45 protein-coding genes are annotated in these 56,255 nt (G+C 46.7%); 21 read left to right on the forward strand and 24 right to left on the reverse strand.

Annotated elements, in window-relative coordinates; all coding sequences use genetic code 11:
- Positions 1-249 (reverse strand): transposase (locus tag J4G07_09890; protein ID MCE2414305.1); only part of this gene is annotated, 249 nt, incomplete at its 3' end.
- A gap of 429 nt (positions 250-678) precedes the next feature.
- Between J4G07_09890 and J4G07_09895 the strand changes: the two genes are divergently transcribed.
- Positions 679-1,500 (forward strand): sugar phosphate isomerase/epimerase, encoded by an 822-nt coding sequence (locus J4G07_09895; protein MCE2414306.1) that lies wholly within the window; start codon positions 679-681, stop codon positions 1,498-1,500.
- Between the two features lie 111 nt (positions 1,501-1,611).
- Here the strand turns inward: J4G07_09895 and J4G07_09900 are convergent, their stop codons facing one another.
- On the reverse strand, positions 1,612-2,400 hold the full coding sequence (locus J4G07_09900; protein ID MCE2414307.1) for a phytanoyl-CoA dioxygenase family protein: 789 nt from the start codon (positions 2,398-2,400) through the stop codon (positions 1,612-1,614).
- Positions 2,401-2,689: 289 nt separating this feature from the next.
- Between J4G07_09900 and J4G07_09905 the strand changes: the two genes are divergently transcribed.
- From J4G07_09905 to J4G07_09950, 10 genes are all read left to right on the forward strand, one after another.
- A complete protein-coding gene (locus tag J4G07_09905) occupies positions 2,690-4,939 on the forward strand; it encodes a carbohydrate binding family 9 domain-containing protein (protein ID MCE2414308.1) in 2,250 nt (749 codons plus the stop codon).
- 298 nt (positions 4,940-5,237) lie between these two features.
- Complete coding sequence (locus tag J4G07_09910) at positions 5,238-5,606, forward strand: EamA family transporter (GenBank protein MCE2414309.1); 369 nt, start codon at positions 5,238-5,240, stop codon at positions 5,604-5,606.
- 2 nt (positions 5,607-5,608) lie between these two features.
- Positions 5,609-6,037 carry a hypothetical protein gene (locus J4G07_09915; protein ID MCE2414310.1) on the forward strand — a complete coding sequence of 143 codons (429 nt, stop codon included), beginning with the start codon at positions 5,609-5,611 and terminating at the stop codon, positions 6,035-6,037.
- A 101-nt stretch (positions 6,038-6,138) separates the two neighbouring features.
- Complete coding sequence (locus tag J4G07_09920; protein MCE2414311.1) at positions 6,139-7,482, forward strand: PD40 domain-containing protein; 1,344 nt, start codon at positions 6,139-6,141, stop codon at positions 7,480-7,482.
- Positions 7,483-7,587: 105 nt separating this feature from the next.
- On the forward strand, positions 7,588-8,550 hold the full coding sequence (locus J4G07_09925) for a zinc-binding dehydrogenase (protein MCE2414312.1): 963 nt from the start codon (positions 7,588-7,590) through the stop codon (positions 8,548-8,550).
- Complete coding sequence (locus J4G07_09930) at positions 8,541-9,119, forward strand: methyltransferase (GenBank protein ID MCE2414313.1); 579 nt, start codon at positions 8,541-8,543, stop codon at positions 9,117-9,119. Before J4G07_09925 ends, J4G07_09930 begins: the two co-directional genes overlap by 10 nt.
- A gap of 214 nt (positions 9,120-9,333) precedes the next feature.
- Positions 9,334-10,845, forward strand: coding sequence for a transglutaminase domain-containing protein (locus J4G07_09935; GenBank protein MCE2414314.1), 1,512 nt, complete (start codon positions 9,334-9,336; stop codon positions 10,843-10,845).
- A 216-nt stretch (positions 10,846-11,061) separates the two neighbouring features.
- Positions 11,062-13,380, forward strand: a complete 2,319-nt coding sequence (locus tag J4G07_09940) for a BatA domain-containing protein (GenBank protein MCE2414315.1) — start codon at positions 11,062-11,064, stop codon at positions 13,378-13,380.
- Entirely contained in the window at positions 13,380-15,350 is a 1,971-nt protein-coding gene (locus J4G07_09945) for a hypothetical protein (GenBank protein ID MCE2414316.1), read from the forward strand. The genes J4G07_09940 and J4G07_09945 overlap by 1 nt, the downstream gene beginning before the upstream one ends.
- A 140-nt stretch (positions 15,351-15,490) precedes the next feature.
- Positions 15,491-17,422: a hypothetical protein gene (locus J4G07_09950; GenBank protein ID MCE2414317.1), complete on the forward strand. Its 1,932-nt coding sequence runs from the start codon at positions 15,491-15,493 to the stop codon at positions 17,420-17,422.
- A 10-nt stretch (positions 17,423-17,432) separates the two neighbouring features.
- Here the strand turns inward: J4G07_09950 and J4G07_09955 are convergent, their stop codons facing one another.
- From J4G07_09955 to J4G07_10030, 16 genes are all read right to left on the reverse strand, one after another.
- Positions 17,433-18,410: a DUF4097 family beta strand repeat protein gene (locus tag J4G07_09955; protein MCE2414318.1), complete on the reverse strand. Its 978-nt coding sequence runs from the start codon at positions 18,408-18,410 to the stop codon at positions 17,433-17,435.
- A 201-nt stretch (positions 18,411-18,611) separates the two neighbouring features.
- The gene (locus J4G07_09960) at positions 18,612-19,196 is read right to left on the reverse strand and encodes a hypothetical protein (GenBank protein ID MCE2414319.1); all 585 of its coding nucleotides are present in this window, start codon (positions 19,194-19,196) and stop codon (positions 18,612-18,614) included.
- 309 nt (positions 19,197-19,505) lie between these two features.
- A complete protein-coding gene (locus J4G07_09965) occupies positions 19,506-20,720 on the reverse strand; it encodes a DegT/DnrJ/EryC1/StrS family aminotransferase (protein MCE2414320.1) in 1,215 nt (404 codons plus the stop codon).
- Between the two features lie 100 nt (positions 20,721-20,820).
- Positions 20,821-21,378: a DUF402 domain-containing protein gene (locus J4G07_09970; protein MCE2414321.1), complete on the reverse strand. Its 558-nt coding sequence runs from the start codon at positions 21,376-21,378 to the stop codon at positions 20,821-20,823.
- A gap of 129 nt (positions 21,379-21,507) precedes the next feature.
- A complete protein-coding gene (locus J4G07_09975) occupies positions 21,508-22,488 on the reverse strand; it encodes a homocysteine S-methyltransferase family protein (protein ID MCE2414322.1) in 981 nt (326 codons plus the stop codon).
- A gap of 631 nt (positions 22,489-23,119) precedes the next feature.
- Entirely contained in the window at positions 23,120-25,030 is a 1,911-nt protein-coding gene (locus J4G07_09980) for a DUF4445 domain-containing protein (protein MCE2414323.1), read from the reverse strand.
- 1 nt (position 25,031) lies between these two features.
- Positions 25,032-25,673 carry a corrinoid protein gene (locus tag J4G07_09985; GenBank protein MCE2414324.1) on the reverse strand — a complete coding sequence of 214 codons (642 nt, stop codon included), beginning with the start codon at positions 25,671-25,673 and terminating at the stop codon, positions 25,032-25,034.
- Positions 25,674-26,255: 582 nt separating this feature from the next.
- Positions 26,256-26,954 carry a PEP-CTERM sorting domain-containing protein gene (locus J4G07_09990; GenBank protein MCE2414325.1) on the reverse strand — a complete coding sequence of 233 codons (699 nt, stop codon included), beginning with the start codon at positions 26,952-26,954 and terminating at the stop codon, positions 26,256-26,258.
- A 142-nt stretch (positions 26,955-27,096) separates the two neighbouring features.
- Positions 27,097-27,885: a transposase gene (locus tag J4G07_09995; GenBank protein ID MCE2414326.1), complete on the reverse strand. Its 789-nt coding sequence runs from the start codon at positions 27,883-27,885 to the stop codon at positions 27,097-27,099.
- A gap of 439 nt (positions 27,886-28,324) precedes the next feature.
- Complete coding sequence (gene tnpA / locus J4G07_10000; protein ID MCE2414327.1) at positions 28,325-28,738, reverse strand: IS200/IS605 family transposase; 414 nt, start codon at positions 28,736-28,738, stop codon at positions 28,325-28,327.
- 595 nt (positions 28,739-29,333) lie between these two features.
- Positions 29,334-34,052 carry a hypothetical protein gene (locus J4G07_10005; GenBank protein MCE2414328.1) on the reverse strand — a complete coding sequence of 1,573 codons (4,719 nt, stop codon included), beginning with the start codon at positions 34,050-34,052 and terminating at the stop codon, positions 29,334-29,336.
- Positions 34,036-34,323, reverse strand: coding sequence for a BrnT family toxin (locus tag J4G07_10010; protein ID MCE2414329.1), 288 nt, complete (start codon positions 34,321-34,323; stop codon positions 34,036-34,038). Before J4G07_10010 ends, J4G07_10005 begins: the two co-directional genes overlap by 17 nt.
- A gap of 394 nt (positions 34,324-34,717) precedes the next feature.
- Positions 34,718-35,779, reverse strand: coding sequence for a TRAP transporter substrate-binding protein DctP (gene dctP, locus J4G07_10015; protein ID MCE2414330.1), 1,062 nt, complete (start codon positions 35,777-35,779; stop codon positions 34,718-34,720).
- Positions 35,779-36,687 (reverse strand): hypothetical protein, encoded by a 909-nt coding sequence (locus J4G07_10020; GenBank protein ID MCE2414331.1) that lies wholly within the window; start codon positions 36,685-36,687, stop codon positions 35,779-35,781. Before J4G07_10020 ends, dctP begins: the two co-directional genes overlap by 1 nt.
- Positions 36,688-36,868: 181 nt before the next feature.
- A complete protein-coding gene (locus tag J4G07_10025; GenBank protein ID MCE2414332.1) occupies positions 36,869-37,981 on the reverse strand; it encodes an aminomethyltransferase family protein in 1,113 nt (370 codons plus the stop codon).
- Positions 37,982-38,109: 128 nt separating this feature from the next.
- Positions 38,110-41,925: a BamA/TamA family outer membrane protein gene (locus tag J4G07_10030; GenBank protein ID MCE2414333.1), complete on the reverse strand. Its 3,816-nt coding sequence runs from the start codon at positions 41,923-41,925 to the stop codon at positions 38,110-38,112.
- A gap of 226 nt (positions 41,926-42,151) precedes the next feature.
- On the opposite strand from J4G07_10030, the gene J4G07_10035 reads away from it, so the two are divergent.
- Entirely contained in the window at positions 42,152-43,204 is a 1,053-nt protein-coding gene (locus J4G07_10035) for a TIM barrel protein (GenBank protein MCE2414334.1), read from the forward strand.
- A gap of 88 nt (positions 43,205-43,292) precedes the next feature.
- Positions 43,293-43,943 carry a nucleoside monophosphate kinase gene (locus J4G07_10040; protein ID MCE2414335.1) on the forward strand — a complete coding sequence of 217 codons (651 nt, stop codon included), beginning with the start codon at positions 43,293-43,295 and terminating at the stop codon, positions 43,941-43,943.
- A 34-nt stretch (positions 43,944-43,977) separates the two neighbouring features.
- Here the strand turns inward: J4G07_10040 and J4G07_10045 are convergent, their stop codons facing one another.
- From J4G07_10045 to J4G07_10055, 3 genes are read right to left on the reverse strand one after another with little or no spacing between them, the layout of a single operon-like run.
- Positions 43,978-45,771, reverse strand: a complete 1,794-nt coding sequence (locus tag J4G07_10045) for a glycosyltransferase family 39 protein (GenBank protein ID MCE2414336.1) — start codon at positions 45,769-45,771, stop codon at positions 43,978-43,980.
- A 20-nt stretch (positions 45,772-45,791) separates the two neighbouring features.
- Entirely contained in the window at positions 45,792-46,301 is a 510-nt protein-coding gene (locus tag J4G07_10050; GenBank protein MCE2414337.1) for a GNAT family N-acetyltransferase, read from the reverse strand.
- Positions 46,302-46,325: 24 nt separating this feature from the next.
- Positions 46,326-46,922, reverse strand: a complete 597-nt coding sequence (locus J4G07_10055) for a GNAT family N-acetyltransferase (GenBank protein MCE2414338.1) — start codon at positions 46,920-46,922, stop codon at positions 46,326-46,328.
- A gap of 353 nt (positions 46,923-47,275) precedes the next feature.
- Here J4G07_10055 and J4G07_10060 point away from each other — a divergent pair, with 353 nt between their 5' ends.
- The 8 genes from J4G07_10060 (at position 47,276) to J4G07_10095 (ending at position 54,813) form a co-directional block, all read left to right on the forward strand.
- Positions 47,276-47,818, forward strand: a complete 543-nt coding sequence (locus J4G07_10060; GenBank protein ID MCE2414339.1) for a shikimate kinase — start codon at positions 47,276-47,278, stop codon at positions 47,816-47,818.
- Complete coding sequence (gene aroB, locus J4G07_10065) at positions 47,815-48,906, forward strand: 3-dehydroquinate synthase (GenBank protein MCE2414340.1); 1,092 nt, start codon at positions 47,815-47,817, stop codon at positions 48,904-48,906. Before J4G07_10060 ends, aroB begins: the two co-directional genes overlap by 4 nt.
- A 95-nt stretch (positions 48,907-49,001) precedes the next feature.
- Entirely contained in the window at positions 49,002-50,147 is a 1,146-nt protein-coding gene (locus J4G07_10070; GenBank protein MCE2414341.1) for a fibronectin type III domain-containing protein, read from the forward strand.
- A gap of 8 nt (positions 50,148-50,155) precedes the next feature.
- Complete coding sequence (locus tag J4G07_10075) at positions 50,156-50,806, forward strand: hypothetical protein (protein ID MCE2414342.1); 651 nt, start codon at positions 50,156-50,158, stop codon at positions 50,804-50,806.
- A 3-nt stretch (positions 50,807-50,809) separates the two neighbouring features.
- Positions 50,810-51,631 carry a hypothetical protein gene (locus tag J4G07_10080; GenBank protein ID MCE2414343.1) on the forward strand — a complete coding sequence of 274 codons (822 nt, stop codon included), beginning with the start codon at positions 50,810-50,812 and terminating at the stop codon, positions 51,629-51,631.
- On the forward strand, positions 51,628-52,323 hold the full coding sequence (locus J4G07_10085; protein ID MCE2414344.1) for a hypothetical protein: 696 nt from the start codon (positions 51,628-51,630) through the stop codon (positions 52,321-52,323). The genes J4G07_10080 and J4G07_10085 overlap by 4 nt, the downstream gene beginning before the upstream one ends.
- A 265-nt stretch (positions 52,324-52,588) precedes the next feature.
- Positions 52,589-53,431, forward strand: coding sequence for a sugar phosphate isomerase/epimerase (locus J4G07_10090; protein ID MCE2414345.1), 843 nt, complete (start codon positions 52,589-52,591; stop codon positions 53,429-53,431).
- A 2-nt stretch (positions 53,432-53,433) separates the two neighbouring features.
- Entirely contained in the window at positions 53,434-54,813 is a 1,380-nt protein-coding gene (locus J4G07_10095; protein MCE2414346.1) for a sulfatase-like hydrolase/transferase, read from the forward strand.
- Positions 54,814-54,871: 58 nt separating this feature from the next.
- Here J4G07_10095 and J4G07_10100 read toward each other — a convergent pair whose 3' ends face one another.
- The 3 genes from J4G07_10100 to J4G07_10110 are packed head-to-tail and all read right to left on the reverse strand — an operon-like array spanning position 54,872 to position 56,140.
- On the reverse strand, positions 54,872-55,585 hold the full coding sequence (locus J4G07_10100; GenBank protein MCE2414347.1) for an SDR family oxidoreductase: 714 nt from the start codon (positions 55,583-55,585) through the stop codon (positions 54,872-54,874).
- Positions 55,582-55,803, reverse strand: a complete 222-nt coding sequence (locus J4G07_10105; GenBank protein ID MCE2414348.1) for a hypothetical protein — start codon at positions 55,801-55,803, stop codon at positions 55,582-55,584. Before J4G07_10105 ends, J4G07_10100 begins: the two co-directional genes overlap by 4 nt.
- 1 nt (position 55,804) lies before the next feature.
- The gene (locus tag J4G07_10110) at positions 55,805-56,140 is read right to left on the reverse strand and encodes a hypothetical protein (protein MCE2414349.1); all 336 of its coding nucleotides are present in this window, start codon (positions 56,138-56,140) and stop codon (positions 55,805-55,807) included.
- Positions 56,141-56,255: the final 115 nt, after the last annotated feature.

The raw sequence follows: 56,255 nt of genomic DNA on the forward strand, positions 1-56,255 counted from the left end.
ATACGTCGGGTGATTTCTTTCGTTTTTCTGCTTCGGTAGCAAATATGCAATCTTGACATGTTCACCGCGAAAGGTCATACCTTTGTGTTTTTTACACGATTTGAACTGTGGGTGACCTCTACCAAGTGTTTTCATTTCACGAAAACTTTGTGCCAAACGCTTAAGCATATTTTGCAAAGCCCATGAGTAGGGGATATTCCAATGTTGGTACTTCTCAAGTTTCTTGAGCTTCGTCAAATGGGCAGACATTTTCTGATAGGAAAGTCCTTTGCCATACCGACGGTAATACCGCATGGACACCGCAAGGAAGTGATTTCGCACAACGCCGATGATATTCAACTCGTCGCACAAGTGGTGCAACGTCTTATCTTTGAAAAGTTTGTGTTTTGTATTTCGCATAGATTTTCACACATCACACTCTTAACCCCTGTAAAGTGGGTAGGACCGACACACAACCAAGCGGTTGCGCTTTACATGTCGGTCCAGTGTGATATGAGTATTAAACCACAATTAAGGCTAAATGTCAACTCTTTTTTTTAGGCGTTTGGTCTAATCCACTAAGGCGGTGTCTACATCCCAAACCTAAAGGATTGGGTTTTGACACCGAAATCTGATAAAAGGAAAAGTCGGACGCAAACAACCTGATTGAAAACGTAAAAGACAGAAGGAGATGTAACAGTGATCGGTATCTCTTACCATGCTGGTGGGATGAAAGACATCCCCCTACAAGAAGTTATCACGATTCTCGCCGATGCAGGCTACGACGCAATCGAGATGATGTGCGGTCCAGAAGCGCATATTCCCTCTGGCGAAGTTACCGATGGTTTGCTCAAAGAGGTTAAAACGATGGTCGACGACAGCGGGTTAAAGGTCTCTGTCATTAATCCTTTCACGGGAAAAGGTTTATACCAACTGGCAGCGGAGAACCAGCAGGAAGCAGTTGACCATTACGCGCTTCTTCAAGACGTAGCCGTCGCACTGGGGGCGGGTGGCGTTAATTTCCTGACGGGGTATGGCGGCGAGAAAGGCGACGCGTTCGCATGGCGACTCCTCGTTGATGCCCTGAAGCCGATCTGCCGACGCGCTGAAGAACTCGGTATCACAATGAACATCCACAACCACGAAGCGACGACAATAGATGCCTCTTCAAAAGTTACGCTTCTGATTGAACACGTTGGCTCTGACGCATTAAAATCCCTCAACGACATCACCAATTTTTATCATATCGGTGAAGACATCGCCGAAGTCACCGAAAAACTCGGACCGCTTACTACGCATTGCCATGTAAAAGGCGTGACAGGGATGTATCCCTACAGCACTTTCCTGATTCCGGGCGAAGAGGGAGATGAGTTGGATTTCCGAACCTTTGCCGAGAGTTTAGGGAAAGTCGGTTACGATAAGTATATCTCGGTAGAAACGTTCCCCCACATGCGCATGGAGAAGGCACAAATCGCTCACGACATGATGGCGAACACATTGAAAGAATTAGGTTTACGGTGAAATAAATGTAGCCTGCAACATCGGTGCAGGGTTTTTGCTTGGGTGTTTCCCCTAGGTCTACGGAAAGGAACGTGAAGTTATCAACCCACCTGACCGACCCGCAAGGTATAATTAAAAATCCAATGCTTTGATGCCGGGCCAATCCCGCCACATATCCTCATTCGGCGGTTCCTCCTGCGTTTGTTCTAATTCCGTTTTCCGAAAATCGTATAGCACTGCCTGCCGGATCTGCCGCGAGTAGTTATGCCCAGCAGCATGACCGATGCGATGGTGCCAGAAGACGACATCCCCCGCATTACCGTAGCACTCAACCCCCGGCTCTCTGCTGAGACGCTCGCGGTCGGTTTCATATTGCGGTGTCGGCTCGTTCTTGTATTGGGAATGGTAATCGTAATAGAAGATTTTGTGGCTCCGGGGCCAGACAGTAAATCCACCACCTTCCGGCGGCACATCGTCAATATAGCCGACAGCGCCGAGATGAAACGGATGTGCGTCAACATGACACCCAATTGATTTCTTCGGAACATCGCCGTAAGGTAGCGTGCAATAGATACCACGGACCCGGTTGGGGTGCACCAAATTTCCCTTACCCAAGAATTGCTCTGCCATCCGCCAGACGTTCGGATCGGTAGCAAGGAGTTGAACCATCCAATCTTCGCCACCCGGTTCACGGAAGTTCCACCGGAACCCGCGCCGATTGTTGTCTTTATCAATGTTTTCCTCTTCAGCGGTGAAGGGTCCTATCCAAGTATCGGGATCATCACGTCTACGTCCTTCGGGCGCGCCATCCCAGAGTCTTGCCCGTGCCCGCTCCATCAATTCCGGGTTCAGGACGTTGCGTTTCACCAAGTACCCTTCATTTCTGAAAAATTCAATGTCTTCTCGTGTAAGTTCAACCATTTTTTAAGTATTCCTTGTGGTTAAATGACGTGAGTTTACGCATTAACGCTCTTTGCTCAAATTCGCTCTCTATTTCATTATGAACTACGCACTTTATACTACGAAGACGCATCATTGGACAATTACGCTAACTACATTTCAAGAATTTTAAAGGAATTTAACGATTTTTTCAAGGAAAAGCAACAATTGTCTCACCCCGCACACTGTAAAGATGAAGAGGGTAGCGTTAGATACTTCACCGAGAACGGCAAAATTTGACAACATACGGTGTTTCAACTATAATTAACGCATGTCAAAATTCGTCGTTGTTCTACTGCTATTCATTGCCTATCCACTATACCTTTTTGCGCACCCAGAAGGCATGGGTGAACATGTCGTTGAAGCCCACCGGATTGTAGGCGAACCCCCACAAATTGACGGGATGCTGGATGATGCTGTGTGGCAACGCGCAGAACCCCGCAGCGGTTTTGTTCAACTCGAACCGTCACGCGGTAATCCCGCAACTGACGATACAGAATTCCGCATCGCTTACGATGTGCATAACATCTACGTTGCATTCCGATGTTACGACGCTGAGCCGAATAAAATCATCAATCGGATGACGCGGCGTGGCGATCTCTATGACTCGGAAGTTATTTCCTTTTTCATCGATCCTCATCACGATCACCGGACAGGCTATAAATTCGCTACAAACCCAGCGGGCGTCCAGAGTGATAACTACCGGTACGAGGACACACAACGCGACAGCAACTGGAAAGGAATTTGGTGGGTTGAAAGCAGTATTAATGAACAAGGGTGGTGTGCCGAGTTTAAAATTCCGTTCGCAAACTTTCGATTTACCGACTTCTCACATAAATCTGGGCCAACACAAATTTGGGGATTTGATGTGGAGCGGGTAAATCGTCGGAAAAGCGAGGTTACGGTATGGAAACAGCTAACACAAGCCGGTGTTGTCACGCGGATGTCTGATTTAGGACACATTGTAGGTATTCAAGGCATTGAGACCGGAAAAAATTTTGAAATCTCACCCTATCTCTTAGGGGGTGGTATGGGTGCCGCCGATGCCGATTTAACAAGCCAATTCGGAACGGGTTTGGATGTGCAATACAGCCTCACGAGTGCCTTGAAGGCGAACGTTACCGTTAATCCTGATTTCGCTCAAGTTGAGGCAGACCAATTAGAGATTAATCTGACCCGATTCCCGACGCGTTTTCCTGAAAAACGTCCGTTTTTTGTTGAAGGAAACAGTTTTTTTGAAACGCCTTATGACCTGATGTTCAGTCGTCGTATCGGGAGTCGTGGTAACATCCTTTGGGGCAGTAAACTTACCGGTAAAATCGGTAAATACTCCGTTGGAGTCTTGGGAAACCAAACCGGTGAATTCAGGTTTTCTGAGAGCACCCCGTCCGAAAAGGAGGAGGCGTGGTTTTCTGCAATCCGTGTTAAACGCGACATCCTCAAACGTTCAAATATTGGAGTCCTATTCGTGAATAAAGAACAGCCCGGTAGTGAAAGGTGGAGTCATAGCCGAGTGGGTGGTGTTGATATGAACCTCGCTTTGGGCAAAACCTATCACCTCACGGGGCAATACGCGGGTAGTTTCCATCCGGGCGAAGATAGTGATAACTTCGCGTATACGGTTGATTTCGCACAGCGCAACTATCTCTGGAGTAGCGACATTGGATTTGAACGGGTCGCGCCGCATTTTGAAATTAATCAGACAGGGTTTCTGCGGAAAGAACGAAACCGTGGCTGGCAACGTGTTTCTATGCGGTCCTCCTATTCTCCGCACTGGGGAAAGCACCAATTTTTTTCGGGTATAACCGCTCGTCTCTCTCAAAGCCTTTATACACCCGCGTATTTTGCGGAGTGGCGAGAACGTAACCCGGAGTTGTCCCTTTCGCCTGATTTCGATGAAGACCTGTTCAGATGGAGTGTTGGTGGAAATGTCGGGATGGATTTTAGGGAAATTCTCTTGGATGATATCATGGTGTACTATGATCGAAGCCGGGAAGTTGAACTCACAGAAGTATTTACAGCAGACAGATACGGGTTTGAGATGGATACCGATTCCACAAAACCCATTGCTATCGGTATCGGCGTGGATTTCGCCGACTATTTTAACTTTGGACGACAGCAAGCTGGCAAACAGCGGAGCCTCATGCTTGAGACCACTATCCGTCCACAGAGCAATTTGTCTATAGAGTTAGACAGCGGCTACGCCCAGAGTTTTGATTTGGAGGGGGCAATTGATGGTAGGTTCTTCGTTAGCTCATTGCGTGCTACTTACCTGTTCACGCGAGAGTCGTTTCTCCGGATGTTCGCGCAAACCAATAGGGAACGTCCACTTTCTATGGAAATTCATCAGACGTATCTGCTGAGTTTTCTATTTGGATGGGAATATAGTCCGAAGAGTCACCTGTTCATTGCCTATAACGAAGCTTGGGGCGATGCTCCTGTTGGAGCAGCCTCCAACCGTCAGTTGCAACTGGAAAACCGTGTCATTGTCATTAAAGTGACGTATCTCTATAACTTATAGTCGTCAGTTACCACTTGTTAGTTAAAAGACAGATTTGTTAACCTAATAGTCTGTCATATCTAAACTGATAGGTGTGTTCGACTGATTTTGTCGGGTTTCACTCCGTTCTACCCGACCTACAAAAAGTCAAAATAACGTTGATAGACTACTAAGCTTCCCTTTTAACTGAAGACCGTAGCCTGCAACACCGGCGCAGGCGGATATGAGGAATGGGCATCAAGTCCAAACGCAGGTCGTTCCTCCGCAAGGTAAAATTAAAATTTTAATAAAAAGAGTAGAGGTGTGGTATAATAAAGCCATGAAAGATTTTTTACTGCTATTTTTCAACGTTTTGCTAACGGTAATGGGACAGATTTTGTTTAAACACGGCATGAACACGATCGGTCGTATCAATAGCCTACGAGACGCTACGGGCAAATTGGCGCAGGCATTCCTGAACCCTTATATCCTCAGTGGAATTGCCATATACGGTTTTACAACGCTCGTTTGGCTGATTATCCTGTCGCGTGTTAAACTGAGCATTGCGTATCCGATGTTAAGTTCTGGGTATGTCCTGTCAATCCTGTTTTCCTGGATGTTGTTCAAAGAATCTATCCCTAAGATTCGTATCATAGGTGCTCTGATTATCTGTATTGGGGTCTACCTTGTGGCACAAGGAGAATCTTAACAATGGTAGATCCCGCAAATACGCGTGTTGCCGCCAGCAATTCTTTCGTTGCGATGATCCTGTCCGCAATTCTTCCAGGACTCGGTCAACTCTATTTAGGGCAGCTTCTAAAAGCGATTCTCCTTTTTACCATTTTCGCTTCTGCTATTGGTATTTTCTACCTCAATTCACTGCCAGTAACAGGATGGGATGATTTAATGCGGTTCAAACCCGCAACGCCGGAGAACACCTCAACAGACGAAACCCGCAACGCTGAAGCACAGGAGCCTTATTCAATTCACATCTGGACGTTCGATGATGGCGAAAAACTGATGTACCGACCTTCATGGAAACTGAAAATCAGTGCATCTGTCCAAGGTATTTTATGTTGGCTCTACGCAGTTGGTGATGGATGGCGGGGCAGGCGTAGAACCAGAAGACACCATAATTAATTTTCTGTAGGAAGGAACTCCGATTCCCGACTGATAACTTCTATCTTGGTGATAGTTAACAACTAACTGTATTACAAACTATCGTGGAACGTAATGGAGCGATGCACAGAAGTCAATCGTTTAAAATAATAATTCAGTGGAGCCTCCTCATTGTATTGGTAACCGGGTGCCAAGATGATACGGCGGTTCTGAAAAAGAGTGAAGAACTTCTGAACGCTGGAACGCCACAAGCAGCAGTGGAAGAACTGGAGGCTTATATCGAAACGGTGCCTGAGGAGCCGAAGGCACGAATGTTGCTCGGGAAAGCCTACAATGACTTAGGGCGTTATAACGACGCGGTGCTGGAGTTACAGAAGGCATCACAACTTTATGCCGCACAACCGGAAGAACGGATTGCAGCACGACTTGAGTTGGCTCGTACCTATTTAAGATTCGGTGATAGGGGTTCCGCTTTTCGTGTGCTACGACTCGTTCAGCGGAGCACACTGGATCCTGAAGTGTTGCGCGAAATTATTGAACTCGTCGGAGACACTTATCATACAAAACAGTTGACCCGTGGTGATTCAGATAACTATTCACCTACCTTTTCTCCGGACGGCAGACAAATTGCCTTTGCATCCTTTCGACTCGACAATGGCGAAATCTATTTAATGGACTTAAATGGGCGTATCCAACGGCGTGTAACCTTCACAACAGATTTCAACGATAGTTCACCGGCGTTCCTCAAGACCCCAAACTATCTGTTCTATAGCAGCGAACCGAAGTCATCTCGCGAAGTTAAAGTTGTCATCCAAAGCAGCGGCTCCACTCCGATTTACGCCGGATTCCATGTAACACATATTCATAGCAAAATAACGCGAACCGTTTTACCTGTGAGTTTCGGTGCCCGTGTGCCTCGGACATCGCCTGTTGAAGATCAAGTTGTTTATGAATCCAATGTAGATGGGAATCTGGAATTATATCTCATCAATTTAGCAGGGCTTGATCTCGCACAACTCACACCAGAAGACATTGAGCCGAAACGTATCACTTTTAACGAAACCGATGACGGAAGTCCCGCGTTCTTCCCGGACGGAAAACGCATTATATTTGTCTCCTCTCGCAATGAAGTAAACCAACTTTACACCATAGACATTGACGGAAAAAATGAGAAACATTTCAATCCAAGTCGCTGGGGGTGCTACAATCCCACGGTGTCGCCTGATGGAAAAACGATTGCGTATGTCTCCGCCAGAGAAGGCGACTGGGAGGTATATCTCATTGATGCAGATGGTAAAAATGAGCGGCGGATTACCAGTGACATCGGTAGGTCTATTCAACCCGCCTTTTCGCCTGATGGTCGCTACCTCGCGTATGTTTCCGATAGGAGTGATACTTTCCACATCTACCTGATGTCTCTCGACAAACCTGTCACTCGTGAGGATTTAGCCAGACGCTTACAATAGCCGTCGGCAGTCAGCCGTCGGCAGTCAGTAGAGCATGTGGCAGGTGAGAACGTTTGCAACCGCCACAGGTCCCTGATAGCCATTAAGAAAGGAGGTTAGAAAATCATGTTGCGAGTAACTAAACCAGAAGGCTTCGGCAACATCCAATTGGAAGAAGTGCCGATGCCGGAAATCAATGCGGAGCAGGTTAGAGTACAGACGGACACGACCTTAATCAGTCGAGGTTCCGAACTATTTCGACGGTATATCCGAGAAGAGGCAGTTTCGCCCTCAATTATGGGGTATTCTCTCACAGGCGTTGTGGATGCAGTTGGCGCAGCGGTAGAAGATTATCAAGTCGGTGAACGCGTCATGGTTGTAGCACCACACGCGGAATATGTCGTTGCTGAACCGAACGCAACTGAGGGACGCATCGTCCCGCTCCTTGACGACGTTAGTTTTGAAGAGGGAACTTTTCTACCGCTGGCAACCAGTGCTGTCGCTTGGTCAGATTCGTCTGGCGTTAAAGCTGGGGATACCATCGTCATTCTGGGACAAGGCTTGGTGGGTAGCCTGATGATGCAGGTGTTGCAAGGCTACAATCCCGAACGGATTATAACTGTGGACGCGTTGACACTGCGATGCGAATTGTCAGCAAAACTCGGTGCCAATACGGTCATAAATGCTGAGGATGTAGATCCCGTGGAAGCCGTCCTGGGTCTCACGGGTGGCAAAGGGGCAGATCTCGTGGTCGATTGTGTCGGTGGATACGCCGGAGTCAAATCCTTCGAGCAAGCACAAGATATGACACGTCGGTTCGGTATTATCCAGCTCATCGCTCTCTATCAACAGGCACCCTTACCTTTACACTCCTCAAAGATGATGAGCAAACGCCTCGTCGCAGGTATCTTAACGGATGAACCCCGTTCTCAGATTGCAGCGCGCGCCTTGCGAAAGATACAGAATAACGAAATCCGCGCCTCTGAGATGATTACCCATCGTTTCCACTATAAGGAAGCGAAAGATGCGTTTGACCTGCTCTGGAATACTCCTGGTGATGCACTCGGAGTCCTGATAAAATGGCAGTAGATTCCTTTCCACGAGAAGTCAACTTCCGAGCGGAAATGCGTGATGCCTCCCTTACCTTTTCTGCAACGTGGGGACTTTTCTCGCCAAAAGCGATTGATGCAGGAACACACCTGCTGATTGAGCACTTGGATATCCAAGAAGGCGACATCTGTCTCGACCTCGGATGCGGATATGGTGCCGTCGGTGTCACGCTCGCCAAATGCACGCAAACGGCAACTGTCTATATGGTCGACAAGGATTTCGTAGCAGTTGATTACGCCCGTAAAAACGTGAAACAGAATCAACTTCAGAATTGTCACGTCCTTCTGAGCAACGGTTTTAGTCATCTCCCCGATATTCAATTCGACCTCATTGCCTCTAACCTGCCCGCTAACGTCGGAAAGGAACTCCTACAGATTTTTCTCGCTGATGCGAAGCAGCATCTCAAGCCCAACGGACGACTTTATGTTGTTACCATTTCAGGACTTCGAGCGTTCATCAAGCGTAACTTTCTGAACATATTTGGAAACTATCAGAAGGTCAAACAACGCCACACCCATACTGTTGCTATGGCAACCCGCGACGGATAACTGATTACCGCTGGCTGCTTTCGCGGTGGACTTGACATAGGCACATCCATCAGGTATAATTAACGTATCTTGATTAAAAGCTTTTACAGGATAATCCTAAGTGCATAGCCCGTAATGTAATGGAGGGCGGATTTAAGGAACGCACGTCAAAGTTCTAACGCCCGTCGTTCCTCCGCAAGGAATAATTAAAAATCCGCAAGGAATAATTGAAAATTTGAAATGTTATCATCTACGCCGCTTTGTGTTTGTAGGCATGGCAATGATACTTCTTAATATTGGCTTGCAAGCAGCGATACCAGCGGACACCGCGGGCGAAAAACAAAACACATTCCAGAATATGCTAAACCATCCCCAAGAGCATTGGTACAGCCTTACCCTGATGAACACCAAAATCGGTTACATGCACACGTCTATTGAAGGAACTGAACATCACGGGGAACAGGTCGCTCGGAACAAAACCGATATAGTTATGAACTTTAAGGCACTCGGGACCGATATAACAATTGAAATTACGCGCGTTGAATACACAGGTCCGGACTTAATGCCGCGCCATTTTCTTTTGACATCTAATGAATCGGGTTTGAAACAAATTGAAGGTCGAATTGTAGATGGAATCGCTCACGTTAAAACAACACTCAACGGTGAAACCACCGAGTCAGAAATTCCGATCCCCTCGGACACCGTTTCTGAGCATACAGGTGTCGCGTCCGTGTTAACCCAGAAAGGGCTTAAAACAGGCGATAAACAAACCTTTCATACGTTCATTTTTGATCTCCTGAAACCTGTGAAAACGGAAATTGAGGTTTTAGGGGAAGATACTTTCACCTATCGGTCAGAGGAAAAACAGGTCTATGTTTTGAAGCAGACAATGGACATGATGAATGGTATTACCGCAAAACTGTGGATTGACCCTAATGGCGTGAGTTATCGAACAGAGGTGCCATTGATGGGGCTTTCCATGGTAACGACGAAAACCGACAAGGAAACTGCCCTGGGTGGTATTGAAGAAGTTGACGTTGTCTTAAAAACTCGTATCCTTCCCTCTGGCGAGCTCCCGATCCCAAAAGCAAAACACCTTGAGGCAGAAGTGAAACTTCCAACAGGGAACATCGCCGAAGTTGTTATGTCTACGCCACGGCAAAAACTTGAGGCAAACACTGCACACGCTGGTAAACTCTCTATTCAGGTGCCATCAATTGTCGCCGAAGACTGTCCGAATCTCCCTATCCAGAATGCAGAAGGCGAATTCCTTACCGCAAGTGCCTATATTCAAGCCGATCACCCCGATATTCAATCGAAAACTGAAGATATTTTGGAGGACGAAATCAATTCATGGCGCGCAGCGGAAAAAATATGTCGATGGGTTTATGCCTCTATTAACGACAAAAAGATGAGTGGGGGCTTTGCATCGTCATTAACAGCACTGCAATCGCTCTCTGGAGATTGCACGGAGCATACAGTATTATTTATCGCTCTGGCGCGTGCTGCAGGCATTCCCGCGCGAATCTGCTCCGGTATTGTATTCGCAAAGGATGCCTTCTATTACCATTTCTGGCCCGAAGTCTACGTCGGTGAATGGGTGCAAATGGACCCAACGTTGGACCAGACCATCGCTGATGCGAATCACATTCAACTCGGCGGAAGCATCTTGGAGTCGGACAATCTTATGGAATACGCAGCAGATGTTTTCCAGACGCTCAATCAACTTGAAATTACCATTTTCTAATTTACCTTGCCGATCTTTAATTATGCCTTGCGGGTAAGTAACGCAATTTGGAATTTCACGCTTTTCGTGTTCGAGTCGTCTTCCATTTCATTACAGACTTATGCTTTGACTTAAAAAACAGAAAACGTAGCCTGCAACACCGGCGCAGGCGACTCGTAAGAGAAGCACGTAAAGGTTTCTAACCCACGTCCCTTCTCCGCAAGGTAAATTTAAAAAATGGCATTTCTCAACCCATTTTTCCTTTTCGGACTTCTCGCCACTGGTATCCCTTTAGTCATTCATCTCTGGAACCGTCGTCGTGTTGTGACAATCGATTTTAGCAGTCTGATATTCATCACAGCCGCACACCGCGAAAATGCTCGCCGATTCCAACTCCGTCAGTTTCTCATTTTGCTTCTAAGAATGGCAGTTATCGCACTCATTGCACTCGCATTGGCACGTCCTTTTTTGACACTCGGACTTCCAGTCGCATCTGTGCGGGCAAAGACAGATGTGATTATCGTCTTGGATAACTCTTACAGTATGGCGTATCAAGACATCAATGGCATCAGATTCGACAAAGCGAAAATTTTGGCAACCGACATCATTGACTCTTTGCGACATGGCGATAGAGCCGCCCTTATATTAATGTCAGACATCCCAAAACCTATCTTTCGGCAACTCACACCCGACATTGAGAGCGTTACTGAAGCGATTAACGATACAGAAACTTCCTACCGCACCACGAATGTTCACCCCAGCCTTGAACTCGCCCATGAAATTCTTGCTGAATCGGAGCAGCTCAACAAAGAAATCTATTTGATTTCAGACTTCGCTCAAAACGGATGGGAGAACTGGAATAGGCTTCCAAATCGATCGGGTGCACGCATTGCTCTGATTCCGGTTGCTAAGGGTGAAGCACATAACATAAGTATTAAAGAAATTCGTCCGTCCAATCAACTAATAGGCGTAGATTTACCATTTCAATTCAACGTGACGACTGTGAACCATTCAGTAGCACCTTTGAATCAAAATATACTCACGCTGTTTATTGGAGGCGAGAAACAAAAAACCATGAGTCTGTCTGCGGCAGCGAACGAATCGCTGAATACCGCCCTAACATACAACTTTTCGACGCCCGGTACGCATATCGGTTACCTCACGCTAACGGACGATCGCCTTAATATCGACAATCGACATTATTTCGCTTTCGATGTCCTCGGTGAAGTCCGCGTCCTTTGTGTCGGCGAACAAACGGAATATCTAACATTGGCGTTAAATCCACATACAGATGGTTTCCGTCAGCAAAATAGCGGTCAGTCGTCAGTGGTCAATCGTCAGTTAAGAGAGGATTTGGTTAAATCAGATTCCTCTTTAACGGATAACCGAAAACTGATAACTGATAACTATTCCAATACCATGATTCTACCAACGCAGTGCACACCTGATGAATTTGAGACCTTTCCGTTGGAAGACTATGATGTCATTATCCTTGCTGATGTAGGGACAATATCGCTCCGAATGAGTGCCCAACTTCAAGAATTCATTCGCCAAGGTAAAAGTCTTATTGCCTTCGTGAGTTCTCACAGCGACCCCACAAGCTACAACTTGTCTCAAAATGCTTGGTTACCTGCCCAACTTGGGAATCCGCTAACCTGGGTCCCACCACAACGAGTGCAGGCTTATGAGGAAACACATCCTATTTTCGACATTTTTCCAAGCGAAGGATTCTCTATGCAATACGCGCCGCAGTTTTACAATGGCATAGCACTACAGCCTTCGTCGGAGTCTAACGTTATTGCACGTTTCGGTGATGATACTCCCTTCCTCGTTGAACGAAGTCAAGGAACAAGTGCCGTGATGCTTTATAACTGTGGCTTGCTCGCTCGACTGGTGCCCGCGTCTCCTACAACGTCTGCTCGCACGGCGACCTACACAAACGATCTGCTCGTTAATCCGTATTTCCTGCCGATGCTGCAACAAAGTGTGCTTTACGCGACAATAGCCAGCAATAATATTTTAACAGGGCGTAGACATGTCGGGGACACCTATACAGGATACTATCCTCGGAGTGCCGGTGGAAAAGCGTCTATTCGTTTAATGACTGTCGGCAGTCAGCAAGAGGCGAGTGGTTCACTGGAAACCGATGGTTTCCAAAGGTTTCCGATAGCCGTTCTTCCAATCGCCGAAGACGGCACACTGCGATTTCAAGACACAGAACTTCCAGGCATCTATCAAGTCGAGGTGCAAACACAAAACAGAATTCAACGCGACTTTTTTGCTGTTAATGTGGATACGACTGAATCTGATTTAACAGGGATCCCGTTGGCACAGGCAGCGGCGAGAGTCGGCGCGCAAACAACAGCAGATCAGGAAATCGAAGGAACAACGGTAGCGGCTGATGCTTACAACGTTCAGCGACACGGTAGAGAAATTTGGGGTGAATTGCTCATTTTAGTCGTCTGTCTTATGCTTTTTGAAAGTTTTCTCTCAAACCGGGGGCCCCAACCGTTACAGGGAAGGGGCGAAGGGACACTGACCGCAGGTGGAGTATAATGGCAGATCTTTTGTATGTCACGCGTCCATTTCGGATTTTGTGCGCAATCGTCTTACTGAGTGTCAGTGTCCAACTTGAAATTTCATCAGAAACGGTAGATGCTACGCAGAAAAAAAAAGCGGTTTTAGCAAATGAAGCGAGCATTGTACGCAGCCTCGTAATTGATGGAAACGAATCGTTCTCTGAACAGCAAATCCGTGTGCTAATGCGGACAGATGTCTGGAGTGTTTACGATGCAACCGTTTTGAAAGCAGACCTTGAGGCGATTACACGTTTTTATCGGGAGAACGGGTACCGTTTCGCGCGTGTGGATGAAGCGCAACTCTCTGTGAAGAAATTCGCGGATGGTGTTTATCTCGGCATTGAGGTTGACGAAGGTCGTGTCGGCAACATTATCGTAACTGGGAATATACAGACGAAAGAAGACGTTATCCGCCGAGAGCTCCTGTTTATGCAGGGCGATATCTATACTGAAGCAGATAGAGAGGAAAGTGAACAGATCCTCCGCCGCAAGACTTATATTGGTGCCGCAAAGGTTGATGCCCAATGGGATGAACTGTCGGAATCCGTCACGATTCACGCCACTATTCGGGAACTTTTGTCCTTCCCATTTGGGGCGGATCTGAACCTAAACAACCAAAAAAGGTATTGGCTACTACAGTATCGAGATCCGAACATATTCGGCTCGGGTCAAAGCACCCTGTGGCGCTACGAAAGGATTAGTGAAGTAGGGGAAAAGACGCGTAGCCTTGTGAGAGGAAGGTATAATAACCCGCGACTCTTCAAGTCGCATTGGAACTTTGATGGTGAGTATATCCAGAAACGTGAAGGCGATGCCTTGGTTGTGCTACTGGAACGTCCCCAATATACCTTGAAAAGTCGATGGAGTGCAAGTGTTCGTTTGTCTGAATCGGTTAATCCGATATATTGGTATGAAAACGCGGAGAAAACCGATACGTTTGAACAAAATCTACAGGGAACCTTTGCAAACGTCCGGCGCTATTTCGGGGACCGACGCCAACAGAATTATATCGGGTTATGGGCAGCTTCACGACGTTCAAAATACGTACTTCTTGAAAAATCAAGCGGATCCGATGCAATGTTAGAGAACCGAGACCTAAAACGGATCGGATTCACCTTAGGTAGACAACGTATCGCATATCACAAAACCCGATTCCTCCGACGGATGGGGCAAGAGGAAAACTTTCTTATCGGTTCTCAATACGCGCTTTCTCTTGGATACGCTTCACCTTTATACGCCTCCGACCGGGCAGAATCTTACGCCGAACTGGCTTTGGTGTCCGGATGGATAAATGGAAGTAAGCTCTTTAACTTATCAACGTTGGCACTCAGCACGAACTTCACGAGTCGGATTGAACGTTCCATTCTCCAAGCGCAAACCTCTTGGTTTTATACAGATGTATTCAACGCAGGTGATATTTATACACTTGAAACCGGTTTTAGAGAGAACGGTCTCTTCGATTTTCATCAGACGTTTGTCGTGCAGTTTAAAACGGAAATGCAGTTTGGATGGACTGGACGCAGCCAAGTTCTCTTAGGAGCGTTCGATGGGTTACGCGGCTACGCCTATCGGCAGTTTAGTGGTGAAAAGATGATGTTGCTGAGCCTCGAAAGCCGAACGATATTCGGTGGAACGGTTTTCCGAAAAATAGATGAAGCACTGGCAGCGGTTGCAACATCTGTGGCGCGTCCCTTTAGCGACCGAAGCGTTCATCTCGGGGTTATGTTGAGCGGGGTCATATTTGCAGATGTTGGATACATCTGGAACGGCAAACACACCTTCAGTTTACTGAGACCCAAGCGAAGCGTTGGCTTTGGGTTGCGTGGAAGTCTCTCTCAGTTTAGTGGGACCGGTATTCTTCGAGTAGAATTCGCCTTCCCACTTGATCCACCCTTTTCCCCATCGTTTAGACCCCGGATTTTCTATGGTCAGGAGCGAACTTTTTAATTTATCTTTTGCGTCGTTTTTAAGGAAAAGTCTAAGCGAGTAGTCCGTAATGAAATGGAGGACAGATATACGGAGAGGCACTCTATGTATCAAACCCACCTGACCGAACCGCAAGGTATAATTAAAAAACGGAAAAGAACGTGAAACCATCAATCCACCTTACTGAATCGCAAGGTATAATTAAAAAAACGGAAAATATCACATGGCGAGCTATTCTGTTAGGATTGTTATCGCTTCCACTCAATATTTACCTCGTCGTTCAAACAGAAACGGTGTGGACAACACAATATCCCACCACGATGGCGATTTTCTTCAACGCCGTCTTTACCCTCTTCCTCGTTGCAATATTCAACCTATTCTTAACACGCCATCTCCCGAAATGGAAACTCACACAAGCAGAAATGCTAACGGTGTATCTCATGGTAACGCTTGCCTGCGTCGTTTGCGGACATGACCTATTGCAGGCGACAATGTGTGTTTTGGGGCACGCGGCGTGGTTCGCTACACCAGAGAATGAATGGCAAACGCTTTTCTTCCGCTACATCCCGGATTGGATTGCTGTAATGAATCGGCGTGCCTTAACCGGCTACTATGAAGGCACCTCAAATCTATTCGAGATAGAGCATATTCAGGCATGGCTCACACCGGTATTCGCGTGGCTTGTGTTCTTCTCTGCGTTGGCGTTCTCTATGATGATGCTCAGTGTTATTCTCCGTAAACAGTGGATTGAACATGAAAAGCTGAGTTATCCGATCATCTTACTCCCGTATGAAATGACGAAAGATGCGGGTTTCTACCGAAACCGACTCCTCTGGATAGGTTTTGCTATCGGATGCGGGATCGATTTGCTCAATGGAATTAGTTTTCTCTATCCTTACGTGCCGAGCATCCCTATCCGCCATGATATTGGAATCTTGTTCACAGAAAAACCGCTGAGTGCTATCGGTTCAACCCCTATTCATCTAAACCCCTATGCCATCGGAATTGGTTTCTTAATGCCGCTGGATTTGTCGCTCTCTTGCTGGCTGTTCTACCTTTTTTGGAAGGTACAACTCGTTTTTGGCGCAATGACAGGATTGAACCAGACACCGGGTTATCCGCACATTGATATGCAGTCGACGGGTGCATATTTTGGTCTCTGTTTCTTCGCACTTTGGATAACACACAAACACCTCTGGCAGGTTGCACGCAATATTTTAGGTTTGAAAACAAATCTTGATACAAGAAACGAACCGATGGGATACCGCGGTGCGTTTCTTGGGTTTCTGCTGGGTATCGCAGTTGTTTTTGGATTTTGCCTGAAGGCAGGAATGTCATGGTGGGGTGTACTTGGGTTCTTCAGCATACAATTTATACTTGTTTTAGCGTTCACCCGGATGCGTGCCGAACTTGGAACACCGACGATGGATTTCTATCGTGCCGGTCCTGGACTTTTTCTCACCTCGCTCGTTGGGTCCAGAAAGATTGGTGCTCCAACGCTAACAGGGTTCGCTTTCCTCTACGGGTTTACCCGTAATTACCGTTCGCAACCGATGCCGAATCAATTGGAAGGATTTAAACTCGCTGACAGAGGTGGAATCAACGTTCGTCAGATTCTCTGGGTGATGTGGGGTGCGACGGTTATTGGGCTGGTGATTGGCTTCGTTGCGTTCCTTCATGCTGGTTACTTACATGGTAATCTCGGAACGTGGCGCGGGCAGGAGGCTTTCAGTGATCTACAACGCTGGCTAACGCTACCGAACGACACAGACTGGGGACGCATGGGATTTTTTGGCTTCGGTATCACCCTGACGCTCACGACGCTCTTTATGCGCCTGCGATTTATTTGGTGGCAACTCCATCCACTCGCGTATCCGCTTGCGGGCAATTGGAACTTCGGTAGGCTTTGGTTTCCTGTATTCTTGGCGTGGGTGCTAAAGTCTATACTGATTCGCCACGGTGGGATCGGGGCGTATCGCCGAACACTGCCACTGTTTTTAGGGACAATGCTCGGCGAATTCGTGATGGGGAGTCTTTGGGCAATTTTAGGACTGTTTCTCGGACAGCGGATGTATTCGTTTAAACACTGGTAACCCTACGCCTTTAATCCGCTGCTTTTTGCAAATGGATGTTCCCGCCAGAGGTATGCAATTTCAGCAAGGGACCGCCGCCATTGATGCTACCTTTCAATCTATTTCTGGGAACCTTCCCCTGGATAATCGATGCCACCACAAAATCCGTTGAGACGCGTCCACCGCTGGTTTCCGCGTCTACGTCAATCGCAATATCTGGGATAAGCGTGACGGTTATTCCACCACCCGACGTGCGCAAACGACACGCCTCCTGGAGTTGTGTTTTCATAACGGCATGGATGGAGCCTCCCGAAGTTTTGGCATTTACATCGCCACCGACGTTTTGTAACCTGATACCACCGCCAGAGGTCTGGACATCTGCCCCTCCACTGCACCTGGCAACCTTGATACTGCCGCCTGATGTCTTGCCCCAGATAGAACCCTGAATCTCACCGAAGCGAAGACTACCGCCAGAAGTTTGTGCTTGAACGTCACCCGCGACATCGACGACTTCGATACTACCCCCAGATGTTTTCAAATCGATTGGACTCCCACACGATGTGAGTTTGATGCTGCCACCGGAGGTCCGTCCCCACACCGTTCCTGTGATGTTCCCGAAACCTAAACTCCCACCCGAGGTATGTGCTCGAACCTTACCCTCAAGGTCACCGACTTTGATGCTACTGCTTTGGGTCGTCAAATCAACATTATAGTTTTTGGGGACCGTCACGTGGAAACGAATTTCCAAGCGATTCAGTATTTTTCGCCAACGTTCTCGTCCATGTTTGAACTTACTCTCAGTATGAACATCGGTATCCTCGGGCGAGAATGATACCTCAAAGTCAGCAAGTGCTTCTTTTGCCGATCGTTTCAAGGATTTTGCCGCTTTTGTGATCACGATTTCAATCTCATCCTGTTCGGCGGTTTGGATTTCAATTGCTCCGAGTTCCGACGCAATTGTTAAACTTCCTCCAGCCTTGACGCTATATGTTCTTTCAATCTTTTCCAAAATCGATTCCTCCGCCGTTAGAGACATGGATTGGCAACCAACACTATAGAATAGAAGTAATGTTGAGAAAAAATGGATAGCGCGATAAACACTTTTATCATTTTGGCTATCAGCCATCGGCTGTCGGGAACCTTTAGACAAGAGGTTTATTCGTGAACTCTCGCTGCGAGGCAATCCGCTTGCTGATGGCTGACTCCTATTTTAAAGTTCTTTGTTCTGCTCAACCTGTTGTGTCCGAATCTCTTGGAGTATCTCTACAACAGTCTCCATTTGCCCTTCAAGCTTGGCAATACGCTGTTCGACAGATGTTGTGTCCTCATCATCGTCTGAGGTGACCTCAACGGTCTCCGCAACATCGGTATCATTTTCTTGTGTTTGTCCGCCCCATACGTCTTTGAGGAAGGTGGGCATTGATTGTCGCACAACTTCCCTGACATCCTTTAACTCATCACCAATTGTTTTCTTGATTTGTGTGAAGTCAACAAACTCATCAGCGCAGCTTTCTTTAACGTAGGCAGCGACTTGATGGCAGGCAAAGCAAACATCGCCGAAAGAGGCGTTATCGTCTTCCAGACGTTCAAACAGATCGTCGGGCACTGCACCGAGATCGGTCAGGAGTTCAAGTGCGTTGTTAAATTGCCGAGCGCATCGCTCCTCACTCCCTGAAAATTGATCTGTAATTGCTGAGGTTTCTATGATGCGTGCTGTCATTTCCAATAGCCTCAGAATCTGACGGATTTCCTTTTGCCGACGGATTTCCTTCTGAGCTTCACGTTCGTTAGACATGATTTTCTCCTATTGTCCCGCAGGTTTCCGCTATAGGAGACCCGCGCTTATGGATTTGCCTATATAGAGTCCCTTAAGACTAAAAAGGATAGTAAAATTTTTTACTATTTTATAGTTACCAGTTACAAGCGGGTGCTTTACTTGGGTATTTCTGCGGATTCCCCTTGTTAAACGGAAACCTCTTAACTGAAAACTGAAAGGTTTTTCGCAGAAAAACCGTATTCTCACTGCGAAGCAAACCGACAACTATTCTATAGAGCTAACTCAGACCAAAAGGATAGTGGGAAATTTAACAAGGCTGGCTACATACTATGAGGTATCTGACTTTAACTCAGCGACGTTCCGACGAATTTTAATCGTCGCCTTAATAATATCCTCTATGTCCTCTTCACTCGCCATCAGGACGTTCTGACTTAAGGAAAGACCTGTTTGACATATCTTTTCCGTTTCAGGGCAATGTACACCCTCATAATTGAGATCCTGACCGAAAAGGTTAGAGGCGAGGAAGTCTGCTCGATACATAGGCGTGGTATACCAATACCCCATCGGTATCCCTTCGGCGCGCATTGCCCGGAGGAACGTCTCACGTGAAATGCCTTCAAATTCCTCGGAATCAAAGATCGCCTTATAGCCGTGACATCCGCCACGCGTGGCACGCGGGTCAAGCGGCGTGACTTTAATACCTGGAATCTCACCAAGCCAACCATCTAACCACCGCATGTTCTTATGCCGGTAATTAGTTTCAGCCTCGAGCCGAGTCAAACGGGAAAGGAGTAACCCAGCTTGCCATTCCGTCATTCGGAAGTTTCCCCCAAAGGGTTCCGCCTCTCCGAACTCAGCATCGAGTAAGGTGCGACCACAGTTATGGAGCGCGTAAGCACGTTCGTAGAGTTCTCGATCGTTTATAAGGACGATGCCCCCTTCGCCAGCACAAAGATTTTTCGACGATTGGAAACTAAAGCACCCGAAGTGCCCCCAACTGCCGACCCCTCGCCCGCGCCATTCCGCGCCGTGTGCTTGTGCACAATCTTCGACAATCTTCAGGTTATGCCGATTCGCTATGTCGATCAGCGCGTCCATATCCGCTGGATACCCGGCAATATGAACGGGCAAAATCGCCTTCGTCTTTTCCGTTATCGCGGCTTCCACTTTGGAAGGATCCAGCAAAAAACTGTCCGGTGCAGTATCCACAAAAACTGGCACAGCATGCGTCATCAAAATGGCGACGACCGTCGCCTGAAAGGTATACGGGGTCGTAATGACTTCATCACCCGGACAAACGCCAGCGGCTTTTAAGGCGATATAGAGTGCCGAGGTGCCGCTATTGACGCAAACGCCATAGTTCGCACTTTGGAAGTCAGCGAATTGTTGGGCAAACTCAGGAACCTTTGGTCCCCCAACACCCCATTGTCCGCTTTTATAGATGGTTTCAAACGCTTCAAGGTCTGCTGGATCAAACGTGGGCCATGCGGGGAATCCAGCAGTTCGGACAGGTGCGCCTCCATTTATTGCCAATGTTGCCATATTTTTAATTTTCCTTGCGGTTCGGTGAGGCGAGTTGAATGAACTACGTGCCTCTCCGTATATCCGCCTGCGCCGTTGTTGCAGGCTATCGTTTTCGCGTTCAAGACGATAAGGTCTCTACATAATTCTGCAGATCTGGAAACCCCGCTCTACGCATTACTTCTTGTAAACGACTCTCCAAATGACCAGATTCAACTTCAGCGATTAATGCCTTTAAGACTTCCAGTGCTTTTCCTTCCAATTCAGTGTCAATCGCGCCCTTCTGCACTGCCTCTTCAAACTCGTCCTCGTCCTGAATTTCGTAGGTGCCATCTGGATTTATCCACAGGTCTAAGAACAGATCTGTTATTTCAAAACGATTCAGTTTTCCATTTACATCCACACTCCGTTTGACCGGTTTCAGAACATCACAGTAATAGCCGGTCCACTCGTTCTCCAGATTATAAACCTTGCCGACATCATACCACGACCCTGTAAACACAAACCAGACTGCAGCGAAGTTATCTGCCAAAACTGTCTCACCGTTCTGAACTATCGGCGAGGACGGTTTAACCCGTTGGGACGTAACAATGACCGCATCGTCGAGGTACAGTAATTCCTGTTGAAAATGATTGACTCGATCAGGGGGTCTTTTATAGGTAAGTGTTACTGTTTCCATTTTTCTAATTTTCCTTGCGGAAGAACAACGTGGGTTCCTCAAGCCTAAAGAAACACCCCTCTGCTACGCTTACGGGCTGCGGGTTTGGGGCTAACGAAAACCTCTTTACTGACTGCTGACAACTGATTGCTAACCGCTAAACGGCGCGATTGCTTCACGGAATGCTTTAATATGTACTGGCGTTGTCCCACAACAGCCACCTATTAAGTAAGCCCCTGCTTCAAGGAGTGTGGGAACGTAACTTGCCATCTCTGTTGGGGTCTGCGTATAGACGGTTTGGTGGTTCTCATCAAGCTTCGGCATGCCAGCGTTAGGATACGCCATCATCCGCTTACCATTAATTCCTGTTGCAGTGAGTGCTGTGTGCAACTGTTGGGTCCCGAAAATCGCATAAGGCATTCCCGTATGTTCATCGCGTCTGGATTCGGCACCACAGTTCACGCCGATGATACTCACCGACTCCAACAGAGAATCTCCTGCCGCAGATTCGTTGTTCATGAGAATATCAATTAGATCTGCTGGAGAATTTCCCCAGTCAGTTCGATAGATGATATTACCGGTGCGCCGTTCTTTTGTCCATTTGTAGGTCATGTTCACGGCAATAGGGATACCTGTCTCGCGCGCAACATCTACAGCGATCGCCGCTTCTTTGGCAGAAAACATCGTCTCAAGACAAAGAAAATCCACGCCTTCTTCTGCGAGGGTATGGATAACCAATTTATGTGCCTCTCTCGCGTCCGCATTTGGAATGCCGAAAGTGGTATCTCCGCTGTCGGCTTCAATGGCACCGGGAGAGGGTCCCACAGAACCAGCAATATAGACCTCTCTGCCACTCTGTTCGACAGCTGTTTTAGCGTGTTGAACGGCGAGTCGCGTGAGCCGTTTCGCATCGGATTTGTCTTGTCCCGCCATCTCCAAGTGAAGCGGAGATGCCACGAACGTGTTTGTCCCAATCGCTTCAGCTCCCGCACTGATGTAATCCGAATGAATATCAGGAACAGCGGTGGGGTGTAGCTCGTTGGCAAGTGCGCTGTTAGCGAGTTCTATACCACGCGCAAATAACTGTGAACCAAACCCGCCATCGTATAAAATTGGTTCATTAGACTTCAAACGTTCTTGAAAGTTTTTAATTTTACCTTGCGGAGAAACGACGAGCGTTAGAATTTTGACGTGCGTTCCTTAAATCCGCCCTCCAAATGTAAAGCATTCTGCGCAGGTCTCCTATGGAGGCTTGCGGGACAATGCGAAGCAAAATTATGCCATTTATGGCATAATTTCATTACAGGCTATGTGCTTTGGGTCAAGCAAACTCATGTTTGCAGTGCCTTCCTTTGGAGTTGCTATTTCGTAGCATAGCCTGTTAGGCTGTGTCACTGCTCCATAGATGTCAATTTAAGAAGAAACTGAGCATGGCATTGTAGGGTGGGTAGAACGGATACAACCCAAACCGTAAAAATCAGAGAAAGACAAAGTTTTCATCAGACACGCCACATTGATAGAACCGAGTGAAACCCAACGCTTTCGTTGTCAAATACCTGCGACTCTGGCGGTATGAAGTTGGGTTTCGCTGCGGTCTTGAGCGCATATGACGACAGGTTGGATTCCAGGCGTATTTGGCACTGCGACCTCTCTGTTTCCGTTCCGCTCTACCCAACCTACCGGACCCCGAAATCCCTAAATTGACACCTATGGTTAGGCTGTGTCACTGCTCCGTTCGGGTAGGAGAACCCAAGACCTACCCTTATAATGTTGTTGGCATCGGGTTAAATTGGCAGCCTTCCACGAATATATCAAAGAAATCGGGCGTTGTCTCCAATTCAATATGTTCAATATTGTTGACAAACGCTTCAATATCAGCACGCTTTTGATCAGAGAGGAGGACAGCTGTCGCGCCTGCTATCGCGGCGTTGCCGATCTTAACAACGTTCGCTTCTGGAACGGGTGCGAGAAATCCGATTTCAATAGCATCCTGTAGGTTAACATAATTGGCGAAACCACCTGCCAAAAAGAGTTTTGTTATATCTTTTGGAACGCAGCCGAAGTGCCGCAGAACAATATATTGTCCACAGTAATTCGCCGCCTTGGCTTGTGCCAAATTGCTTGCATCCTCGCGTGAGAAGGTGATACCGTGTTCCGGCAAAAGGGACATGATGCGTTGTTTCCTATCTGCAAAAACGCCTTTTGGACTCATCTGATCGTTCCGACGCAGCTCAGCGAGGAGTGAAATCAGTCCAGAACCGCATAACCCCTGTGGTGTCTCCCCCTCTGGGGTCTCACCACCAATCGTCTCGTAATTGAACTGACCATCGTTCCACTTTACAGACTCAATAGCACCCGGGTAAGCAGGCATTCCGTATTCAATGCCGCCACCTTCAAATGCGGGACCGGCAGGACATGACGCAGCGACCATCCGTTCTGCATTTCCGACAACCACCTCTGTATTCGTTCCAACATCAACCAACATGATGACTTCATCTCGCGAAGGTATATCAATCGAGACTAAATCCGCCGCAACGTCTGCCCCGACATGGCTCGCGATCAACGGTAAGCTGTAGACCATCGCTTTCGGATTCGCGCGGATACCCAAGCGACGCACTTTTTCAATAAGAGAAGTGGTCGAACGGACGCCCTCCCGATACGCATGCTCAATCAGAGATTTATACGGCTTTTGCCCGATGCTCTGAACGTCATGTTTGAAGAAAATATCACGCATCGTTGTGTTACCAGCAACAACGACTTCATAAATCTCTTGGCGAACGAAGTTGTGACGTTCGCACATCTCCATGATTTCGCTGTTGAGTGCAGCAATCAACGAGCGGCGCAGTTCACCCTGAAATTCACCATCATAGGAGATGCGATTCATGATATCGCTCCCACCAAAACGCTGCGGGTTCTCAAATGAACTGACAGAAACCGTTTTCCCGTTCTCTAAATCAACCAAATTCGCCACCACCGTCGTTGTTCCGATGTCCAAGGCGAGTCCGTAGAGATGTCCGCGGTAACGGTCAATAGGATCGTCATTGTAATAGACAACCCCATCGCGATGGGTAACGCGTGGATCTAATTCGGACGCACTACTATCTGTCGTAACGGTGTGCGTCAAGATCCTTGGTGTGCGTCGAAGCGGTCCGAACTCAATGTCTTTGTCAATGTCAAGAACAACTGCTTGGCAGGCGAGGCGGTAGTTATCTCGGAGGAAGGCTTCTGTTTCATTTGGAGGTCGGAGGCTGTCCATACCATGCTTAATCTCGACGATACATTCGTGGCACTGTCCGGTTCGGAAACAGGAGGTGGGTACTTGGACGGTTAAATCGTCTGCATAGTCAAAAACGGTTTTCCCAGGCGTGAGTTGATAGGCGTTTCCGTCACACGTAATTGTGCCCGTGCTGTGTATTTTTCCCGATTCGTCGGGAGCGTCAGTCTCCCACGCATTGCGATAATCTAATTTATCGTCTCCAACACAAAGAAGACCTGTCCCTTCATCAATCTTTCGTTGATTTCTGCAGCCGAACTTTGCTGTACAATGATCAAAGCGATTTTTGTAGGGACACCGATACGTCGCTTGTTCATCGGCGTGTACAACCAGATCTTCAAAAATTTGTGTAATTTTACTGAGGCGTTTTTCGTATTCGGCTTTATCTATTTTTTTCATTCTACCACTCTTCGTCCGGCTCCTCAAGGAATTGCTTGGCGAGCGCGACGCATGCCAGGGCATCTTTGCCATACCCATCAGCCCCCATATCATCAGCAAACGTCTGTGTAACTGGCGCACCCCCTACCATAATTTTGACTTCTTCCCGTAAGTCTTCGTCAATAAAAGCATCAATTGTTTTTCCCATGTTCGGCATTGTTGTTGTTAGGAGTGCCGACATCCCCAAAATCGGTGCTTCATGTTCCTCAACGGCTTCAATGAACTCATCCTCAGAGGTATCAACCCCTAAATCGTGGACCACAAAACCTGCCCCACGCAACATCATGATGCACAAATTCTTGCCAATATCGTGCAAATCGCCCTTGACGGTTCCCATAATCACAGTCCCGATCGGTTCAATCCCGGATTCTGAAAGAATTGGTTCAATATACGCCATTCCGGCTTTCATTGCACGGGCACACGCCAAGACTTCTGGTACGAAAATGAAGTTTTCTCGGAATTTGATGCCAACGATCCCCATCCCAGCAATGAGACCATCATCCATAATTTCCAATGCTTCTGTGCCTTCTTCCAGCGCAGCTTCTGTCAATTCATCAACAGTGTGATGGTCGCCGTCAATCAGGGCAGCAGCGATGGCTTGCATAGCTGGGGTCGCTTGTGCAAACATCTCAATGGTCCGTGTTATCTCGTCGGGTTCTTCCAGGAACTCTTCGATCTCTTCCCGTATAAATTCGTTTGCAATGTCATTAATAGATGCCACGAGCTTTGAAGCCTCCTCAAAGATACAATGATACCACACACTCGGAAAAATAACAAGTGAATTTTGGAATGGACTCAATGCCATTCAGTTTTCTGGTAGGCGAAAACTCCGATTCCCGACTTTCTTCTCTAAGAGCAACCTACCGGCAGCGAGTTATCATACACAACCAACAGAAAGTCGAACACTAAATGCCCTATAATATGAGACGGGTATTGTATCACAGATTGCGTGGAACGTCAAAAAAACAAGAAATTTTTAGCGGAATTTAGAGAATAATCCGCGATTCAGATTATCGGAGAGAAAAATTGAAAGTGTTCTACTTTATGAGCATGAAGATTTTCGCGGCTCATAATCGAAAAGGGCCTCCCCGGTAGCGTCCATACGGTTTCAAGCGGATATAAAAAACGGCTCAAACCAAGTTATTACTGGATTCAAGCCGATTTAGAAAATGTCTGATATTTGCGTTTATCGGGCGTTTTTGAGGCTTCCCCATGTGGTTGTGAGCTTCGCTTTAGGGTCTACGGCGGTAAGATTAGCATCGCCAAAGTACTCAATTTCGCCAATTTGAAAGTACGCCCCAGCCGGGTTCGATGCGGTGTCTAAAGTAACATGCCGAAAAAAGCGATATCCTGTGGTTTGAACCTCGAAATCTTCCCCTGCCTCAAAAAGGACGACTTGCAGTCGCTGCTCCCAAAAGCTATCCCCGTCGTGAGAAAAGATGGTCGTAAACGCCTCGCCGTCATTCGACCCCTGAATCTCCCACACTGTAGGGTCCCTCGCAGGAACATCGTTCGCTGAAGATACAGTGAAATGTGTCAATGCGTACGGCTCCTCAAACTCAGCTGTCACGTGCAGACCTTCCTCCGGAATGCCGCCCCCAAGTCCGCAGCACCATTTGTCATTGCTGGGTCCAAGGCGGTTATCGAAGACGTTAAACGCAAATTCACCGCCCCCGAATCCGGGTTCATCGTTAGCTGAGAAAATGGCGTTGTAACCGCTATCTGCTTCAGGTTCACCATCGTCTTCTGGGTCGGTTAGGTCTCCTCCGAGCAGTGAATCCGTTCCTTCTCCCAAGACTTCCTCCGCCTGTGCCAGGTTGCTCGTGCTGATAACACAATAGGCTATCATCAACACAAATCCTGCTAAGACCATCATAATTTTCATGTCATTCAACTCCCTATAGAATGAATCTCACTTTTACGTGAGTTTCGGATGTAGTAAGATACGGAAAGAAAGGGAGGTGATTTGTGTCCGTTCCATTTCCGCTATAGTTAAACGTTCAGCACATATGTGATACTCACAACGGCTAAAGCCGTGTGCTTCTTTGCTTCCTCGTGGGAGGCTTACTTGATTTGAGTCCCGAAAACGGTGACCACTTATCAAGTCTACACAGGTCAGGATGATACCTGATACCCGCGGGGGATACCACCGCCCCGACTACAGGGTTAAAAAGGAAACCCTGATACTTCGTCAGAATGTTACTCGCACCTACAACGTCTCTGTGTCCTTGCCACTCGCATTGGCGACAATGGTAAGTCCTTTGAGAAGGTTTCTTTCTATGTCCGCAGGAAGGGCAGGTTTGAGACGTATAGGCTTCGTCCTCTGTATCAACGTTGATACCTACGGCTTTTGCTTTGTAGGTAATCATGTTCTGAATTTTAGAGAACGCCCACTGGTGTAACTTCTGATTGGACCTGTTGCCATAGTTGATAGATCGTCTAATATGCTTTAGATCTCCAATGACAATCGTTTCTATCTTTCGCTCTCGGCAAGAAGAAACAAAGCGTGACGTGATTTTATGGCGCATATCACGCAACTGCGCGGTTAACTTCTGTAGGGTTCTATTTTTGACGCGTTTGAGTTTTTTCCAGCGTCTGCTATATCTAATGCACCGCGATAAGGCTTTATTGAGACTCGACTTAAATTTGTTCTGATACCTAACAACACTGCGGATTTGCCTACCATTGTAGATTTCGGAATGGAGACCGTCAAAATAACGATTGGGTGGATTTCGCCCATATCTACAGCAACTGCCGACCCTACTTTTGCTTTCGCCTTTTTCGGAGTTGTGTCGTATGTTGCATGAAACTCGTATTGTTTTGTTGTTCGATTATACACGAGTGAGACTTCGGCAGGCACGACCTTATGGAACTTTTTATCGATCTTTATCCAAAGCGGGTCTTGGTCTAATCCCATAGAAAGTTGTAGTTTCCCACGCTTATAGGAAATGCCCGTTGCTCGCCATGTGAACGTGTGAAACTTCCGTGTTTTGTTTGGCGGTTTCGCGTTCGGATTCGATTTTCGGTTGGCAAAGAAAGAACGTCTTGCTCCACAATAGTCGTCTATAATTGCCTGAACGCTATGGGCATGGCACGGATACTTTTTGAATTTGAGATATGCCTTGAGTCCCCTGTCCGAAAGCCAAAAACCTTTCTGCTCATGCGTTTGGAACGCAAGCGAAACGGTTTTAGAATAGATACGTCCACCGAGGCGTGGAAGTCGCTAAAATATAGGTTCGGTATTCTTTCTTGGATTTAGACACTCTTTTGATCCTCGATATATTCTTTGACGACTTTTAGAGATACACAGCCCACAGATGATATGAACTTTGAACGCGTCCAAAGGGAAGGTAAGCGGGATTTAAGGTGTGGGAACTCTTCTCTGAGTATCCGAGACGTATAACCTTTGATTAATCCCACGATCCGAGTAATAGGCACTTTCGGATTGTTCTCAAGTATCAGGTGTACGTGGTCTTCCATAATCTCACTGGCACGCACTTTGAAATCTAATTCTGTTTGTTTGGAGCAGATTAAATGGTGCAAACGCTCTTGGATAGACGCGTCTAAAACTTTGCGTCTGTATTTGGTACACCAGATAATGTGATATTGACAACTATAAACCATGTGGGTATCTGAATACCAATCTTTTTCGGGGTTCTTGATAAACATTATACTATAACCTTTATGTTAGTTTCTATAATATAGTATAATATATATTTTAGATAAGGTCAAATATATTTTGATAAAAAAACAGAAGTTAGCGGGGTTGGACCCAACGCTAAAGCATTGGGATTGTTAGACAATGCCCTTCATACGCGCCTCACCTCTGAAAAGGCTGACTAAGATTAAAAAATCTTTAACCTTGGGGTATTATACCATATTTTCTACGCTGTGCCAAGTCAATCATAAATCTTAAATTTTAGATTCCGTATCATCAAGAAAGCCACTGACTTCATTAGCCAATGGCTTTCTTGTATTCCGATTGCTTCATAGGTTTAAATTTTTGTAGCATAGACTGTTAGTCTGTGCATCTGCAGCAGACGCGAGGCATACATCACAAACTCAAACTCGCAGCAACGCTGTTGCTTTATCCAGTTTCAAATTAAAGGTAAAACCGGTTCGTAGTAGCGCAATTCTGCGGTGTACTCACCCAAATGCGACGTGCATTATTGCGCATTCGGGACGTGCGATAAATCGCAGGACTACAAACCTACCCTAAAATTCAAACTGGCTGGAACACTGTAACCTAATTTGTAAAAAACGTCTACCAATTATTAGAATCAGAGGTAGGTTTCCACCAAGGGGCGATTCGAGGAGTTGAACCTACTGGAAGTTTCTCACCTCGACAGTAGTCGCTGAATTTTCTCCCAAAAACTTTGACATCACGTTTCGTCTCTGTAGAGTGTCCCCATCGGTACCAAAATCGGTAATGGAGCGCAGCAAGTTTAGGGTCGATGTCTTGTGGGTCCTCACCAAATTCCTCTTTTTCGATTTTACGATGCCACCATTGGGCAATAGGTGATAGAGCAGGCTTGATTTGCTCAAAAACAGCGGAAATTCGGAAAGGATCGCGCGTCTGTAAGGCTTTCCGATAGACTTCTTGACAACTTCGTTCCTGTTGTGCCACTTCATAAGCCCAAGTAGCGTGTTCACGCACCCATCGACTTGAATCATTTAATTTCAATCCTTCAAGTTTCTCAATCGCTTCGTCCGTTCCAAACCACGGCAAAATCGAAATACCCAGATTACGTTCCTTTGCATAAGGGCTCGCTAAATACTTCTCGGTCACCAACTTCCATAACTCTTTCTCCCCTCCCCCAGCTAAAGAGGCAAGGGTCATGAACATAATTTCTTCGTCGTTTAGGCACTCTTCTAAAAGTTCACGTCTGAGTTGACGGTGTTCAGGCGAGTTACAATACTCAACTTTCCAGAGTTGAGCGAGAAATGTTTCTACCCCACCGTACGCCCAAAAAATTGTTGTACCGCCTTTTGCCTTTGATTGACGGTAATATCGCATTGCGGTAGTAGGTTGGAAGCGCAATAACAGGCAGAGGATGTTATCCATGAAGTCATACGAGCCTCGGCAATACCATCCCGATTTGGAAAGTAAGTCCAGATATTCGATTGCCAATTGTGAGAAATCGGTGGTGTTGTATGTCGCCCAAGTCTGAAGAACTTCTCGGTTGACCGTGAACCGTAACTCCTCGGCAGAATCATGGTTTTTCTCATCACCTTGAAGAATTGAACACATCTGAGTTATCAGTTCCCTGCCCCACCGCGACAGATCATCCGTCCGATCTAGTGAGCAGAGAAAGGAACCCACAATTTCTATTGGTAGCAATGGGACGAGTGTCTCATAGGACGGAACATCCTTACCTTCATAAATAGGAACTGTCAGCCTTCTGCTATTCTCGTGAAAAAGATGTTTTCTTATTTCCTTACTATTCAAAATTTCATCCAAGAACCGTTTTGGATCTGATAATGCCGACAACATCAATATGAATGTTCCAGCAGTTAAATCAGGTTTCCTCAGCTTTAACTCTTTCAACGCCCATGTTACTAACTCCTCATCAGTTTGATTTCCAAAGGCATAAAGGACCCTCCAATACTCTTGCTCTGGCAATTTTTTTGACCCTTCGTTAGACATAGACCCATCATTAGTTGTTCCCGGATCAAGTGTTTCCAACTTTTGTTGTGCCAACTCTACAATTGGCTTCGGTAACAACTCCTCCAGTAAATATGGTAGCGGTTCATAACAAATTGATCTCCTAAGTGCTTCATGTGAAGATAGAAATTCAAACCAGTCTGTCAATACTTCCTCAGAGGCAGAAAAAAGAAGGGTTTCTGTCAGTAAGGAAGTCAAATGAATGGCATCGAATGATGAATTATCCGTTTGAGCATCTTGAACGAGACGCTGCTTCATTCCTAAAATTGCTTCCATGATTCTTACGTTATCTTCCGGTTTAAAAACAAGTCCGTGAATTGACCGAAGTTTAAATTGTGCCCATTTTTGATTCAGAGTATTAAGTTTGAGATGGCAGGCAAGTTCTGCATAACTTTCAGGATCATACTTAGCAACCCACGGCAGTAGATTTTCTATACAAAAATCCTCAAGGGTCGCCCCCACACTCGATCCCAATTTAGCAGTTACTGATACATCTTGCAAAATCTTCTTGATTTCAACGATATCCTCATGGTGCCAATCAGGCAAATCTGTCCGAACCGCTAAATAGTCGAGTCCGTGGTAATTACCGTTGGCTGCGGGTGAATCACCTATTAGTAAACGTTCCTGATTACGGATGCGATCAATATAAGGCTTAAAACGACGATTGTGTTGTTCTATAAAGGCATGTGTCTCTAATTCTTTCTTTGAGAGTGGACGTTGCAACAACGGCGGTAAATTCACAAGTAGACAATCCGCCAACCCGTAAACCCCTCTTAATAATGATGCATCAGCTTGGGCTAATTCTGCTAACCAATGCAAATTACCTAAAACTTCCTCAGTGTATCCCCATCTCATCAATTTACCAATTTCCTCAAAAAATCGTGTTCCTCTATTAAAGTTATCGTCAACATTTGCCTTGCTATGCAGGGTTGCGTAGCAACGTGTGAGTGTTTTTAAAAATTGACGCTCTGGTCTTTGAGATAAAATTGAGATTGCCGCGTCTAATAATCGGGATTGTATGTCATCCTTTTCCCGAGGAGACCGCTTCCCCTCGGTATGTGTATAAACAACGTCTTCCGGTATATCATCAGTGTATATAGGCAGAAGCCATTTGGTAAGGCGCGATGCCAAACGATTAAGATCACCTTTCTTGTTTAACCAAGTTTTCGCCAGCGGGGCAATGAGGGCATCTTCATAATTTGGGGAATTGTGATACTCTAATTCAAATTCAACGACTTGTGCATAAGCATCCGGGTCTTTTTCTGCCCAAAACAATAGTCGTTCATCTGTAATTTGTGCATTGTGACTATGGAACCAAGCAAGCATCAAAGCAGCTCGTTTTTGCGACAATTGTTCTTGTGAAAGGTCAGTATTTGGAAATATAGCAGATAACTGTAGCGCGGCAAACAGTGCCTCTGTTCTCAGATCTTCTGAAAGAATTGGCTCAAGTTCTTGCTGAAAATGCTCAAGTAAATCTTCAATTCTGGTAAACTTTGTGTTATCAAAAAGGTGAGAGAGGTAAAGGGTCCAGCAAAGTAAAACATAATCAGCACTCAACTTTGCGTCAAATAGACCTGCTTTGCTTACAATGCGTTGTTCTTCTAAATCGCGCCTGATTTTGGAGTAGTCGGAAAAACACCCTTTAAGCAGTTGTCCAAGTTTCTCTGGTGCGGCATCAATTTTGTCCCATGCTATTTGTTTTGCGAGATTTGAAAAAAAATCTTTAGGATCTTCAGGACGAATCCAATCAAGTTTTTGTTTAATCTGTTGGTCAGAGCGCTTAATTTTGTCAGTTAAATCTGCCAATAAAACCATTTCCGGAGTGACGACAGCAAATGAACCAAGTTCATCTCGCAATTCAAGGCATCTCTGAAAATATCGTGGAATTCTTGCAGTGTCTTTTAATGAATTTGGTAAGTCATCGGGTTGGAGTCCGTTTAGGATTAGCATCTTCTGTAGTTCGGAATCATTAAAATGGTCAACAGGAATTTCATGGCATCGGCTCCACCAATCAGGATAGTCATTCAAAGGACGCGTAGTTAACAAAAAACGGACTCTACTTCCCCACTCGTTCTCGTGCCTAAAGTATTCCGAGAGTATCCGATCTGCTGTCTCAAGGGCATCCCTTTCATTGACACCATCAAGTACAATAAGGGTTTTACGCCAGATTTTTGCAGGCTTGTTTTGCAGTTTAACGATTTTCCCTTGTTCGTAAGATGGATAGATTAAACTAAAACACGTGTAAAGCAAATCAAATATAGACTTGTGTCCTTTCCAGTCTTTACTATCTAACCAAAAAGCGACAATATTCTCGTTCTGACAGATCGAGTTCATCGCCTTGGCGGCAAGCCACGATTTTCCGTGTCCTTCCTTACCTTCAAGATAGCAGACAGGCTGCCCCGATGCCTCCCACCAATCTTTGATTTTTGATCCCAGCAGAGACCTTTCTATTGCTTGGGGTAAGTTGATAGGATTGAAACCTTTGTTTGTGCTAAAACGCTTAAGCAGGTATCTTTCAATGTCTTCTTGAACATGTTTTTGAGTTTGGATTCCATCTTTGAGCTTGTCTCGGAGTTCAGATGTTTTCTTGGTCGTTTCTAACTTATCCTTCTCTATTCCAACCCAGGCCAAGAATTGTTGACTGGTGTCTGAAAGGTCAAAGAATTCGTTGATGTCCTCCCAAAGGGTAACGCACAACGCTCCAAGTTCTGACAGATTATCCGTCAGTTCAAGAGTAACAATATCCAAGCCGGTTTCTTCTGAGACAGCCTCCAATTCACCAAGCGACTGTGCAGAAATATCACGAGAAATAACCAAGACATAAACTTGAAGGTCTTGTAAATTTCTCTTTACTATATTAATGTCTCCCACAATTTCTACATCTCTAGGCTTTTTTCCGTCGCTGTAGTTCTTGGCTTGAATTGCTACTTCTCCTGTCATGTTCCTAGCGTCGCCACTTGGTTGAGTGCCGGATTTTGCGAGCACAAACGGAATTTCAAGAAGTAATTCTAGTAGCCTTGCAGCGAGTTCTTCAAAAGGCTCGCCTTTTTTGCGTCCTTTGTGTTGTTCGTCCAGTGATTGGATGAGTTCTTTTAGTTTTCTCCAACCTTGTTCTGCCGAAAGCGGGTCGCTCTGATCAACTGCTTCACTCTCGTCTGATGACAGATTCTGACGTGATTTAAGATTAACCTGAACTTCCACCTCGAGGGTTTCGTCCCAATAATCAGAAAGGCTGTGCGTATCCCAAAATTCGCCTATCTCCTCTGGTGTTGCCTCGGGAGGGGGCATTGGATCTCGTTTTTTATCTTTGTCTTCCATAATTTCTTCGCTCCGTTCTGGTCATATCCCTTGCGCTGATAATCAACGCCCGACGATTTGGTTTTTGAATAAAAAAAATGATGAGATACCGTCCCGCGTCGGTTTGTCCCATAGCTGAGTAAACATCTTCACCAGACCGATTGCCTTTAGAGACGAAACGAAAACGAGGACGATTGGTTAAGACTTCTTCAACTTCCGTTTTTTCTACACCATGCTTTGTCGCTAATTTCTCAACAAATTGTTGCTGCCATATAATCTCATCAATCCGCAAATTTCCGCTCCGGTCCTGTGTTAGCGTTCTCGCGATTAGCTTGGTGCTTGTAGAGGTAAGTTTTCAGATTAAAAAAGTGCAGAGTCAGGCGAGTGCCATACACTTTCCTGACTCTCTCCTTGCAGCATTATATCACATCATTCAGTGTCTTGGCAACATTTCATCAATATACCAGAGTCATTCAATTTTGGATTTTTTAACCATTTTGGTTGGAAAGTTGCGATTCAAAGGTCGCGTCTACTGGAGTATGTCGGGAATCGGAGTTCCCTCCTACAGGAGAACTGAATGCCTCTGCCAAGGTGAAGCAAAACAGAACTTATATAAATTTGATAAGCGCGCTGTCAAAGCGCGCCTATCGACAAAAGATCATTGGCGGATTGCTGACCGCTATCCCTTAATTTTTCGCTCGATACGCTTGCAAGAGGGCATTAATCTTGTCAAGAAACGCTTGCGAGTAGATCTCACCAACAAGAGTTTTATGCGTTTCTGCAGCGAGGGCATCCCACGCTTCTCGGGAATCCTCCTCAAATTCAACGACTTGAATGCCTGCCTTCTTTTGCAGTGCCTCAAGCGCCCTTTCATTATCCTTACGAATATCCTGAATTAAATCGCTCTGATGCGCGTCCGCAACTTCACGCACAACCTTCTGCTGATCCGGAGAAAGCTCATCAAACTTTTCCTTCGTCATGACTGTTGCACCAACACCAACACTGACAGGAAGATTCGTCATATATTTGAATTTATCGTGCCATTGCAGCGCAACAGTGACATAAGGTGATGCAGCTAAAGTGTTGATTTGCCCTGAGTAGAGCGAAGAGAGGACCTGTGTGACCTCTCTCGGCACAGTTGCGATCTCAGCGTTTTTGTGAAACGTAAGCCCAATTTTGTCGCTCGTCCGAGCCCACATCTTGACGTTTGGGGATTGAAGATCGGCAATAGTGCGGATAGGTTGATTGCTGAAGATATAATAAAAGCCGATGTCTCCCATACCGAGTAGGACATACCCGGCATCCATAAATGCTTTGTCAAGATCGTCACGGAGGTAGTCACGGACATAGTCAAGTTCTTCGTAAGTTCTGAACATTCGAGGCAGTTGGAAAATCAGGACCTCTTCCTGTATCTCACCAAGACCCGTAGCGGTCATGGCACCTGCGTGGATCAGTCCAGCACGCATCTTGCGGATAACGTCAAGTTCATCTCCCTGAACCCCATTCGGATAGATACGGAGTCGGAGATCACCATCTGTTTTGGCGCGAATTTCTTTCCCCATCGCTTCAAAATTGTTCATCCATGTGGAACCCTTTGGCGCGAGTGTTGCGAACTTAATAGATTCAGCACTAAGATGCGCTACGGGTAGACAGAACATTCCTAAAATGAATAGGAACACGCACACTAATTTAAAAAGGGAATCGGGGTTAAAAACCCCTCCTACATAGCCTATTTTTTCGTTCTTCATTACTCTGTGTCTCCTTCCTCCATTTCTGGATCAAAAAGGTCATCAACCTGGTCGAGTAAGCGTTTGGCACGCGATTTCGCCAACGAAGTTGCGGCTTCCTCACCAGGATAAATGTCCGAGGGTGCGTCAAGGATTTCTTGTAACGACTGTTTGAAAAGCGTCACATTCTGTTTTGGATAAGCATAGTACCGTGCAAGGTAGAGTTTGCTCATCAAGAACTTGCCGTCATTGATTTGATCGACATGCGCAATATGTACTTTTGCCTTCTCTGGATCTCCGCCGATTGAGGGTGCCCGGTCGCCGTAATAAACAGCATAGAATAGATGCGCGCTGCCGAAATAGAAGGTTTCATCCAATTCAAGCACACGTCCCATCATCAATTCCACACGGGCGAGGTCAATCACCTGCATCGGATCATCTTTCTGGAGGCTAATGCCGCGTGCAATCGAATAAGCCGCCCAAAATAGCGGTTCAACATCCTTTTTTTTCAGTTTCTGAAGTGCTTTTTCAAACGCTTCAAGATCAACAGTTCTTGTTTCATTGAAGGTTTTATCGGATTTCGCTAAAGCCTTGCTCGCGTATCCTTCAGAACGTGTATAGAGTTCAATTGCCCGTGTGCGCATTTCGTCCGCAGTCTCATAGTCGCCTGCTATTTCGGCTTCTTCCATCTTATCCTCAATAAAGCCTGCATAGGATGAATACGCACGAGCCGTCTTAATAATGAGATTTTTATTTCCAATCTTAGCCACGCTCTCAAGTGTGCCGATGTTTCCCTCAAGGGTGGCTTCTACGACAGCGAGGTCCCCTTCCCCTTGAATCCTTGCCAGTTTGGCAAGACCGCATCCTCCTAAAAGCATGGGGAGGAACAATAAAAGCGATATACGAAAATAAAATTTGCTGTTTAGCATCGGTTTAGATTTACCTCCTTAGAATGATTAATTATATTGGTTATCAGCCGTCGGTTATCGGCTATCAGTAAAGAGGTTTTTGGTAAAGGGCCCCTCTTGCTGACTGCCGACTGCTGACTGCTGACCGCTATTTTCAATGATAAAGGAAAATATGTTAAATAACAAGTTTTCGGGTTACAAGTTACGCCAAAAATGGCAGAAGCACGACTTTACCATCAACAGATCCTTCTAATGTTTCAATTCGGACACGACTATCTGCTGCAGTAACTTCCATCCGAACGTAACCGAGAGCAACCGATTTTCCGAGGGTCGGTGCAAAGGTAGCACTCGTAATCCAACCAACCTCTTTGTCCCCGTTAAAGACTCGCGCACCCAAAAAATCCTTATGGCTGTTTTGTGATGTTAAGTTTGCATCAATTTCAATACCGCGCAAGAGGCGGTTTGGATGTCCTCGGTACTTCATACGCGCGACAATCTCCTGCCCAATATAACACCCCTTTTCAAAATCGATAGCGTGTTCTAATTCCGCCTCAAGCGGGATAACAGAATCTGTCAATTCTGCTGCATATCTCGGTACGCCTACTTCGATACGGAGCGACTCAAGGGCATTCCAACCGATCGGTTGAACGTCAAAGCGCGTCCCTTCAGTCATCAATATCTCCCAAAGCGAAACTAATGCCTCGGCAGTGGTATAAAGCGTCCAACCTATCTCGCCAGTGCCATCTGTTCTCACACAGACAATTGCGTGTTCAAAAAGCGCGTCTGCTTCACGAAAGCAGTTATGCCCTTCTGGCAGCGTAGCAAGTTCGTTTATATCAAGCACAGATTGAATAAGATCCGTCGATTTTGGACCGTGGACAGCAATCGCCCCGGTTTCAGCGGTTACATCAGAAAGCTCAACATCGTCAGCGATGATGTACTTATCCAATTCGTTGAAGAGGTTGTCTGTTGTCTCAGGCGCGGTGTCAATACTGATTGCGTCCTCAAGAACGGAGATGTTCATGTCGGCTATAATTTTGCCGCGATGTGTTAAGATCGTGGCGTAAGTCCCCTGACCAATCGAGAGGCTTTCGACATCGTTGGAGATGATACGATGTAAAAATTTCGCCCGATCCTCGCCGATTAACCGATACCGGCCTCGGTAGGACACGTCAGCAATACCGACATTGTTTCTGACAGCATGATGTTCAGAAATAGCATCAGTGAACTCGGTCGCGATATTCCAATCCAAATGCTTTTTCTCGAATGCCGCATCGAGTTGTTCATGGATGGTATAGAGTGGTGTTGTTTTCATATTTTATTTTTTAATTTTCCTTGCGGTTCGGTCAGGTGGGTTGAATGAATGACGTTCCTCGGGTATATCCAGCCCTGCCCGTTGGTTGGGCTTACGTTTTTCTAATTTTCTGCTGGTATTTTCTGTCCTTAGAACATGCGATCCAAGCGCAAAATGATGATCGGATTTCGTAAGGAGAAAGATGAATTCAGTGGTTCTGCTACCTCAAGCGCAAGGCTCCATGGTGGCGGATTTCCGAACGGATCCCAAAAAACGGAGCATCCAATCCCAACAGACGTCTTCAACCGTGTCATAAAATTTTCAAAATCAGAAAATGGGGCATCGTCATACCACCATATACTACCCGCATCCAAGAAGCAACTGAGTGTCCACCCAAGGACACCATCTTGTTCGTTGGGAATTGTTTCTTTGATGAGCCGATACTCAAGGTTAAGTAGGAGCCGATTATCCCCGGCGAATACATTAGAATCGTGACCGCGCACGGTATTACCACCCCCAAGGTGAAGGAGCCGTTGCCTTGGCAAGGGAGCATCAGAAAAATCACCTGCAATCCGAATATTCAGATGGTGTGAGCCGGACAAAGGTGTGTAGCGTGTCAACTCAAACCGATAGAAATTGAAGGCGTGGTCCCCACCGAAACTGTTCCCTGCTATCTCAACGGCGAAGTGTCCGCGCCATCCGCGTCGGGTCCGCTCATTTGCGGAAAACAGCGTGTGGAAATGTCGTGTGGTCGTCGATCTGTGGTCTCGTGTATCAAACGCATAAACGAGAGAAAGACTTCTCAATTGTCCACGATTAATGCGTGAGTTTCCCCGCTTAATCAGATTTCGGTTTAAGTAACTCCAATCCGTAGATTTGGAAAGGTTGTCGTGCCTTTCCCCAGTGAATTCCAGTCTAAGATACGACCATTCTGATGGCGCATAGGTTATCCATCCCTGAGACCCCTGACGTTGATAATAATCTTGAAATGCTGAACCATAATAGGAGGCACTCAGGCTGGCATTACCTTGATGTAGATAGAGATTAGAACTGACATCGGTGAGCTTATAGAAACTCCCTCCAAATTTGAGCATCTGCCTCTTAAAAAACCCTTTCTCAATACCGGCATGGTAGTTCCATATTTTGCTCGAAAATCCACGACTTATTGAACCGAAAACCTGTTCTTTACCCGTGAGGCGCGTCGAGAGTGTCCCACCCGCACCAAGCATTAATCCGTGAACACGATTGAATTGAAGAATCGGGAAACCACCCGGTCTCGCGAACGGCTGCTCTTCAATGTCAACAATCATGACGTTTTTTCCACCCTCACGTTGAACATGCCAATTCCGAACCGATTTGAAATGCTCACTGTTTTTGCTGAGCTCCCGACGCATACCGTTTATCTTTGATTGACCGAGCGCATGATGGTAAATTTCTGGGGCTTGTGAATCTCCTACTCCATCACTATTTCCAGTGCTTAGGTTAAGTGCTGACAACAGTTCCGCTCGTGGGATTCGACTGTTTCCAGTGAAACGAATCTCGTGCAGGGTTCCCTCGTCAATGCTAAATTCCAAGACATCGTTGTCAAGTCGATGTGTGACAGTGGCGAATTCATAACCACGATTTACGTAAAAATCAGCAATTAATCGTTGCTTCAATCTAACAATGGTAGCGGCAAAATAGCCGGATTCTAAATGAAACCACTCCTTGATGAATCGTGAAGGGAAACTCCTGTTCCCTTCAATCTTAATTTGCTGAGCGAAAAGCACAGGGGCTTCCGTGACTCGAATATGCAAACTGACACTTGGAACGGAATCGGTTGGAAGGTTGGAAGAAGGGAAGGTTGGGTCCCCTTCCTCATCTTCCAGTCTTCCACCCTTTCGCTCTTCCATTCCAGTCTCTTGCTGATTGCTGACCGCTGATTGCTGACCGCTGTTGGCTTCTTCACTATCCCTCTCCACCTGCCGAGTTTCCAAACGCACATCTTGAAACCAATCCTGTTCCCTCAACTCTGCGATGAGCCAAGAAAGTTGCGGACTTGTGATAACATCTTCAGGCTGAATGGGAAGGGATTGTTGAACGACTTCTGTCGGAATAGTGGTATTCCCCTTGATTTCAAGGGTCGCAACCCGGATCTTAGTTTCGGATGCGAAGTCTGTAGAAGCGAGTGGTAGCGTAATGAATTCCAAAAGCCCCATTGCTGAACCATAACGTCCGGCAAGTGGGCCTGTATACTCTTGTGGCGAATGCGGCCACCACGGACGCTCGGTATCGTAAATTGGCAGCCAATAACTATATTCTCTGGATGTGGCAGGAATAAGACTCGCTATATTGCTACTATGCATCTTACGATGGATGTTAAAAAGCCACTTGTTTTCAAAAGAGAGAGTTGACTGCGGATCCATTTTTGGTGAAGGTTCCAACATTTTACGCGGAAGAGCAATCTCAAGGCTCCAAAAAGTAGCGTTAATTTGACTTCCAACTTTTGCATTTGAATCCCACGCGCTGTCCGCCTTGAACGCCGTTTGCATCGTTTTTCGATTTAAAGTGAGTTGGACATCATGCGGCGCGAACTGGAAACTCGGTTCTCCAGGCGTGTTGACCTGCTGGTCAAAATACGCGCGAATCGGGTTAATAACAAGGTGATAGTAAACATCAGTTTTCGGATTCGGATCAATCAGGATTTCAATACACTCGTCTTCCCAAATTGGTGAATCATGCTGGGTCTGTGAAATATACGGAAGCAGCGAATCGGACATGTACGCCTTTACACCGACATAGAAATTCTCGGTATCCCACAATAAAAAAGTTTCAGTTGAATTGCTTGGAACATCGGTGCCATCTGGGTTTTGGAACGGAGAGAGTCGCGCAGCGGATTGCCACGCGATTTCAGATAAATTTCCATCAATAGTGGGCGGTTCTGCTGCGTGCGGGACGGGTTGAGCGAAATCTATGGTGAGATCCGTTTCAGCATCTGCGGATGTATTGCCGCCGCTTGTTGATCTCGGTAGGAGGGAAATCGCGTTGGTGGCTTTCAACCGAAACAGCGGTCCGCCATCGTTAATAATGGTCAGCCCCGTTTCGTCGTCAAATTGTGCGGGCAAATTAACAACGATCTGCTGTTTCTCACTCTCAAGTTCAATATCCGCGGCATAATTTTCGGGAAGTCGTAAACGGATGCTACCGCCTTGTGCGGTTATATCCATCGGTGTGGCAACAGGGTCAAGGACCACCAGTCCAATTGAGCCATTCTGGGTCTCCAACTTGTTTTCTCCGTGGGTCAACAAAATTTTTCCGTCAATGTTGCCCTTGGTGACACGGATGTTATAATTGCCTAAGGTTTCATTTAAATGGATGTTCCCCGTCTCCGTTGAGGCTTCTATCTTTCCACGGATACGCTGAAGAGATATATCTCCGGTTTTGGCATAGAGCTTAACAGAAACATCCGGTGGCGTTTTGATTGTACATTTCAGTTGGAGTCCATCATAGCGCACTTCTTGTAATGCTATCGTGTTGGAAAGCGAGTTCGGCTGTGTTTCAGCGGACGTGTCCGGTAGTTGTATCCTTAACTGGAGTGTGTCATTGCTTTGCGTTCCTGTAAAGGTGATGTTATCAAGATAGTCTCGGATCAGATCGTCCTGTTGTGTATTTGTGGTTTCCCGTGCCTGCTTCTCAAGTGTAACGGTGATGACCTCGTCTTCTGTGGCAATCAGTTCGATATTACCCGATATATTCAAGCTGAGTTCTATATGATAAACATCTGCAAAACTGAAGGTTTTTGTTGACGCTGCCCCCACTATCAATGTCTGGGTTTCACGAATTGAATCGTTGACGGGTGGAGGCGGTGTGCTTCCTTCGCCTTCATGATCCGCCGCGTATGTATGCTGGACTGGTAAATTCAGCGTGAGCATGAAAAAATAAAATAGATATGAGTAAGAGAAAATCGTGCGAGATATGGGCAACATTCCGGGGAGGTTCCTTTTAATCCGGGATATATGACAATGCAATATCGGTTTGTAAACCCTGACTACAGAATTGCTTGACACATTTTAAATAATACAGTATACTTATTAGAAAGTCAAGCAGTTTTTTCGTATCCTTTATCGCTAACGCAGCGTTTCCAAAACAAAGCGATCAGAGGTAATATTTGTAACGAAATGGAAGAAAAAACGTTGCGTATAGGAGAGGATGATGAGCGAACCCCTTAAAGAAGCAACAGAGTATTGTTTCTCTTTCGGACCCTGGAACATACACGAGGGAATAGACCCTTTTGGACCCCCTGTTCGGGAGGCGTTCAGTTTCGATGAAAAAGTTGGGTTTTATCGCGATCTCGGTTTTGTTGGAATCCAATTTCACGACGATGATATTGTGCCGGATATTGACGAGAAAACACACGCACAACTGATAGCACAGACAAAAGCCGTCAAAAGACAGATCGACAACCATGGTTTAACAGCAGAGGTGGTGGCACCGCGATTGTGGGAATCTCCACAGACTATCGATGGAGCTTACACTTCTAATTCTGCAAAAGAAAGACGCTACGCACTGGAACGTTCAAAACGGTGTGTTGATATTGCTAACGAGGTAGGGTGTAAAAATCTCGTGTTGTGGCTTGCCCGGGAAGGCACATACATCCGGGAAACGAAAGACGCAGCAGCCGCAGTTGGACAAATTTTAGAAGCAATTAACGCGTTACTCGAATACGATCCAGAAATCCGAATCCTTATAGAACCAAAACCCAATGAACCGATGGACATCGCATATATTCCGACCATCGGACACGCTATTGGTTTAGCCTATGCCAGTGATGCACCGGAGCGCGTTGGCGGGTTAATCGAAAGTGCACACGCAATTCTCGCAGGTTTGGAACCCTCCGATGAGATGGGATATGCTCTCCATCATCAGAAACTTTGGAGCGTCCATCTCAACGATCAGAATGGGTTAAAATTCGATCAAGATAAAGCGTTCGGTTCCGTTAATTTGCGCCGTGCGTTTAATCAGGTACGGGTACTTGAAGAAAACGGATACGGTAGAAACGGTGAATTCATTGGATTAGATGTGAAGGTCATGCGGACACAACCACGGGACATCTCAACAAAACACTTATTGAGCAGTCGCAGAACCTTCCTGAATCTACTTGAGAAGGTCCGCACGTTTGACAAAAAGGTCGAACAGGAATTTATCGCAGCCCGAGACTATGAAGGTTTGGACTTCTACATCCTTGAACACCTTCTTGGAGCATAAGGTTTATTATAGGCGTGTGTAGGAACGCTGTTGTAAAGCGCGCTAACTCAACGAAGAGGAAGACAGGCGGCAGAGGACGAAAACAGACATGACAACGGATAAAAGCCTTCCACACGAGGCGGATGGACTGTGTTATCAAGCAGTGATACTTGTTGGTCCCCCTGGTGTCGGCAAGGGAACACAAGGGAAAATGCTGGCACAAATCCCCGGCATTTTCCACGTCTCCAGTGGGGATATGTTCCGCGAACTTGATAGCAATTCCAAATGCGGACAGATATTCCAACAATACGCAGGCATCGGTAAATTAGTCCCAGATCACATTACAATCAAAATCTGGCAAGACTACATGGCGGCAAAAGTCCGCGAGCAGGTTTACGCGCCAGAAAGCGATCTGCTGATTCTCGATGGCATCCCACGCAACATTGTGCAAGCCGGTCTCATAGCACCTTATATAAAACTTTTTAAGGTAATCTATATGGTCTGTGAGGACCGGGAAGTGATGTTTAAACGCATCCGAGGACGCTCCCTGAAAGAAAATCGAATCGACGATTCTGAAGAAATTGTCGTTCGCTACCGGTGGGATGTTTACAAACGAGAAACCGAACCATTGATTGATTACTACCCGCAAGACCTCATTCGAATCATTGATGCCGATACGACTGCAGCGGATGTTCTTCATCAAATCCTCTCAGCCATCGTGCCTATCCAAAAGAATTATTTCAAACCTCCCGTTATGTAAGCAATCACGCGAAATCCCACTTCTATTTTCCCATTCACGGCATTATTGCATCGAGACGGCGATAGACGCGGAGTTCTGGATGCGCAAGGGCGCGCATCGGAAACGGGGCACCGTTATCGGATATCATTTCGATGCCTAAGAACTTTGGTGCGCATCGGAATATTTTGTACAACTCATACGGACTTCCGTCCCCTAAAACCTGCGTATAGAACGCAAGTGTCTCCGCTAATTCAATCTCGCTGAGAGGGTACCAGTCCTCATCTCGATAACGTTGAGGCGCTTTTTCGTATTTGCGGAACACTTCATAATCCGGCATAACGATAAGTACCCATTTTACCTTTTCATCTGTCACACTGAAGTCTAACGCAGGGAGAAGCCAGTCGAATAGGATCTCTGGCGCGACAGCAACAGGTTCCTCTGGCGGAATGTGCGTGGTTATCCAGTTCGATGCTGCAATCTTCGTTGGCTGCGAGAGCAGGATGGAGGCAAACGAGAGGGTATAAACCAATGAGTAAAGCACTACAACACCCCCCACGACTGTTCCAAACCATTTCCCAAATGTATTAAGCTCTTCAGTGGAACATGGAAAATTCACGCGCGCGCGCGGGTGTCCCAACGCTAACAGAGTTGCCACAATGCTCGGAAAACGTGTGAGCGTGGCAGCTCCCAGGACAGTGAGTGCCGGATAGAGTATCAGGAGGTGGCGGGCGAACTTAACTTTATGTATCCCGATAAATAGGAGATACGGAATGATGAAAGATAGTAAGAGGATGGATTGGAAGGTTGGAAGACTGGAAGATTCTTGGTTGGAAGGTTGGAAGGTTGAATGGTTGGGATCCCCATCCTTTCCTTCTTCCCTTCTTCCAGTTCCTTGCTGACTGCTATTCTTTCCCACTGCCGATTGCCGATTGCCGACCGCTTTAAGCGACACGAGCGCACACAAAACCCCCAAACTGACGAGGAGCGCAAGCGGTAGACCCATGCCCCATTTCAAGAGCGTCCAGAGATAGGTAAGCCGATGTAGCAATCCAGAGTCCGCTGTAGCGATGAGACCGAAGTGTCCATGGTGATAATGAGTGGCTTCATACCAGAAATCCTCAAAGAAGAGATGCCACTCTGGTGAAATCAGGTCGATGAGCCAATAAGGGCAGAGGAGTGTAAAGGTTAATACGGAAATACCAATGGTTGTTGCGAATTTTTTATAAAATCCCTCACTCCTAATGAAGACCAACAAAGAGAAACCTACAAAGACGGTTGTAAATTTGACGGCGAAACCGGTTCCCGCGATGACACCGAGCCATACCGCAGTTTGAAATGTAGGCGCGACTGAAGAAGATCGCACACGTATCACGAGATAGAGAAACAAAGTCACACAGAAAGTCGCGGGGATGTCAACAAGTGCAAAACGCGATTCATTCGTGGCATGTAACATCGCGACAGCGAGCAATCCTACGGCAATCTGACCTATACGTTTATTGTAACAGTGAACGCCAATGCGATAGGTGAACCAAAGTGTTGCCGTGGATAGCAGAACGTTGATACAGCGTGCCAGTAGGATTACGTGGGCTTCCGTTAGCTGCAAACCGACAAGCGACAGTAATTTACCTATCCCAGCAATACTGTAAAACCATGCTGTTCCGGGCCAGTTATAGATTTGAGGTGGAGCTGTGAAGTGGATAAGGTTCAGCACATCTCGTGCGATGAGCACTTCACGTGGGTCAGGAGAATCAGGTAAGCCGATGTTTATCCCGATAAGTCGGAAACCGAAGCCGCTGATGAGGATCGCAGGTATAACAAAACGACTCGGGGAACGGAAATAGTTTGTCACCGCGAGAGGCACTCTCATGTTTAGAAAAGATCCAGTTTTTCAAAAATACCGCGCCACCGTAGCAGATGGTTTTCACCAGCATAAACAGGAACAAACCCTAAGTTGAGATAATTTTTGATTGCTGGGAGTCGAAAATCGTCTGTGTCTAACATTACGGGTGCCACACGTTGCGCTTTGAAATAGTGTAGGAGATACACCGTTAGCCATTTGCCGAGTTTATGACCCGTGTGTTCTGGAAGCACTGCGAGCATGTCAATGTAGCCAATCGGTTTGCCGCGAAGAGATTCCTTCCACGCACACGCTGTCCCGATAGGAACCTCTTTGTGAATAGCGAAACAGAAGCCATCTGGATCAAAATTCGGTTGGCTAATAACGTTAGCGTAGGTATCTTGAGCGGTTCGTCCCTGGTCTACGAAGGCTCTGTCCATGATTCGCGCCCAGTGTGCTTCGTCTCCTTGTCGGTAGGTGCGGATATAATACCCGTCAGGACACTGGAGCGTCGGTAAATTTTCCAAACCGTGGCGAGCCATTTTAAGTTGATCTTCCATTCTCTATTAAATTGAGACTTTCGCCCATAAATCCTTTGGAAATGTTTCGCTAACGTTCTCGATTTGCGTTGACATAGAGGGCAGTCCCAATTTCTCAAAAATCTTTTGCCATCGTTCAGGCTGCCCCTCTTCAACGTAAACAGGTATAAACCCTAAATTCAGATAAGTCTTGACAGCAGGAACACGGAAATCGTCGGTATCCAGCATTGAGCATTTGAATCCATTGTCGCGGAAGTAGGTGAGAACAGCGAGCGAGACCCATTTTCCGAGTTTGTGTCCGGTGTGTTCACCGACAACACCTACCATGTGCACATATCCGACATCCTTCTCATCTACAGATTGCCGCCACGCACAAGCCGTTCCAACAGGAATATCCTGATGTGTTGCGAAATAGAGTCCTTCAGGAATGAACACATCTCTGCTGGTAATCTCATTCTTTGTATCTTGGGCAGTGCGTTTCCTGCCGCCAAACGAGTCGCTAATGATATGTGCCCAATGCACCTCATCCCCCTCACGATAGGTTCGCATGCTGTAGCCTGACGGGAGTTGCAGTTCAGGTAAATTTTCTAAATTGGGACGTACCATTCTGAGTTGTCGTGCCATTTTTTAATTTTACCTTGCGGTTCGGTCAGGTGGGTTTTGAAGAATAACGTGCCTTTCCGTATATCCGCCTGCGTGTTTTTGCAATGTAATACAAGGAATGGAAATGTAATACAAGGAACGGATTTAGTCTCTCCCCAGACTAAATCCGGTATTTCTGCGTATTGTTGCAGGCTACGGTTTTTGTATGATATTTCTATGGCAAAAAACGTATCATCGCTTCCGTAATTATACCATACCTCAAAAATTGGTGCAAAACCTTTGCATTATTTTTCAAAAGTGTTATAATGATTATCAGGTATCGGTTGTCGGTTGCACATATCCACAACTGACAACTCTTAAGAGGTGAAAATCCGGTGCAGCAACCTGTCAAAAGAAAACCCAATATTGTGCTTGTCGGTTTTATGGGCACAGGAAAAACTTCTATCGGAAGACGACTTTCCTCGCAACTTCGGATGCGCTATGTGGATACAGATGACGTTGTTGAGCGGAACAGTGGCAGACGTATCAGTGCCATCTTTGCGGAAGACGGCGAATCTGCTTTTCGGGAGCTTGAGAGCGAAGCCGTTCGTGAGGTTTCGAAACTGTATAACCACGTTATTTCCACAGGTGGCGGAGTCGTCCTGAAAGAAGCCAATATGATAGAACTAAAGCGAAACGGTATTGTCTTCTGCCTAACAGCATCGGCGAAGGAGATTTATAGACGGGTTGGACACCAAACACACCGACCGTTGCTCCAAACCCCTGACCCACTCGCGAAGATCCAGTCCATGTTGGCGGAACGACAACCCTACTATGTGAAAGCTGATCACGTGATAAGCACAACGGGACGTTCATTCGGTGAAATTATCACTCACATTAAACGGGTGTTTACAAAAAGCATTAGGAATTCAAAATGACGAGAACCTTACACGTGGAGCTTGGAGACAACAGTTATCCGCTCGTTGTTGGGACAGGACTCCTTAACAACTTTGGAGAATTGCTCACACCGCATACGAAATCTAATAAGGTGCTCATTGTTTCGGATACCTATGTCAGAACGCGCTATCTGCCCGTTGTGCTGAAGAGCCTCAAAGATACCCGGCTTGACGTCCACGCAATCGAAGTCCCAGTTGGTGAAGAGAGCAAATCGCTGACGCAGTTTTCCCGGATACAGGACAGTTTGGTAGAACATCAACTTGATCGAGGGTCAATGCTCATTGCTCTCGGTGGCGGTGTCATTGGCGATTTGGCTGGATTTGCCGCAGCCGTATACATGCGTGGCATTCCTTACGTTCAGATTCCAACGACGTTACAGGCGCAAGTTGATGCCAGTGTCGGCGGCAAGACAGCGATTAATCACCCAAAAGGGAAAAACCTCATTGGTGCGTTTCATCAACCAAAGTTGGTTGTCATTGATGTAGATACGCTCAAGACTTTACCACAGCGCGACATCCGAGCAGGACTTATCGAAGTTATCAAAATGGGTGTTATCCGTGATGAACCGCTGTTTGAAAGGGTTGAAGAAAATCTTGAGACTCTCTTAAACTTAGATGACACAGTACTCATTGAGATGATCTCACAAGCGTGTGTCAACAAGGCAGAAATCGTCGCAAAAGATGAGAAAGAAAGCCGACTGCGGATGGTGCTAAATTATGGGCACACCTTTGGACACGCGCTGGAAGCACTGACGCATTATAACAGGTATCGACACGGGGAAGCGGTTTCTATCGGTATGAATTGCGCCGCACAGTTAGCTACCAATTTAGGGATGTTCTCTGAGACCGATTTTCAACGACAGCGCACGCTCTTAAAGCGTGCAAAATTGCCCATCACTCTTCCTTCTGACCTTACCCCTGAAGCCTTATGTGACGCCATGTATTTAGATAAAAAGACGTTAGGTGGTAAACTCCGCCTCATTCTGCCGACGCGTATCGGAGAAGTCGTTATCCGCGACGATATAGAGGATCGGCAGGTTATAGAAGCAATTACGCAATGTTTTTGTTAATGGCGGTCAGCGGTCAGCAGTCAGCAGTCAGAAAGAGATTGTTTCTGCTGATAGCCAACTATTGAAAGTTGATAGCCATAAATGAGGAATAATTTATGACAAAAATAACTCAATGGATAGTCATTTGCTTGGTTTTATGCGTTATCGGTGGCATTGCATTTAGCCAAGGACTTGCACCACCGTCAAATGTCACGGCAGTGGACACACCCAACGACGACGGCAGCAGCATCACCGTTAAGTGGGGTGCCGCACCGGAAGGTAGCGATATCAGTGGGTATCAAATCCTACGTCGGATTGCCGGCGGTGGTCTTGAAGAAATTGGTGGGCTGCTACCCGCTGGAGCAACATCCTACGTTGATCCCACTATCGAAAAAGGGAACGCTTATGCCTACATCGTGCGTGCCGTTAGCGACACAGAGGCAACAGTTGATTCTGAAGAAACCGTACCCGTTAAAGGAACGGGTGAATGGTTTCACACCGGCAAAATCCCACTCCTTATTGCGATGCTTCTTTTCTGTGCCGCGATTCTTTGGAATATCTACGATGCGAGAAGCGGTAAAGAGATCTTTGTTCGGCGCATTCCTGGACTTGAGGCGGTGGATGAAGCTATCGGCAGAGCCACTGAAATGGGACGCTCCATTCTCTATGTACTAGGATTGGGGGGTGTAGATAATGTCGCTACCATTGCGAGTATGACAATCTTAGGGCAAATCGCACGGCGGACAGCCGACTATGAAACACCGCTGCGTGTGCCGTGTAATGACCCTATTGTGCTGAACGTGGTGCGAGAGATGGTAAGAACATCTTACCTCGACGAAGGTCGCCCGGATGCTTACAACGAAGAAAATATTTTCTTTCTCACCGATAGCCAATTTGCTTATGCCGCTGGTGTAGATGGGATGATGGTTCGCGAGAAACCAGCAGCAGTTTTTTTGCAAGGTCAGTTTTATGCTGAATCGCTCCTCATGGCTGAAACCGGTAATTCTATCGGTGCAATACAAATCGCAGGGACAGATTCTGAACATCAGCTTCCGTTCTTTATTGCAGCGTGTGATTACACTTTAATTGGTGAGGAACTCTACGCTGCGACGGCTTACCTATCCAAAGATCCTATGTTTTTAGGGAGTCTGAGAGGTCAAGATTGGGGTAAGGTTGTCATCTTTGCAGCAATTGTGTTTGGTGTAATTCTGGAATTATCTGGCGTTAACTGGATCACATCGTTCTTACAGAGAGTCCGTTAGGAGGCTTTATGAAACGACAAGTACCCTTAGTCCTCTGTTTTCTTTTTGGTATAGCACTCATCTTCACGCAGTTCAGTCCACATTCGTCGTCTCAAAAGCTTTACGAAGAGATAATTGATTGGAATCTTATAATAATACCATTCGCGTTGGTTTTGGCGGTGGCGACACTCATTGAAACCCATATAGCACGGGTTCGCCGCCGCGCGGAGCATTGGCAATACAGTCTTGTTGTCTTTGTGAGCATGGCGGTTATGGTTTTAATAGGTATTCCCTTTGGACCGCAAAACTCCGTTTTTGAATGGTTATACAACAACGTGCAAGTCCCGATGGACGCGACAATGTTTTCGTTGCTTGCCTTCTTTATTGCTTCAGCAGCTTACCGTGCCTTCCGCGCCCGAACGTTTGAGGCAACTTTGCTCCTCGTTACTGCAATGATTGTAATGATAGGAAATGTACCCGTGGGAGACCTCGCTTGGAACACTGTCCTGTCATGGCTTCCTTTGGAAGACGGTGCTTCAAAAGCACGCCAATGGATTTTAGACATCCCTAACCTCGCAGCACGACGCGGCATTATCCTTGGGGTGAGTTTAGGCGTGATCTCACAATCCATTCGGATTATTTTGGGTATTGAACGCTCTTACTTGGGCGGAGGAGATTAGCCAATGCTTGAAAAATTAATGAACATGGATCGGCGGATAATTTTTATATTCGTTGCCGTAGTCGTTATCATCCCAACGCTTATCCCGGTGAGGCTACCGACGCGGGTGTCCGAACCGGCGCAGAAACTTTATGACTATATTGATGGACTTTCTCCAGGCGAAACCATTATGCTCGCTTTTGATTACGGTCCATCCTCTTTAGCTGAACCAGAACCCATGGCAAAGGTGGTGCTGCGGCACTGCTTTGATAAAGGTGTGAATGTCATTGGAGTGACCCTTTATGCGAACATGCCTACCTTGGCTCACGGTCTTATGCAAAAAATTGCTGCGGAAAACGATGCGGTTTATGGTGAGGATTACGTTTTTTTGGGTTACCGCCCTGGTGTTTTACAGGTCATCCTTGGGATGGGGAATAATATCGCCGGTGTTTTTGAAACCGATTACAGTGGAACGGCTATTAATGAAATTCCGATGATGAAAAATATTAAGAACTACGACCAGATTGCCTTGCTACTTGACCTTGCCGCTGGAAGTTCAACGGAAGCCTGGATTATTTACGCAAACACAAGATACGGTTTAAAAATTGGTGCAGGCGTTACAGGGGTCATTATCGCACAGATGTATCCGTTCCTGCAAACCGGACAGTTGGTCGGTTTGATGCCGGGTTATTTGGGAGCCACTGAGTATGAGAAACTGTTAGACGCTCCTGGGGATGGAACTATAGGCTTAAATACAGCATCCTTCGTCCATGTTTTCCTTATCGGATTAGTCCTTCTGGGCAATATTGCTTTTTTCATTCATAGACGGCGGGGGGGAGTAGATTGATGGAAATTTTTGGTATCTGGATTGCAGCACTATTGACGCTTTGTATCTACAGTTTCCTTTACAGAGATAACCCGTTCTATCGGTTTGCAGAACATCTCTTCGTGGGAATATCGGTTGGATATGGTATTGTCATTACTATTCATCAAGGATTCATACCGTTAGCTTGGAATCCGCTGTCTGAGGCAGTGAGTGCACTTGGGACCCAAATAAGAGGTGAAGCCACACCAGAGACAAGTGAAGCCCTCAGTGGTTTATTCAAAATATTCCCGATTGGCATCGGTTTGCTCTTTTTTGCTCGGCTATCCGCACGGCACGCGTGGTTAATTCGCTATCCTATTGCTATCCTCATCGGGTTTAACTCTGGAATTGCTATCCCGAATGTGTTACGGGCATCTATTTTCGAGCAGACACACGGCACACTTACACCCTTTGCACAAATGCATGCCGGTTCGCTACCCCTTGGCGATATTATCGGAGCAGTCCTTATAGTCATTGGTTTGATTTGTACGCTCATCTATTTCTTTTTCTCTGTGGAACATCAGGGACCTGTTGGATGGTTCTCAAAAATTGGTATTGCTTTTCTCATGATAGGGTTCGGTGCAGCGTTCGGTAACACTGTAATGGGGCGTGTCGCGCTCTTGATTCACCGCGCGGGTTTTCTAATTAACGACTGGCTCGGTTCAATTTTTTGACGTTGTGCCGCAGATGTAAAGTAAAGACAAATTATGCCATTTAAGGGAACCTAATTTCATTCCGTCCAGGTTTTTAGTTGCTTGGACATTCTTCCTTAGAGTCGGACGTGAGCTTCACCGGAAACCGTTGTGAAACCTTCTTCGTAGTTCAAAACCCGTAGCCCGTAATGAAATGGAGGGCGGACTTAAGAAAAGGATGCTCAAGTTCAAACCCACGCCATTTAACCGCAAGGAAAAATAAAAAGCCGCAAGGAAAAATTAAAAAATGAAACTTGGATATAGCACATGGGGGATGCCTACCGTCCCCATAGATACCGCTCTTTCCCATCTCGCCAACCTCGGATACGATGGCGTTGAACTCACCATTATTCCCCGCTTTACCACCGAACTTAGCACACTTGACGCAACAGAACGGAAACGGATTTCATCCCTGTTCCAACAGCATAATTTGGCACTGCCAGCCATCGCTGCGCATTCCAGTCTATTGGAAACGGATCCGGAAGCCCACGCGAAAAACATGTGGCGATTGAAAGGTGGCGTTGATTTAGCAGTTGAACTCGCACAAGGGGACGAACTCGCCGCTGTCAATACGACACCGGGTGGAAAGCCAGAGGAGTGGGAATCTAAGAAAGGTTTCCTCGCAGAACGGGTCGGAGCACTCGTCGATTACGGGGCATCGCGGGGTGTCACCATCGCGATGGAACCCCATGTCGGTGCGATTATTGATACACCTGCAAAGGTGCTTGAACTCCTCGAAATTGTCAACTCACCGTATCTCAAAGTTAACTTTGACATCAGCCATTTCGATATTGTCGGTATGACAACCGAAGAGACGGTGTCAGCGTTAGCACCCGTATCGGCACATACACACGTCAAAGACCAACGCGGCACTGCCCCGGATCACGAGTTCCTCATCCCCGGCGAAGGTCCTTTTGATTATGTTGACTACCTCAAGCGGATGCGAGCACATGGTTATGATGGATTCATTACTGCTGAGGTGAGTTTCATGGTGCAAGCGAGAGAAGATTACGATCCGCTCGCCGCCGCGACACTTTCTTATGAAACATTGGCGAACGCTTTTAAAGAAGCCGGAATCGAACGAGGATAACGATGGCGACTCCGAACATCCTTTTGCTCATGACAGACCAACAGCGTTGGGACGCGATGAGTTGCAGTGGCGATTGGGTACAGACCCCAAATTTGGATCGGATTGCCAGTGAGGGTATCCGGTTCACAAACTGCGTTACCACATCACCCGTCTGTATTCCGACGCGACTCAGTCTGGCGACAGGCTTGTATCCGCACAACACCCACGTCTGGAACAACATGAACCACCAGATGCCTGCCGAAACGCCGACATGGATGCAAGCCGTGCGCGATGCTGGGTATCGGACAAGTCTTTTCGGTAAAACACATCTCCATCCGCACAGCGGCGATCTACGCGAACGTGAGGACTTAATGAATGCCTATGGATTGGACGATGTGAACGAAATCGGTGGACCGCGGGCAAGCGCGAAGGTGCTGTCCCACATGACCGCGATGTGGGAAGAGAAAGGGTTGTGGGAGGCTTATCGTGCCGATTATCGCGAACGGTTCAGCACAAAACCGCATCTCGTCCGACCCTCGACGCTCGGATTTGAAGACTACGCCGATGTCTACGTCGGGCAACAAGCGAAGCAATACCTCCAGAACTATGAACGGGAGGAACCTTGGTGCTGTTGGGTCAGTTTCGGAGGACCCCATGAGCCGTGGGACACGCCCGAGTCGTATGCCAGTATGTATAATCCTGAGGACATGCCCTCAGCCGTCTCGCGTCCACCGGCAGGAGAACGTCCTCGTGGGCATTTGGACAGACTCATGCAGCGTGTGAACCCGACATTTGGACCCGGCGAAATCGGAAGACTCCGAGCGAATTACGCAGGTAATGTGACACTCATTGATGATCAAATCGGGGAGATTCTCGATGCAATTGAGGCACGCGGCGAACTTGAAAACACAATCATTGTCCACACCTCCGACCACGGTGAAATGAACGGGGATTATGGACTCATCTACAAGAGCAACTTCCTCAATGGTGCCGTTCGGATCCCACTACTCGTGCGAACCCCTGACAGTGCAAACGCGGGGAGCGTTTGTGAGAGCCCAGCGGAATGGATCGACATCGGTCCAACGCTTGTTGAAGTGGCAGGTAGTGAGTTAGAAAATCGTCAATTCGGGAAATCGCTGTGTCCCGTGTTGACGCAACCTGACGCGATACACCGAGACTTCGCGATTTCGGAAATAGAGGGTGAGATTATGCTCCTAAATCAGGAGTGGAAGGCTGCTCTCAACGCAGATGGCGAGGTTTATCTCTTATTTGATGTGCAGAACGACCCAAACGAGGGACAGAACCTCGCGGGTAGACCTGAAGTTGCGGACGTTGAAACGGCGTTGCGCCTGCAAATTTTAGAAAGACTCATGCAGACGCAACTGGATAAACCCTTTCGGTAGTGCTGGCATCATTTTGATGCCGTTGCTTCTCTTTTTAGGTATATACGCTGGAAGTAAATTACGCCCTGCCGTAAACGGGGATCGCAGCACCGTTGATGATCGTTGCATCGTCAGAAGTCAGGAAACATATCACCTTGGCGACATCGGCAGGTGCTACCCACCGGTCATGCTCCTCGTCCGGCATGGACTCACGATTCGCGGGTGTGTCCATAACACTCGGCATAATGGCATTAACATTTACCCCCGAATCCATCACCTCAGCCGCCAACGCCTCGGTCAAGGTGCGGACCCCGCCTTTAGAGACACAATAGGCACTGAGTCCTGCCTCACCTTTCAATCCAGCGCGTGCGGAAACGTTGATAATCTTGCCGTAACCACGTTCGGTCATGTGGGGTATGACTGTTTTGCAACACAGAAAAACCGATTTGAGGTTAAGGTCCATCATAAAATCCCACCTGTTCTCTTCAAGCTCGGCAGTTGGAATCCCACCGACAAACCCGCCAACGATATTCACTAAGACATCCAGCGAACCGAATTTGGATAAAAATTCCTCAATGGTCTTCTGGACTTCGGCTTCTTCGGTGACGTTCGCAAAGAGGAATGTCACGTCTTCACTGAGTTCGGGATTGTATTCTTTGAAACTTTCGACTTCGTTCTCAAACAGATAGGTAACAGCGACAGTGTCGCCTTGTGCGAGATAGGCTTTGGTGACGGCACTCCCTAATATACCAGTGCCGCCGGTGATGAGGACGTTGCGGTTCTGTTGTGTCATTTTTTGTTTTCTCCACTTTGCTTATTGGTAGTCTGTATCCTAATATTACTACGAAATTCACGGTCATGGAGCGTGTCGGAAACGTAGATACGCTCATCGTGTCGTTCTTGTTCTTTGAAGTCGTTGTAAATTGCACGAGGATCGTAGTTAAATTTCGCAGCGTGTACTTCTCTGATTTTACGAATTTCATCCACAATTGGGTCACATTTATTACACATTTTAATCATCCCCCATTAATTCTTCAGGAGTACAAATGATAATTGGCTCATAATTCGCTTTGTGACAAACAGCATCGATACGCGGACGCATTGTTGCATTAACGATGTGTCGGAAATTCCAAGACACTAAGTATTCAACCTCACTTGCTGTTGTTGGAATAGCTATATGGAGAGCATCCTCAAATGCTGTCAATGGTATCGCCCCCTCGTCCACCAAGTTTTCAGCTAAAACTAACGCATTTTCAGAAAGTTCCAACGTAGTTATTGTATCTAGCGCATCAAGCCTCGCTTTCACCTCTTCTGGATTGCCCTGCCTTGCTTCTTGAACAACTAACACAGAAGCAACTAAGTCGAATTTGTTTTGGCAGTTCTGCCACTAGTGCTGTGTCACTCCTAAAATGATGGATGTGGGCAGCCACAAGGGACTGCCCCTACAGGGAAAATCCCTTCAA

The sequence above is a fragment of the Candidatus Poribacteria bacterium genome, from assembly GCA_021295715.1.
In the GTDB taxonomy this organism is placed as follows: domain Bacteria; phylum Poribacteria; class WGA-4E; order WGA-4E; family WGA-3G; genus WGA-3G.

Bases quoted from the DNA above. Each gene is read 5' to 3' on its own strand.
- J4G07_10030 (MCE2414333.1), bottom strand. From the start codon at position 41,925: ATGTTGCCCATATCTCGCACGATTTTCTCTTACTCATATCTATTTTAT.
- J4G07_09965 (MCE2414320.1), bottom strand. From the start codon at position 20,720: ATGGCAACATTGGCAATAAATGGAGGCGCACCTGTCCGAACTGCTGGA.
- dctP (MCE2414330.1), bottom strand. From the start codon at position 35,779: ATGAAGAACGAAAAAATAGGCTATGTAGGAGGGGTTTTTAACCCCGAT.
- J4G07_09980 (MCE2414323.1), bottom strand. From the start codon at position 25,030: ATGAAAAAAATAGATAAAGCCGAATACGAAAAACGCCTCAGTAAAATT.
- J4G07_09900 (MCE2414307.1), bottom strand. From the start codon at position 2,400: ATGGTTGAACTTACACGAGAAGACATTGAATTTTTCAGAAATGAAGGG.
- J4G07_09915 (MCE2414310.1), top strand. From the start codon at position 5,609: ATGGTAGATCCCGCAAATACGCGTGTTGCCGCCAGCAATTCTTTCGTT.
- J4G07_09930 (MCE2414313.1), top strand. From the start codon at position 8,541: ATGGCAGTAGATTCCTTTCCACGAGAAGTCAACTTCCGAGCGGAAATG.
- J4G07_09905 (MCE2414308.1), top strand. From the start codon at position 2,690: ATGTCAAAATTCGTCGTTGTTCTACTGCTATTCATTGCCTATCCACTA.
- J4G07_10035 (MCE2414334.1), top strand. From the start codon at position 42,152: ATGAGCGAACCCCTTAAAGAAGCAACAGAGTATTGTTTCTCTTTCGGA.
- aroB (MCE2414340.1), top strand. From the start codon at position 47,815: ATGACGAGAACCTTACACGTGGAGCTTGGAGACAACAGTTATCCGCTC.
- J4G07_10025 (MCE2414332.1), bottom strand. From the start codon at position 37,981: ATGAAAACAACACCACTCTATACCATCCATGAACAACTCGATGCGGCA.
- J4G07_10050 (MCE2414337.1), bottom strand. From the start codon at position 46,301: ATGGCTCGCCACGGTTTGGAAAATTTACCGACGCTCCAGTGTCCTGAC.
- J4G07_09945 (MCE2414316.1), top strand. From the start codon at position 13,380: ATGGCAGATCTTTTGTATGTCACGCGTCCATTTCGGATTTTGTGCGCA.
- J4G07_10105 (MCE2414348.1), bottom strand. From the start codon at position 55,803: ATGTGTAATAAATGTGACCCAATTGTGGATGAAATTCGTAAAATCAGA.
- tnpA (MCE2414327.1), bottom strand. From the start codon at position 28,738: ATGTTTATCAAGAACCCCGAAAAAGATTGGTATTCAGATACCCACATG.
- J4G07_10090 (MCE2414345.1), top strand. From the start codon at position 52,589: ATGAAACTTGGATATAGCACATGGGGGATGCCTACCGTCCCCATAGAT.
- J4G07_09920 (MCE2414311.1), top strand. From the start codon at position 6,139: ATGCACAGAAGTCAATCGTTTAAAATAATAATTCAGTGGAGCCTCCTC.
- J4G07_10075 (MCE2414342.1), top strand. From the start codon at position 50,156: ATGAAACGACAAGTACCCTTAGTCCTCTGTTTTCTTTTTGGTATAGCA.
- J4G07_09925 (MCE2414312.1), top strand. From the start codon at position 7,588: ATGTTGCGAGTAACTAAACCAGAAGGCTTCGGCAACATCCAATTGGAA.
- J4G07_10055 (MCE2414338.1), bottom strand. From the start codon at position 46,922: ATGGCACGACAACTCAGAATGGTACGTCCCAATTTAGAAAATTTACCT.
- J4G07_10040 (MCE2414335.1), top strand. From the start codon at position 43,293: ATGACAACGGATAAAAGCCTTCCACACGAGGCGGATGGACTGTGTTAT.
- J4G07_09910 (MCE2414309.1), top strand. From the start codon at position 5,238: ATGAAAGATTTTTTACTGCTATTTTTCAACGTTTTGCTAACGGTAATG.
- J4G07_09970 (MCE2414321.1), bottom strand. From the start codon at position 21,378: ATGGAAACAGTAACACTTACCTATAAAAGACCCCCTGATCGAGTCAAT.
- J4G07_10070 (MCE2414341.1), top strand. From the start codon at position 49,002: ATGACAAAAATAACTCAATGGATAGTCATTTGCTTGGTTTTATGCGTT.
- J4G07_10020 (MCE2414331.1), bottom strand. From the start codon at position 36,687: ATGCTAAACAGCAAATTTTATTTTCGTATATCGCTTTTATTGTTCCTC.
- J4G07_10095 (MCE2414346.1), top strand. From the start codon at position 53,434: ATGGCGACTCCGAACATCCTTTTGCTCATGACAGACCAACAGCGTTGG.
- J4G07_09990 (MCE2414325.1), bottom strand. From the start codon at position 26,954: ATGAAAATTATGATGGTCTTAGCAGGATTTGTGTTGATGATAGCCTAT.
- J4G07_09940 (MCE2414315.1), top strand. From the start codon at position 11,062: ATGGCATTTCTCAACCCATTTTTCCTTTTCGGACTTCTCGCCACTGGT.
- J4G07_10100 (MCE2414347.1), bottom strand. From the start codon at position 55,585: ATGACACAACAGAACCGCAACGTCCTCATCACCGGCGGCACTGGTATA.
- J4G07_09985 (MCE2414324.1), bottom strand. From the start codon at position 25,673: ATGCAAGCCATCGCTGCTGCCCTGATTGACGGCGACCATCACACTGTT.
- J4G07_10005 (MCE2414328.1), bottom strand. From the start codon at position 34,052: ATGGAAGACAAAGATAAAAAACGAGATCCAATGCCCCCTCCCGAGGCA.
- J4G07_09960 (MCE2414319.1), bottom strand. From the start codon at position 19,196: ATGTCTAACGAACGTGAAGCTCAGAAGGAAATCCGTCGGCAAAAGGAA.
- J4G07_10080 (MCE2414343.1), top strand. From the start codon at position 50,810: ATGCTTGAAAAATTAATGAACATGGATCGGCGGATAATTTTTATATTC.